Origin of the sequence: Methylotuvimicrobium buryatense 5G (genome assembly GCF_000341735.1) — a bacterium.
Taxonomy (GTDB): Bacteria; Pseudomonadota; Gammaproteobacteria; order Methylococcales; family Methylomonadaceae; genus Methylotuvimicrobium; species Methylotuvimicrobium buryatense.
The window spans coordinates 4,583,535-4,629,780 of record NZ_KB455575.1; the positions used below are offsets into that span (position 1 = coordinate 4,583,535).

Below are 46,246 nucleotides of genomic sequence, written 5' to 3' on the forward strand. Positions count from 1 at the left end.
CAGCGCGATGCGATTTTGAAAGGTTTCGAAGCGCAAGTGACCTTTCCGTTGCTGGAAACGCGTTACGGACATTTGGACAGTCAGTTTTTCGGCGATTACGTGCGAGGACAATTTACCGACGGTAGCGATATTCCCCGAATGCCGCCTTTACGTTACGGCATGCAGCTTTCGTGGGAGCATACGGCTTGGGCCGCGAATGTGCGCATTACGCGCGCCGAAAGACAGGAAAACCCGGGTTACAACGAAACGGAGACGCCCAGTTATTGGTTGTTGAACAGTACAGCCAATTACCGAGTGGCTGCCGGAGACGAAACCGATGTTTTGCTATTCGTCAAAGCCAGTAACCTTCTGAATCAGGATATCCGTAATTCGGTGTCTTATTTGCGCAATATCGCACCTGAAGCCGGACGTGCCGTGGAGTTGGGTATTCGCGTCGCATTTTAGACGGTAAAGCCGTATTTGCTTCGAATTATGGTTCTAAACAAACTGCGCACTTTTTCTGCTTTCCCATCGTTCCAGCGTGGGAATGCATACCGATTCTTTTTCGGCAGCCAAAGCATGGATTCCCAAGGAGGACCACTCATCGTTATGCACAAATATCGGTAAACTTGCTAAACAGAGGTCATCGTATAACTGGAAACGGTGCTGTTTGATAAATCTGCGGATATTGAACATCAGTGACTTCGAAATCGCGACGAAGGCGTTGCTCCCACAAGGGGCCGGATGCTCTGTGGGAGCGATCCCCAGATCGCGATTTCGAAGTCGGGAACGTTGGGCGACAAAAAATGGTATCGAGGCCTTATTGCAGCAATTCCCAGTTTGAGCAGTTTCGCCGATTTTAGGGTGTGGGGTATGCCTGCCGAGGAACGCCGTAAACCCATCCATGGGGGCTTGGCGGCAGCTCCCTGCTGCCGACATCCTCGCCAAGCATACCCCACACCCTTTTTGATCTCCAAATTGGGAATTTCTGGCCTTATTGGCTAAGATTGCAAAACGGTAATTTTTGACTTATGTACAACGATGAGCGGAGGACCGTGGGAACCAGAAATAACCTTATCTAATTGACATTAAGCATTCTTGCGGTAAAAAATCCAGGATAGGTCGAAACAGTTGACCGAGTTCTATTCGTTTACGCTAGCCGGGTGGAAAAATGAGCCGGATTCGAAGTGTCGGATTATTTTGGTTTTCAATCGGGCTTTTTTGCTCGTCCCAGGCTTGTGCCATAGAGCCCGACATGCAACTTTCGCTCAGCGTCGTCAAAGTGATCGCCCGAGATGCAGCCGGAAAAACTTATATGGGATCCGGCGTCATTATAGCGCCGGGCAAGGTTGCGACCAATTGTCATGTCACGCGAAATGCGGAGCAAATCGTCTTATTTAAATCGGGCCATGCTTATCCGGTGTTGAAACAGGCCGCCCTGACGGAATTGGATGCTTGTATTCTCGAAACCGATTCCATTCCTTTACCTGCTGCGAAGCTGGCTTTATCCGCAGACTTCGCGGTTGGAACGCCGGTTTACATGTATGGCTATCCTTTCGCCTTAGGGATGCGCTCCAGGCCGGCCTCGATCGTTGCCTTTCATCCCTATCGTGCCGGTCATGTGCTCGAAATCGATGCCGGTTTCATGCAAGGAGCCAGCGGCGGCGGTATTTTTAACGAAGCGGGCGAATTGGTCGGTTTGATGACCTTTATCGGAAAGGACGGCAACGATTTCCATTATTATGTGATTCCCGCCGACTGGTTGCTCAAAGCGGCGCAAGCGCCTTTTGTCGCGGTCCATGCTTTCAAAGGACTCAGCTTTTGGGAGAGCGGCTCTTTCAAGCCTGAAACCAAATATTGAGATAAGGTATCGATTTGGTTTCCGACTTGTTATAGCGACACTGAAATTGCGATATCTTAAAGATATGTTATATTGTAACAATTAATTCAATACAAAGACCTTCCCAATGTTTATCGAAGACGCACCATCCAAGTTGCCAGTAACGGTTTTGTCCGGGTTTTTAGGGGCCGGTAAAACCACTCTGCTCAATCACATTTTGACCAATCGGGACAATCTCAAGATCGCCGTGATCGTCAACGACATGAGCGAAGTCAATATCGATGCCGCGACGGTCAAGAACGAGATCGAACTCAACCGTTCCGAGGAAAAACTGGTTGAAATGAGCAACGGCTGTATCTGCTGTACGCTGCGCGAGGATTTGCTCATTGAAGTCGGACAAATGGCTCGCGAAGGCCGTTTCGATTATTTGTTGATCGAATCGACCGGTATTGCCGAACCGATGCCGATTGCCGAAACCTTCACGTTTCGTGACGAAGAAGGTCGCAGTCTATCCGATGTCGCGCGGCTCGACACCTTGGTGACCGTCGTCGATGCGGTCAATTTCATGCGTGATTACATGGAAGCCCAATCCTTGAAGGAAGTCGAAGCCGAATTGGGCGAGGACGACGAACGTAATATCGCCGATCTCTTGGTCGATCAAATCGAGTTCAGCAATGTCATTCTGATTTCCAAGGTCGATCTGATCAGCCGCGACGAACTGGCCAATTTGACCGGAATACTGACGCATTTGAATCCCGATGCGGAAATTATCCCGATGATCATGGGACAAGCTCCGCTCGCCAAAATTTTGAATACCGGGAGATTTGATTTTGACAAAGCGTCGCAGGCACCCGGTTGGCTCCAAGAGATGCGCGGGGCGCATACGCCCGAAACCGAAGAATACGGCATCGCCAGTTTTGTTTATCATGCCCGCCGTCCGTTTCATCCGGGGCGTTTCTATGACTATCTGCACTACGGCGATTGGAATAACGGGACATTATTGCGCTCGAAAGGCTTTTTTTGGCTCGCGTCGCGGCCCGAATGGGTCGGTACCTGGTCGCAAGCCGGCGGCATCATGCAGCACGGTTGCGCAGGCCGCTGGTGGGCTTCAGTGCCGAAAAGCGAATGGCCCGAAGCCTATAAAGCCGATATCGAAGCGCAGTGGCAGCCGCCGTTCGGCGATTGTCGCCAGGAATTGGTGTTCATCGGACAGAATGTCGATGCCGAACAAACTCGGCGCGAGCTCGATGCCTGTTTATTGACCGATGAAGAGCTCGCGGCGGGAGCCGAAGCTTGGCAACACTATCAAGACGATTTTCCGCCTTGGCTGGAAACGGCTGCAACGGAAGTCGAAGAAGTCATGTATTGAACGAGGTAAATCATGTCCGCCTTAGCCCAACCTCTATTTCGCGCGCCTTATTCGGAAGCGGTTCAGTCCGACGATTTGGCCGATTTAAGCAGAATCTATCAGGATGAAGTCAACCTATGCGTGATCGAGCGAAGCATCGATCCGCGTATCGAGTCGTTCATCGATTCATTGCTCGCAAGCCCTCAAGAAATCAGCGAGATTCATAATCTTTCGATCGCCGATTTCGATTTTAGCGGCTTGATTCCTCATGCATCGACTATCGACGGCTATCTTGAATTTTATCGCGACGCGGCGATGCTGACGACGCTGTTTTGCGATTTATTCGAGCTCGAGCGCGTCGGCTTGCGTTTGCGAACCCTCGACCGGCCGATGTGCCCGAAATTCCATGTCGATCATGTGCCGTGCCGCATGGTCTCGACTTACGGTGGCATCGGTACCGAATGGCTCGAAGACCGAGCGGTCGACCGCGCCAAATTGGGTATCAATACGCATGGCTTAAACGATAGGCAAGCCGGCGTAATTTTGGACGAATCCTCGATTCATCGAATGCCCGCATTTTCGGTCGGTCTGCTGAAAGGCAGCAATTGGGCCGGGAACGAACAGCACGGCGCGGTGCACCGTTCGCCGAATCCGAGCGAAGATTGCCCGCGACGGCTGTTATTGACATTGGATTTTGCCTAATGAACTTTACTGAGGAATATGCACACAATGACTTATACAAGTAATAGGCTTTGCGGCGGTTCATTGACTCGCTTGAAAGGACGCCGTGAATACCTCCATGTAGGCTTGACGGCGGCTATCCCTGCCGCCGACACCTTTCAATCGAGCCACCGCCCCCCCTTCCACCAGTTGTCGAAGTTATATCATGCTCGTTCTTAACGGTATACCGTCTACCTACCAAGAATGGCGCCATTGCATCACCGTCGATTGCAATATTGCACTGACTGAGCCGTTTGTCGGCGAGCGGATTGCCATATTGAGCAATGCCGGATGCGAAGAAACCCGGCGCTTCGAGCAACTTTACGGCATAGAGCACCGAAAAGCCGTATTGGGTTGGTTCAGGCAGGCGCAACAAGAATCGACAAAGAAAATGCTGCATTCATGATCGAGCAAAACGAAAATCGTGATGTAGGTGAGGCGCTTCCGTGGGCCGACGTGTTAACCGGTCTGCCGTTCAATGAACAAGGCCTGGTGCCGGCGATCGCGCAACAATACGATACCGGTGAAGTCTTGATGATGGCCTGGATGAATCGGGATGCGATACTCGAAACCTTGCAGCACGGGCACGTCTGTTATTGGTCCCGGTCGCGTGCGAAATTGTGGCGCAAAGGCGAAAGCTCGGGGCAAATCCAAATGCTGAAAGAATTTTATTTGGATTGCGACGGAGACACTTTGCTGCTGAAAGTCGACCAACAAGGGCCTGCCTGTCACACTGGGCGGCGCAGTTGTTTTTACAATAGGGTGAGCGGTGATCGTGTTGAAGTCGTCAGCGCGCCGCTTATAGCGCCCGATCAATTATACAAACAGTCCCATGGAGCCGAATCATGAACGAAGCGAACGCATTCAATCCCGTACCTGTGACCATTTTAACCGGTTTTCTCGGAGCCGGGAAAACGACATTGCTGAACCGCATCTTATCGGAGGATCACGGTCACCGGATTGCCGTGATCGAGAACGAGTTCGGAGAGGAGGGGGTCGATAACGACTTGCTGATTCAAGGCGAAGAGCAGATCGTCGAAATGAACAACGGCTGTATTTGTTGTACCGTGCGCGGGGATTTGGTGCGCATACTCGGCGAATTGGCCGACAAACGCACGGCCGGTGGGGCCGAATTCGATCGCGTGATCATCGAAACGACCGGATTGGCCGATCCGGCACCGGTCGCGCAAACCTTTTTCGCCGACCGGAATATTGCCGACTTTTACACGCTTGATGCGATCGTGACCGTGGTTGACGCAAAGCACGCCTCAAACCAGCTTGACGATCATCACGAGGCGCAAGAGCAAGTGGGTTTCGCCGATCGTTTGTTATTATCCAAAACTGATTTAGTAAGCGCTGAAGAGGTCGAAAATCTCGAAAACCGTTTGCGGGCGATGAATTCGCGGGCGCCTATTCGGCATGTCCATTTCGGTTCTTGCGACATAGGCGAAGTACTCGACATCCGGGGGTTTAATTTGCAGGCGATTCTGGAGATCGAGCCGGATTTTCTCGAAGACGTCACTCACAAACACGACGATGACATTTCGTCTTTCGTTTATCGTAGCGACCGCGCTTTCGATGCGGCCCGGATCATGGCTTTTTTTGATGTCATGGTGCGAGTCTACGGCGAAGATTTGTTGCGCTACAAAGGCATCCTGCAGATCGAAGGCCAGGAAAACCGGATCATCTATCAAGGCGTGCACATGATGATGAATACCGATTTCGGTAAACCTTGGTCGGCGGATGAAAAAAGTGAAAGCGTGATGGTATTCATCGGGCGCGATTTGCCGAAGCAGGCCTTTATCGACGCGATGGACGAATGCCGGGTTCCTGCCGTAGCGTAACTCCGTATGCCGATATCTGCCGAAGTCATTTTCTATACGCTGAGTGCATCGTTACTGGTCAGTCTCGTATCGCTGAGCGGTGCTTTCGTTTTTTACCTGGACAGGCAATTGCTCAAGCGGCTGCTGCCCTATCTGATCGCGTTGGCGGTCGGCGTTTTATTGGGCGACGCCTTCATTCATTTGATACCCGATGCGGCGGAACGCCAAGGGTCGATAGCCACGGTTTGTTTGACGACCTTGGCCGGCGTGTTTTTGTTTTTCGTGCTCGAGAAAATCGTACGTTGGCGTCACGACCATACCGTATTTGCCGACGACTCGATCAAGCCGATGGCGAAGATGAATTTGATGGGCGATGCGGTTCATAATTTTGTCGACGGTATTTTAATCGGCGGCAGTTTTTTGGTGGATCCCGTTATCGGGCTGACTACGACGCTTGCCATCGTCGTTCATGAAATACCGCAGGAGATAGGCGATGTCGGCGCACTGGTTTACGGCGGATATAGCCCTAAAGATGCCGTGCTGTATAACTTTTATTGCTCTTTGACCGTGGTTATGGGTGCGGTGTTTACTCTGCTGCTTGGGCAGTTTGCCGAGGCTTCGTTGATTTTGCTGCTGCCGATAGCAGCAGGGGGATTTATTTATATTGCCGCGACCGACTTCATTCCGGTATTGCATGAACATTCGAGCCTACGCAATCTTTGCGGACAATCGTTCGTGTTCGCTTTAGGTATCGGTTTCATGCAAGCGATCGTCGTACTCGAGGGGAATTTATTGATGCCGTGAAAAAGGTAGGCCAAGCTTTAAACCTGCTCTACGCGCAGGCCTGCTTGAATGGCGGCGGTAATCTGTCGTTTGTCGGAGGAAATGAAAACATCGGCTTGCAAGACTATGGCGCTGCCGATATGTATGGCATCCATTCCTCGAGGTGTGTTGTTTTCCAAGCTGGAAACTGCATGCATCAATACTTGCGGAGACAAATCGCAAATCGCTGCGTCTTCGATGTCGGCCATTAAAAGCGATTTTAGTTGTCGGTATTGAACATCGGTGATTTTGTTGTCACGGTATAAACGACAAAATGCCGAGATAATTTCCGGCAAGGCAATGCCGGATAAACCGATTTCTGTTGCTTTGTCGCACCATTGCAACACGCTATCGGTTCCGTGCTCGCTGATGTAGCGCTTTACAAAAGCTGAGCTATCGAAAAATACGCGCATGATTAAAGTCGATCTACAGCCCGGCTTCGCGCTCTTCAATAATCATCCGGCTGATCGAAACGCCATCGAGTACTAAGGGTTGGGCTTTTCGACGTCGCCAAGAAGGTAAATCCGCTGTGATCGGGATGATGTCGGCGATGGGTTTGCCGTTACGTAGGACCCGAACCGATTCGCCGGCTTCGACGATATCGAAATACATTTTTGCGTGGTTTCGAATTTCGGTGAAGTTTGCTTGTTTCATGGTTACCCTTATGAATAAAACGTACAAAATAATGCACAGTATAACGATGCTTGACCAAATGACTCAACCCTTGATTTCTTCTTCAGCAATCATTTAAGGAATTCACACCATGCTGATTCGACTCAAAGGCGGGAAAGTTTACGATCCTGCGCAAGCGCTCGATGGCGAGATTCGGGATATTTATTTCCGGGACAGTGTCATCGTCGACAAACCGGAAGCCGGCGCCATGATCGATGCCGATTACGACATCGCCGGCTGCGTGGTCATGGCCGGCGCGATCGATATTCACAGCCATATCGCCGGCGGTAACGTCAACACCGCGCGCTTGTTGCTGCCGGAACAGCACCGCAATTTCGTGGCGCGCAAACTCGGTCATCGATTCAGCACCTCCCGCTGGTCGGCGACCGAAACCGGTTATCGTTATGCCCGCATGGGCTATACCACCGTCGTCGAACCGGCCATACTGCCGATCAATGCCTTGGATGCGCATTTGCAGATGGCCGACATTCCGATCATCGACACGGCGGGGCTCGCGATTCTCGGTAACGACGATTATTTGTTGCGTTTAATGCGGAGCGGCGCGTCTCAATCGCAAATCAACGATTACGTCGCCTGGACCTTACACTCGACGCGTTGCCTCGGTTTGAAAGTCATCAATGCCGGCGGAGCGAATGCGTTTAAGTCCAATGCCCGTAGCTTCGATCTGGACGATGTCGTTCCCGAATACGGCGTCAGCTCGCGTCATATTTTGCAAACTTTACAGCGCGCCGCTTGTGAGGTCGAAATTCCGCATCCGGTGCATGTGCATTGCAACAATCTGGGCGTACCCGGCAATGTCGATACCGCATTGGCGACAATGGAAGCGGCTCAGGGCCTGCCGATGCATTTGGCGCACATTCAATTCTACGGCTACGGCAACGAAGGCGATCGAGGCTTTTCGTCGGCGGCCGCGAAGCTAATCGACGGATTCAAAAAACACCCGAACATTACGATGGACGTCGGCCAGGTTTTGTTCGGACAAACCGTCACGATATCCGGCGATGTGATCGCGCAATACAGCCGCAGGAACGATGCTTCGCCGAATAAATGGATCGCCTGGGATGCCGAATGCGAAGGCAGCGGCGGCGTCGTGCCTTACCGCTACAAAGAAACGAGTTTCGTCAACAGTCTGCAATGGCTAATCGGCCTGGAAATCTTCTTGTTGGCCGAGGATCCGTGGCGCTTGTTCTTCACGACCGACCATCCGAACGGCGCGCCGTTTACGATGTATCCTTACCTGATCCGCCTGTTGATGGATCGCGATTATCGATTGCAATGCCTCGAACAATTGAATCAGGAAGCGGTCGCGATGAGTCTATTGAAGGATCTCGACAAAGAATTTTCGCTCTATGACATCGCCGTGATGACCCGAACCGCCGCCGCCCGTTTGCTGGGCTTGCCGGACCGGGGGCATTTGCGGCCCGGTGCGGTAGCCGATATTGCCGTTTACCGCGAACAAGCCGATAAGGCCGCGATGTTCGCCGATGCCGAACTGCTGTTCAAAAACGGCCGCCTGGCCGTGCAAAACGGTGCGGTCGTCGAACGGTGCAACGGGACGGCACAAGTCGTTCAGCCGCTTTTCGATCACCGTATCGAACGCGATTTGCAAAACTATTACGACCGCTTCTACAACCTCGGCCTGGCCAATTTTACGGTCGGCGACGTCGATGCGGGGCAGGCCGATAGCGAACGTTTCCGCGCGCATGCCTGCGGCCGTCCTTATTTGGCGGAGAATGCCCGGTGAATCGGGCTTCTTCGAAAACGATTCAACGGATACCGGTGATCGTGCTGAGCGGTTTTCTCGGCAGCGGCAAAACGACGCTATTAAATCATCTGCTCCGCGCCGCACCGCATTCGGCTGTGATCATTAACGAATTCGGCTCGACGCCGATTGATCAAGAATTGCTCGCGGAGCATAAGATCCCGTTAACAACGCTGTCCGGCGGTTGTTTATGCTGCCAAGTGCGCGGCTCGTTGGCGCCGATGTTAAAAAATCTGCGCATGGCCTACGATGCAAAGCCGGTCAAACCGTTTAGCCGTATTTTTATCGAAACCAGCGGCGTGGCGAGTCCCGAGCCGATTCTCGATAAGCTGTTGAACGAACGCTGGCTGGCGCCGCGCTATCGTTATCAAGGCATGATTACGACCGTCTCGGCGTTGGCCGCCGAAACCTATCTGACGCGCTTTCCCGAAGCCCAAGCGCAGATCGCCTGGGCCGATAAGCTCGTACTGACCCAAGCCGATTTGGCCGAGGCGGCGCAAGTCGAACGCGTGCAAAACCGACTGCAAGAATTAGCGCCTTCGATTGCGCATCTCGAATCGGCACAAACCTCCGGTTTGGCGGAGGCTCTGCTCGATTTTGGCGGCCTATTTCGCCCGATCGCTCAACCTCGGTCGGACGATTTACCCGAGCACGGTTTCAATAGCGTGTCGTTGCAACTGGAACAACCGGTTGCTTGGGCGCGCTTGCAAGCGGTGCTTGAAATACTGCTCAGCGACCCGCAAAGTCATATCGTCAGAGTGAAGGGCGTGATTTTTACCGAAGAACACGATGGGCCGATGGCGGTCCACGGCATTGCCGGCCATTTGTTTCCGCCGGCGCCGATGCCGCTGCGGGAGAATGTCGATAACCGAGGGCGCCTGGTCTTTATCGCCGGCGGCGACATCAAGACCTTGGCCGAAACCGTCATGAACGCATTGCGGCAATGAGATATCGACTCCGGCGTTCAATATTTATTTAAAGGAATTCATCAATGAACAATCAATCAAGCATCCCCTCTTTAGAAAACTCTATTGTCGACGTGCAAGGCATTGCCGACTCGCGGCGTATTGCGATCGACAAGGTCGGCATCAAGGCGATTCGCCATCCGATACGGGTTAAAGATCGGTCGGTCGGCGAACAGCATACGATCGGTTTATTCGATATGTATGTCAATTTGCCGCACGACTTCAAAGGCACGCATATGTCGCGCTTCGTTGAGATTCTGAATCAACACGACCGCGAAATCAGCGTCGAATCGTTCGGCTTGATGCTCGAAGAAATGGTGCAGCGCTTGGATGCACAGTCGGGCTACATCGAAATGCAGTTTCCGTTTTTTATCGACAAAGCCGCGCCGGTCAGCGGCGTGCGCAGCCTGCTCGATTATCAAGTGAGCTTGATCGGCGAAATTGCCGGCAGTGAAGTGCAAACGCGTATCAAAGTCGTCGTCCCGGTCACCAGTCTTTGCCCATGTTCCAAGACCATTTCGGACAGGGGCGCGCACAATCAACGGTCTCATGTGACGCTGACGGTACTGATCAATGATTTCATCTGGATTGAAGAGTTGATCGATCTGGCCGAACAAGAAGCGTCCTGCCAAATTTACGGATTGCTGAAACGCCCCGACGAAAAATATGTCACCGAATACGCTTACGACAATCCCAAATTCGTCGAGGACATGGTGCGCGATGTCGCAGCCCGGTTGGAAGCCGAACCTAGAATCAGCGCCTATATCGTCGAATCGGAAAACTTCGAATCGATTCATAATCACTCGGCTTATGCATTGATCGAGCGGGATAAGCGTTAACATTTTCTCCAAGGCGCACTTCGCCTAAATCCGGATCGTCAGCAGCTCGTGGATATTCGTCGTATACGAAGGCGATTTAAATTGCTGCCGCATCCGCCAGCGTTGACTGAGGATTTCGCCGGCATAGCGAATGCTACTTCTGCCGTAGCGGCGGTTGATAGCGTCGAGCGTCTGCATCAATTCGTCCGAGCGGTTCGACTGTTCGCCACCGTTAAATAGCGACAATTGCGCCACGCCCTCCGGCAACAGTTCCGGTAACAACACGCCGGCGCGCTGATAGGAAAGACACGGTCGGAAGATTCGCGCCAGCCCCCGTTGCGCGGCTCGTTGCAGTTGCGCCGAATCGTGCGTGGGCAATTGAAATTCGAATGTGGCGCTGTTCGCATAAAAGGGCTGCCGTGTATCGAACGGACTGGTTTCAACGAAGACCGTCAAGGCATGCGCCGCGAGCTTGTGTTGCCGGCATTTTTCCGCCGAACGGGTAGCGAAATAGGTCACGGCAGCGCGCAGATCGTCGTAGCCGGTCAATTTTTCGCCGAAACTGCGCGAGGTCAGAATTTGTTTTCTCGGCGCAGGGACGTCTTCGAGATCAAGGCAAGAAAGCCCGCGCAATTCATAGACGATACGTTCCATGACCACGCCGAAATGCCCTCGCAACCGTTTCGGATCGGATTGTTTCAGCGCCAATGCATCGGCAATACCTAACAAGTTTAAGCGCGATTGCGATCGTGCGGCGATGCCCCACAAATCGGTCAACGCGGTTTCCGCCAATACGGTATCGGAATCGTCCACAGTGCGCCAATCGAGCACGGGGCATTGCCGGAACCGGCCGCCTTTCGCCAAACGATTGGCCAGCTTGGCCAGGGTCTTGGACGGTGCAATGCCGATCGAAATAGGAATACCGGTCCATTGTTTGACGACAGCGCAAATTTCCAGGCAATAGCCGGTCAGGTCGGTATGCAGTCCGGTCAAATCAAGAAAGCATTCGTCGATGGAATACACTTCGATGCGCGGCGCGAACCCGGCCAAAACTTGCATGACGCGCCGGGACATATCGCCGTACAAGGCATAGTTCGAAGAGAGCACAGCGACGCCGTGTTGCCTTGCGAAACGTTCGATTTGAAAGAAAGGCGCACCCATCTTGATGCCGATGGCTTTTGCTTCGTTGCTTCGCGCGATGACGCAGCCGTCGTTGTTGGACAGCACGACAACCGGTTTGCCGTTCAACTCGGGCCGAAAAACCCGCTCGCACGAGGCATAAAAATTATTGCAGTCGGCGATCGCGAAGACTTTGTCCGAAGGATCAGGTCGGTAACGAACGGACGACATGCGCGACCTCGCCCCAAATGTGTAGATCCATGCCTTCTTTGATCGGCAAGTCCGGATAGTCCGGATTCTTGGCGCGCAAACAAACGGCACCGCACGACAAATCCAGGCACTTGACCGTCACTTCGCCGTCGATGACGGCGACCACGATCGAATTGTGTTTCGCCGTTAGCGAACGGTCCACGACCAGCATATCGCCGTCGTTGATCCCGGCCCCCGTCATCGAATGCCCCTCGACGCGCACAAAAAACGTCGCGGGTGGATTTTGAATGCAGAGTCGGTTTAAATCGATCGACGCTTCCAAATGATCGTCGGCGGGCGACGGAAAGCCTGCCGGTACTTTCGACGTGAAGAGCGGCAACTTCAGTGTCGAAGGCTGTGTAGCCGGGCCAAAAAACGGCAACGCCAAATTATCGGACAGCACGAACGCAGTAGGGCAAGCTTGAGCGTTACGATGTTGATAACGCGACAAAGGAATGACAATCATCGTGAACAAACTCCAAGCGCAGCAGATAGGAAGCGCATAGTACATCAAAACGGGTTTTGTTCTCAATTGGTTCTTGTTTTGAGACGGGAAGAGAAGGTCTTAGACGGTTTTCGATCAAAAGGGAGGTATATAGGAGTTGGGCTGTGTTAGACGATTTTTACTGGAGAAAACTATAGTTTGAGGTGTGAAAAATATGTCGGGTATAAATCGGACATAAGCGTGTCCTTTCAGCAATTCCCAATTTGGAGATCAAAAAGGGTGTGGGGTATGCTTGGCGAGGATGTCGGCAGCAGGGCAGATTTTTGCTCCATGCAAAATCTGCATTCACGCCATCCTTGGCGTTCGAGCTGCCGCCAAGCCCCCATGGATGGGTTTACGGCGTTCCTCGACAGGCATGCCCCACACCCTAAAATCGGCGAAACTGCTCAAACTGGGAATTGCTGGTGTCCTTTTTCGCTCTTGGCGTTTTCGTTTGGCTTCTTCTAGTCCTTGGCTTTGAAAGATCGCAGGGATGAATGGGATTTTTTTAGAAATGAGACAAAAATGCGAAAAGATTGATTTATCGATTCTTTTTTTCTCGTAAATCTTTGATTTTATGGCGCCCCGAACACGATTCGAACGTGTGACCTTCCCCTTAGGAGGGGGATGCTCTATCCAGCTGAGCTACCGGGGCTTGAATCGGATGACAAATTTTATCATAACTTTCTATATTAAGTTTCTTTGATTTCTAATGATTTCCCGTTCGAGTTTGGCTATGAAGCAGTCGAGTTAGTTTTGGTTTTACGGAGGTAAGTTATACCCTTTGCTTGTCAAATTTCGGCGTCGGGGTGCCCGTCAAAGGACGCCGTGAATACGTCCATGGCTCTATGACAGCATCCATGCTGCCAAAGCCTTTGCCGAACACCCCGACGCCTCCATACGCTAATGCCGAAATTTGAAGTGCGATAGGTATAAATGCGCTGAGGCCGCGATTGCATTGATTAACTTTATGATTTGATCCCGATCGGTTAGAAAATTGGGATTATCGTCGTTGTTTGATATTCCGATTTCTTGGGGGCGCTTGGTTTCGTGTTGAACAAATAAATGACGTAACGTATCCAGCATGGCTTGGTTCGGTTGAATCAAAACACCGGATTATACCGAAAATAATGTGCCGGAAAATAAGTCCAATTTGGTGTTGCCGTCAGGTCCGTAGGTATTAATCGTTTGCGGCTTTCCTTTGAGGATGTTCAACGATTGTCGAGTATGGCGTAGTAAAATTTCAGTTGATGCCCCGTTTTGTTCGTTGAGCAATTGGCATTTTTCGGTCGTTTTAATGAGCATTGTCCAGTTTTCGTCCGTTTTGGACGTATCGAATCCTGCCTGTATGGCGCGCTCTAAATAATCGCTTAGGCCTGCTCGGGTGTTGGGTAGTTTTTCCGTTTCGAGTATTTGCGCAAGTTGCTTGGCAAATAGATTAAGCTCTTGAGCGAGTAGTTGTTTTTGTCGGGTTATTTCATCGAACGTTTCGGCAAGCGGAGACTGCTTTAGCGTAATCGCCTCCTGTTGCAGTGCTTGATAAAGTTGTTCCGTTAATAATAAGCCATTGGTAATGAGTTTTTCAGCGATGGGAAATGTTTGGCTAATAAGAGTCATGGACTGTCCTCGGTACTCATTAATTCGAATTGACTGATTTTTTGCGCGATACGTTCCGGATCGATAGTATAGGTTCCTTCGGCTAGTGCTTGTTTTATTGAAGCAACGCGTTCGTTGTCGACTACCGGAAGACTTGCTGCTGAGTCCAATGCTCTTTTTATTTGACTGGAATTGGCAGTAATTTCGATACTGTCGTTATTAGGTTCTGATTTAATCATTGCGGCGCCAGCATCAATGCCGGGCTTTACCGGGCTTTTAGTTGCTGCTGTGCTGGGTATGCGGCTTGCAATGGGTTCGATAGCCATGACAAATTCCTCAAATAATTGGGTTCGGTATTGTTATCGGCAATGTTACGAATATATTTAGAGACATGACCTTAAATTATTGAATAATGGAAACCAAGCCAGGCTTGATGACTGTAGCGGTAATCGTGCGGCCGGACGAGACGTTTTTTACACGAATCGATTGACCTTTTACCCCGTCCATCATTGCTTTACCTTGCATGCGTACATTATAACCGGGCGACGAGGCGCTAATGGTTATTTTTTCTCCGCGTTTGATCAATACTGCATCCGTAACATTGTTAACGGTAACCACGGAACCCGCCGGTAAATTACGTAACGACTGTTTGTTTTCGACGGACTCGATTTGACTGAAATAGCTGCTTCTCAGGGTGGCTTGATCGCGTTTTTCGATGGTGAGCATTTGGCGAGTCAAAATCTGACCGCGGCTGACCGGTCTAGCCAGGACTAGCACGTCTTGCATTATTTTTAATGAGCCGGTCGTGAAAATCGACCAGGGTTTCGGTCCTTCGCCGCAGCGTACACCGACCGAAAAGCGTCCGGCGCGAAGCGGTTCATTATGCGCGGTGAAGGCGGTTAATTCGTCGGCGCATTTCGGTAATTTTAAACGGCTATCCAGCGGCGAAATGTGGATGTCGTAGTCGGCGGATGACCCTAGTTGACCGGTGATAAAGCGAGTCACTGTTTGATAGATCGATGCATGCGTTTGATAATGCGGCGCGGCGAAACCGCTTTGGTATGGCGCGAGCAAGACGAGTAGAGCAACGAATAGTTTGATGATCATGGTGTTCTGTCGGTTTTATGACGTTGTTATAAAACAAGCAGGAATAATGCCAGTCATTTATCTATAAGAAGTTTGATCGAAATTGATTATAATCCGTTCTGGTAGGCAGGAAACGGTGAATACCGACCGAGGCTATATACCTCGCGGATGTCTCGCCTTAGCTTCGGCATTCGTTGTGAGAATATTAACCAATAAGCTTGTTTCTCACTGCGCCTGGCATTGTCAAAGGTTTTGAGAGCACTTTAATCAAATCAAGCTTCCGCCCCATAAATGGTGCTGAAAAAAGGTATAATTGCGGGCGCAATTTGGTATTGACCTATATTTCAATGCAAACTGTTTTCGATTAGAAATCAATAATTATCGGAGTGATGTCAATGGCTGGAATTTTAGATGGGGTCGATCAGCGTACTCAGCTGGCAGGACATAATCGCTTTGAGTTATTGCTGTTTAAGCTTGGCGGACGACAGCGATTCGGCATCAATGTGTTTAAAGTTCAAGAAGTGATTCAATGTCCGGCTTTGACGCAAATTCCGAAATCGCATTCGGTGATTTGCGGTGTCGCGCATTTGCGAGGAAAGACGATTCCGGTTTTGGACTTGTCAATGGCGATCGGTATGAGGCCGATAGACCGTGACGAGAAATCTTATGTCATTGTCACTGAATACAACAGAACCATACAAGGCTTTTTAGTGGGTTCGGTGGATAGAATCATTAATATCGGTTGGGGCTCGGTAAAAGCACCGCCTTCGGGCTTGGGTCGGGAAGGTTATTTAACGGCGGTAACCGAGGTCGACGGCGATTTGATCGAGGTGATTGATGTCGAAAAAGTTATGAAGGAAGTCATCGGTTTACGCGAACGAGCCAGCGATGAGGTGATCGATAAAAATGTGTCGGGTGCCGGCGATCGAGTATTGATCGTTGACGATTCGATGGTTGCCAGAAATCAAATCAAAAAAGTTTGCGATCAACTCAATCTTCAATACGATGTGTTGAAAGACGGTTTGGAAGCGTGGGAGCATTTGTCCGGTTTGGTTCAGGACGGTATTGACTTGGAAAGCTATTACGCGATGATAATTTCCGACGTGGAAATGCCGCGCATGGACGGCTATACGCTGGCCACCAAGATCAAAAAAGACCCAAAGTTGAAGAATATCTATTTGGTATTGCACACATCGCTAAGCGGAGTATTTAATTCGTCGATGGTGCAGAAAGTTGGTGCCGACGAATTTTTGGCGAAATTCGAGCCGGACGAACTGGTCAAAACCATTCAAAAACGTTTGCAGATTTTTCATTCCTTATAAAGACCAGTAAGTCGGTGGTCGATCGCTGAAAATCTTGGAAACGGAGCGTTAGCGAAGTGAAGATTTTTAGTCCCCGATAGCCGTAGCACCGGGTGTTTTGCCGGAGTCTGCGCGAATAGCGCAGGCGGAGGCAAAATACAAGGCATCGCGACACGGCGTAAAGCCATTTGTGGGAGTGCTACGGAGCCGCATCGAGTATACGATGATGTGGCGTAGTGGCACGGACGCAGGGCGAATCGGGGCCGCCGAAGGCAATAATCGCCAAGTCATTTTTCGCTGCTGAAATCGGACGGACCCCATTTCAGCTGTCGCGAAAAATCTTGGCGCGCTTGAAGAAAATCTTCTTTTCTTGTTCGGTGTCGATCCGCTATTACCACGGCAAGTACGAAAGAGCCTTCAAACCTCGCCTGGAATGTCTTCCGGCGACCATAAAAAAGGTTTATTAGATAGGTCTTGTTTTTTTAAATCCTTTTTCTAAAAGGGAATGAATGCTTAATTGGATAAATAACTAATGGAAATGACGCAGCAGGAATTTAAATATTTTCAGCAGTTTCTTGTTCGAGCATGTGGCATTGTTTTGTCTGATAGTAAGCAATATTTAGTGAAAAATCGCTTATCCGGACTGTTGCCGCAATTCGGCTTGAGCTCGTTTGTCGAGCTGCTTAAAGTACTGCAAAGCGAGTCTCATGCATCGTCAAAAATCAAGGTAGCAGTTATTGAAGCGATGACGACCAACGAGACGTTTTGGTTTCGCGATGAAAGTCATTTTGCCGAATTGACTGGAGCCGTTTTGCCGTCGCTTGCGGTCAAACGGAGCACGATTAAAGTCTGGTCGGCGGCTTGTTCTTCGGGGCAGGAGCCTTATTCAATTAGTATGTGTGTCGACGATATGATCAAAAACCAAGGTAAATCATTCTCGGTGAGTATTGTCGGAACCGATATTTCGGAAACCGTGCTTAGACAAGCTAGACAGGCTGTTTATTCGGAGGCTGCGTTATCTAGGGGTATCGATGCTACGCAGCAAAAGCGTTTTTTTATACCGGTTGAGGAGGGGTTTCGTGTTAAACCGGAAATTAGCGCCCGGGTAAAATTTCAGCAATTTAACCTACTTAAGCCTTTTTCGGTATTAGGACGCTTCGATGTGATTTTTTGCAGGAATGTATTAATCTATTTTTCCGATGCCTTGAAGAAAGATATCTTAACGCGTATGTCGCAAGCTATCGAACCGGGCGGATTTCTTTTTTTGAGTAGCAGCGAAGTACTGCCGGCCTCGGTGTCCGGGTTTGAAACAGTGCGAGGCGAACGCGGTCGGTATTATCGAAAAATCGGCTGATGCGCTGCCGAAAAATCGACATTCGAAAATATTGCTAGCATTCAGTTCTCTACTTTGTCAGTTTTAAGGTTAACGGTAAGACTCGGCTAACTAAAAAATAGCTTGACAATATGTTCAAGGCGTTGGCAGGCTTTCCTCTTTCCTCTTTCCTCTTTCCTCTTTCCTCTTTCCTCTTTCCTCTTTCACCGCTTCCGCAGCATAGCCTCTCCTAATAAGCCTGCGGTTAGATATTGCCGGTCGGGTTTGCCAACGGCGTGAAAAAATTGACGTCATTATTTGTAAACCCATGATAAGTGAGTAGAAATAGTCTATGGCATATGATGTGCTTATTTAATAAGTAACAAGTGTGAGAGGCTGCTACCATGACAATTAATTTCGATAAAGCATTAGGCATTCATTCCCAGGCATTGGCATTGCGCGAAAAACGCGGGGAGGTTCTTGCCTCCAATCTGGCTAATGCCGATACTCCAGGCTATAAGGCACGAGACCTTAATTTTCAATCGGTTCTAAAAACCGCGATACCGGATGCGTTGCCGATGGAGCGCACACGGAACGGACATATCTCAGCAAGCAACACGCTATTGGGCGCTTCTATGATGTATCGCAATCCGAATCAAGCTTCGTTAGACGGTAATACCGTAGAAGGTCATGTCGAGCAGGCCAAGTACGCCGAGAATGCCGTGCAATACCAAGCCAGCCTGCGTTTTCTAAACGGCAAGTTTTCGGGTTTAACGTCGGCCATTAAAGGAGAGTAATCATGAGCTCATTCCGTATTTTCGATATTTCCGGTAGCGGCATGAATGCCCAGTCGCTGAGGTTGAACCTGGTTGCCAGTAATATTTCCAACGCCAACAGCGTTAGCAGCAGTATTGATCAAACCTATAAATCGCGGCAACCGGTATTTGCGGCAGAATTGAAAAACATCATGGATAAGCAAAATGCCGCGAGTAAAGTCAATGTATTGGGAGTGGTCGAAAGTCAGGCGCCAACGGTCATGGAGTATGCGCCGAATCATCCGATGGCCGATCAATCCGGCTATATCTATAAGCCCAATGTCAACATCGTCGAAGAAATGGCCAATATGATGTCGGCTTCACGCTCTTATCAGAATAATGTCGAAGTGCTCAATACCGCTAAAGAATTGGTTTTGCAGACTTTGAGAATAGGTCAGTAAGCAAATAATTGGGAGGAAAAGCCAATGTCCATCAATTTTGACGCATTAAGAAACCTGGGTGTTAGAACAGTCGAAGATGCCCCTGTAAAAAAGCAATCGTTAGGTCAGGAACAGTTCTTGAAATTGATGACCACCCAATTGACTCATCAGGATCCCACCAAGCCTATGGAAAACGGCGATTTTTTGGGGCAAATGGCGCAGTTCAGCACCGTCAGCGGTATTCAAGACTTACAGAAATCGTTCGCTGAATTCGCCGGATCGATCAGTTCGAACCAAGCGTTACAGGCAGCCAGTTTAGTTGGCCGGTCGGTGCTAGTACCCGGTTCGGAAGGCGTGCTTTCGCTCAATGACAATATGAAAGGGGAAGTCGCACTGACCGGACCTACCGATAATCTCATCGTCGAATTTCAAAATCGTAATGGCGTCACGGTTAAGCAGCTGAATTTGGGGCGGCAATCGGCCGGTAATGTCGAGTTCGAATGGGATGGTCAATTAGATGACGGGACTTTTGCCAACCCCGGTGCCTATCGAATCAAAGCTAGTGCGAGTATCGACAATAAAAACACTGCTCTACAAACCTTTGTCAATGCAGGCGTCAACAGCGTCACATTGGGTAATGGCAGCAACGGCATTCAATTAAGTTTAAACGGTCTTGACTCGGTGAGATTCAACGATGTCAGGCGGATTTTTTAGCGTTATTTCATCAGGAGAGCGATCATGAGTTTTGCAACAGGATTAAGCGGCTTGAGAGCCGCATCGAGTGATTTACAAACCACCGGTAATAACATTGCGAATGCCAATACGACAGGTTTTAAAAAATCGCGAGCCGAGTTTGCGGATGTGTATGCAACGAGCTTGGGTGGCGTGGCGAAGACTCAGCCTGGGGCTGGCGTCAAAGTGACCGAGGTTGCCCAGCAGTTTACTCAAGGTAATATTGATTTTACCGAAAACAGTTTGGATATTGCGATTAGCGGCAATGGCTTTTTTACATTGGCAAATAATGTAAACGATCCGCAGCCGACTAACTTTACTAGAAATGGAGCCTTTCAGCTAAATAAAGAGGGTTTTGTTGTCGATGATCGAGGGCGTTATTTGATGGCATTCAAGCCCAATGGCGAAACCATTGAAGAAGGCTTTAGCCAAGGCGTGTTTCAAGCTCTGCAGGTTGATACCAGTCAAGGCTTGCCGAGGGCTACGGAATCCGTCGATATGAAAATTAATCTTAATGCCGGAGATTTAGCGCCTACTTCGGTGTTCGATCCAAGCAATCCGGATTCATTCAATAATGTTACTTCGGCGACAATTTACGATTCGCAAGGTAACTCTCATACACTAAGCACCTATTATCGAAAAACTGGTGCTAATCAGTGGGATAGCTATGTTTATCTAAATGATAGAGGGGTGACTCTTGGTGCCAATCCAGTCTATGACGCTAACGATGCCATTGTGACGCCTGCAGGCAATGCGACCTTTGAGCCTGCAGGAACGACTCCGGCTCCAGTGCCCGTTACTTTTAGCGCATCCGGATTGTTATTGAATGTGAATGGCCAGGCCCCTTTATCCACCGGCTCCTTTCCGAGTAATATTTTCTTGAATGGTATTAATTTAGCGCCGGAATTTGTTGTCGAGGATTTGAATTTTGAGCTTGATTTTGCTGGAGGTACTCAATTCAATTCGGCATTCAGCGTTAATGATTTAAGACAAGACGGTTTGCCCTCCGGAAACTTGACTGGCATTGAAATTAGTAGCGAAGGAGTCATGTTCGCTCGGTTTAGTAACGGCGCTTCGAAGCCAATCGGTCAGATTGCTTTGGCTAGATTTCCGAATGATCAAGGATTGGCGAAATTGGGCGACACGAGTTGGGGCGAGAGTGCGGATTCGGGGCAACCGATATTCGGCTCGGCGGGATCCAATAACTTTGGAGTCATGCAGTCCGCAGCTTTGGAAAGTTCTAATGTGGATTTGTCCGAACAATTGGTGCGGCTGATTATCGCGCAGCAGGCTTATCAAGCCAATGCCCAGACTATAAGTACTCAAAACACGATAACGCAAACTATTTTGAATATTCGTTAATCAATTAGCAGGAGCTCGTCATGGATCGTAGCCTCTACATCGCAATGAGCGGCGCCAAGCAAACCTTGCTGGCGCAGTCGGCTAACGCCAATAATTTGGCGAATTCGCAGACCACCGGATTTAAATCCGATTTGGAGCAGTTCCGCAGCATGCCGGTATTCGGTCCTGGTTTTCCTACGCGTGTTTATGCGATGTCTGAGAGGCCGGGCATCGACTTGACTGCCGGGCCGATGCAAATTACCGGTCGGGATCTGGATGTCGCGATCAACGGCGAAGGATGGTTGGCGGTTCAAGGTCAGGACGGCAAGGAAGCCTATACGCGGGCCGGCGATTTGCGCTTGACACCGGAAGGCTTGCTACAAACCGGCACCGGTTTGCCGGTGTTCGGTAATGACGGCCCGATTGCAGTGCCTCCCGCTTCCAAGGTGTCGATCATGCCGGACGGCACGATTAACATCATTCCGCTAGGTGAAACGAACGCGGCGAATCAGGTTATCGTTGAACGCATCAAGATGGTTAATCCACCGCTCGACGATCTTGAAAAACAAAACGACGGTTTGCTTTACCTAAAGAATGGCGGCGTCGCGCAAGCCAGTGCCGATGTGAGGTTAGCGCAAGGTGCCTTGGAAGGTAGTAATGTTAGTACGATCGGTGCGATGGTCGCGATGATCGAATTGGCTAGGAATTTTGAATTGCAAACCAAGGTGATGAAGCAAGTCGATGACAATTCGGGCGTTAGCGCCAAGTTGATGCAAATGGCATAAGCCGTGCATCTATTAGTTAAAAGAGCCGGTAAAGACGGTAATTCGTCATCATAGGAGGTTATCATGACAGAAAGAGCATTATGGGTGGCTAAATCGGGTCTCGATGCCCAGCAAACACGGATGGCGGTAATTGCCAATAACTTGGCCAACGTTAATACGACCGGTTTCAAGAAGTCCAGAGCGATTTTCGAAGACTTGATCTATCAAAATATTCGTCAAGCCGGGTCGCAAACCAATCAAGGCAACGAGCTTCCCACCGGTTTGCAACTAGGTGCCGGAGTTAGAACAGTTGCCACCGAGAAATTGCATACTCAGGGGAATATGGTACAAACCGAAAATTCCTTGGATGTTGCAATCAGCGGGCGGGGTTTCTTTCAGGTTTTGATGCCCAACGGCGACATTACTTATACTCGAGACGGTTCGTTCAAATTGGATTCTTTGGGTCAAATCGTCACGGCCGGCGGTTTGTTGCTGGAGCCGGCGATTACCGTGCCGAACGATGCGATCAGTTTGTCGATTACACGGGACGGTACTGTTTCTGTTGTGCAGCCGGGAAGCCCGGCGGCGGTTCAATTGGGTCAGATTCAAACGGCCGATTTTATCAATTATGCAGGCCTTGAGCCGGTCGGCGAGAATCTGTTTCGCGAAACTGTTGCGAGCGGCCCTCCGGTGCTAGGTATCCCCGGCGAAAACGAATTCGGCGCCGTGTTCCAAGGATCTTTGGAAACCTCGAATGTCAATGTCGTCGAAGAACTCGTCAACATGATCGAGACGCAACGCGCTTACGAAATGAATTCCAAGGCGATTTCGACGACCGATCAAATGTTGTCCTATGTGACGCAACAACTTTAGGTGACCGTCATGGCGCATTTTAAATGGATAATATTCATATCCTTGTTTGCGGTAGCTTGTACGCCTTTACCGACTCGCGACCCGGCGTTCGCGCCGGTCGAACCTGCCGATTTGCGGGCGCCGGCCCAAAATAGCGGTTCGATTTATCAAGCCAATTACGATATGCGTTTATTCGAGGATCATACCGCCAAACGGGTTGGCGATATATTGACAATTCGGTTGGTGGAAAGAACGCAGGCAAAGAAATTATCAGATATGGAAGCTAGAAAAAATACTTCTTTGTCGGTAAAGGCGCCGATGATCTTCGGCATGGAAGCAGCTCAATTGCTAGGGCATGATGTCGAAACCGAAGTGGCGACAAATCATCAATTTACCGGCGAAGGCGAAGCCAATCAAAGTAACAGTCTCACCGGCGATTTATCGGTAACCGTCGTCGAGGTATTACCGAACGGTAATTTGAGAGTACGCGGCGAAAAACGTGTCGCGCTCAATCAGGGCAGCGAATATGTCCGCTTGTCAGGCATTGTCCGGCCGGTCGATATCGATGTCGCGAATAGCGTGCTTTCTAGTCGAGTGGCGGATGCGACAATCATGTATACCGGAGATGGTGCCGTTGCCGACGCCAGCAAAATGGGTTGGTTGGCGCGTTTTTTAATGAGTCCGTGGTTTCCGTTTTAATTCAGTAGTTTACCGGTTGTGAGGACTGGCAATGAAACAAATAAAGACTGTAATAGTCACTGCGTTGCTCTGGTTTGGCTTAATGACGACGGTCCATGCCGAGCGGATTAAAGATTTGGCCTCGGTAGCCGGCGTTAGAGCCAACCAGTTGGTTGGCTACGGCTTGGTTGTCGGTCTCGATAAGTCCGGAGACAGAACCTTATTCACCGGTCAGGCACTGCGTAGTATGTTGGCACGATTGGGTATGACATTGCCGCCGAATATCGATCCCAGGGCGCGTAATGTCGCCGCGGTTTCGATTCACGCCGAATTACCGCCTTTTTCGAAACCGGGGCAAACCATTGATGTGACAGTATCATCGATCGGCGATGCGAAAAGTTTGCGTGGCGGTTCGTTACTGATGAGCCCGCTGAAAGGCGCGGACGGTCAGGTTTATGCTGTCGCTCAGGGCAATCTAGTCGTGGGCGGTTTGAGCGCCGGCGGTCTAGACGGATCTAAAATTACCATCAACAACCCGGCTGTCGGTCGGATTCCCAATGGGGCAACGGTCGAGAGGGAGGTGGCAACGCCATTTGCCGACGGTCAGTTTCTGGTATTCAATTTGCATAACGCCGATTTTACCAATGCCAACCGCATGGCCGCAGAAATTAATCGAACTTTCGGGCAGAATACCGCGACAGCGATTGATGCGACTTCCGTCAAAGTCAGCGCACCGTCCGAGACGTCTCAGCGGGTCATGTTTACCTCCATGGTCGAAAATTTGACGCTAGCGGCAGACGATGCGCCGGCGCGAGTGATTATCAACTCCAGAACCGGCACTGTTGTGATCAACGGAAAAGTGACGGTGCAACCAGCCGCCGTGACGCACGGTAGCTTGACCGTAACGGTTAGTGAAAGCCCGCAAGTTGTTCAACCGGCGCCTTTCGGGGCAGGCGAAACGGCGGTGGTTCCGCAAACCGATATTATCGTCGAAGAAGAAAACAATCGAATGTTTATGTTTAATCCCGGTGTTTCGCTCGATGAAATCGTTGCCGCAGTCAATAATATCGGTGCGGCGCCGAGCGATTTGGTCGCCATATTAGAAGCGCTCAAGTCTGCAGGTTCCTTACGTGCGGAATTGATTGTCATTTAGCGGAGGTGGGTCGTGTTGAATCCAGGCAATGCCGATGTCTATACCGATTTTTCAGGTTTGTCCCGGTTACGAAATCAGGCTAAACAAGAAAAGCCGGGGGCGATCAACGAGGTCGCCAAACAATTCGAATCGTTATTTTTAAACATGGTATTGAAAAGTATGCGTGAGGCTAAATTAGCCGACAGCATGCTCGATAACGATCAGAGCGAATTTTATCGGGAAATGTACGATCAACAATTGGCCGTACATTTATCAGGCAAACCGGGCGTCGGTCTAGCCGATTTAATCGTTAAGCAATTAGGCGGCGAAAAAACCGGCGAAACCGAACGAATGACGCTTGACGATTATTTGAACAATCCGTTACAGCGATTTCCACCCGCAAATAAGGCTAAGAAGGATGCGTCGGATTTGATGCCGATTTCGTCCGGAGTCAAATCAAGGCTAATAAAAAACAGCAATCGGCCGATACAATCATTAGAGTCAAAATCCATCGGCAGCGAAGAGATAAAATCACAGGAGCCAATTCGAACAACAAGGCAATTTGTAAAACGTTTGCATGGTCATGCCGAGAAAGCCGCCGCCGAATTAGGTGTCGAACCTAAGGTGCTGCTGGCGCAAGCTGCCTTGGAAACCGGATGGGGCAGGTCGGTGATCAAACACAAGGACGGCAGCAGCAGTTTTAATTTGTTTAATATCAAGGCGGGATCTTCTTGGACGGGCAAGCGGACGAATGTTGCCACATTGGAATACGAAAAAGGTATTCCTCAAAAACAAATGGCCGGGTTTAGATCTTATGATTCTTATCAGGAAAGTTTCGACGACTATGTCCGGTTAGTGAAAAACAGCCCTCGTTACAGTCAAGCATTAAAGCATGCAGACAATCCGGGGCGCTACATGCAGGAGTTGCAAAAAGCCGGTTATGCGACCGACCCGCATTATGCGGATAAGGTGATGAGAATTTATCACAGCGACGATGTGGCGAGTTATCAACCGAATGTCGTTGTGGCGATGCAATAGTAGAGAATAATTTAGCAGGGCAATAAGATGAGTGGAATATTAGGCACGGCAATTTCAGGGCTTATGGCTTTTCAACGCTCGCTGGACACGACCAGTCACAATATTGCCAATGTCAATACCGAAGGCTACAGCCGGCAGCGTGTCGAATTGGCAGCAAAGCCCGCGCAATTTATCGGCTCCGGCTATATGGGCGCAGGCGTACAGGTTACCGATATTACCCGAAGTTACGATCAGTTCATCAGCGGGCAATTACGTTCCAGTGCCTCGGCTTTCGGTGAAGCGGATAAGTTGCAATCGATGGCTAGGCAAGTCGATTTTATTGTTGCGAACGATGAAACAGGTCTTGCGTTTTCATTAAGCGGGTTTTTTAAATCCGTGAATGATGTTGCAGGCGATCCGACATCGATTCCGGCCCGGCAAGTCATGCTTGGGGAAGCGGATTCTCTAGCGAACCACTTCAATATGATGGCGGGGCAATTGGATTCGTTGCGTAATCAAGTCAATGTCGATATGCAATCGATGGTCAATGAGATTAACTTGTTGGCCTCGGGTATTGCCGATTTAAACAAACGCATCGCTTCCGATATAGGGCAGTCTTCCGGCAGTAAAATGCCGAACGATTTGCTCGATGGCCGAGATCTAATGTTACAAAAATTGTCAACATTAACCAATGTTTCGGTGCTCGATCAGCAAGACGGTTCGGTTAGCGTATTCATCGGGCAGGGGCAATCGCTTGTATTGGGAATGAATGCATCGACCGTAAGTTTGAAGCCCTCCAATAGCGAGCCTGAACGCCAACAAGTACTTATCGGAGATCAAAATGTCTCGAAGTTCATTACCGGCGGACAATTGGCCGGAGTGATGCGTTTTCGCGATGAAATACTCAATCCCGCTCAACAGCAATTAGGCTTAGTTGCGGCTGGATTGAGCGTACGATTCAATGATCTGCATAAAGAAGGCTCCGATTTGAATGGCGATGACGGGCTGGACCTATTTTCGATGGGCAACCCGGAAATTGCTGTGATAGGAGATGATACTTTTCCCGGAGGCGGTGCCGTCAGCGCGGTTTTCGATCCCGCAACGATTAATCAATTGAAAGCCAGCGATTATCGTCTCGACTATATCGGCGGGAGCTATAGTTTGACGCGCTTGAGCGATAACGTGAATATTCCGATTTCGGGTACTTTTCCCGAGACGGTCGGCGGTATCGACATTGATGTGACGACAGCCCCAACCGGCGATGCCAGCTTTTTGATCCGGCCGACGTATAATGCGGCTAAAAATATCAAAACTGAAATAAAAGATCCCGCTTTGATCGCGGCGGCCGAGCAAGTGCCTCCAGGTGGAACGGCGTTGCCGGGCGACAATCGCAATGCATTGAAATTGGCGGATTTGGAATCGGGGGCGTTCATGACCGGCGGCCGGTCGTTGACTCAGACTTACGGTCAACTGGTATCGCAAATCGGTGTTGCGGCTCATTCGGCTAACGTGAGCCGGTCGGCTCAGGAAATATTATTCAACAGAGCCAGTCAAGCGAGAGAAAACCTTGCCGGTGTCAATCTCGATGAAGAAGCGGCTAATCTCATCAAGTATCAAAATTCTTATCAAGCTGCGGCGCAAGCCGTTAATGTTGCGCGCACGGTATTCGACACCATGCTGAACGCGTTCAGGTAACAGAGGATTAGTCATGCGAGTTTCAACAGCGTTTTCCCATCAGTTAAGTCTTAACTCAATGCTTAAACAGAGTGCGCAGCTCAATCAAACCCAGTTGAAGTTATCGTCGGGCAAGAAGATTCTGACGCCATCGGAAGACCCCGTTGCGGCGGTCAGAATTTTGGATTTTAAACAACGTATCGAACAAACCGAGCAATATCAACGTAATATCGATACGGCGCGGCAAAGACTTTCGCTGGAAGAAGTGACGCTGCAAACCGTTACCGATGTGGTTTTTTCGATTCGAGACCTCGTCTTGCAAGGCTTGAACGATATCAATAGCCCCTCTGAACGGCTGGCGATTGCCGATGCGTTGGATGGGTTGAACGAACAGCTAATGGGTTTGGCGAATACCAAAAATTCCAATGGCGAATATTTATTTGCAGGATTGGCCTCGCTTGAGGCACCGTTTAAGGATATCGATGCCGCGACTGATCCGCCTTTTTATGAATATGTCGGGGACAATACCCGGCGTTTTGTGAAGATCGGCGATGCAAGGCAGATTAGCGACGGCGATGACGGTGCGAGCGTGTTCGGCCCCTCTACACCCGGCGGAGTCGACAATATGCTCGATGTTGTTCGGAAGTTGTCGGATGAGTTTAAAAATAATAATCCGCAATCGGCGACTCTGGGTGAGCTGGATGTTGCCATGGATAGAGTTGCATCGATTCACTCCTCGGTCGGTACTCGGTTAAACGCGCTAGATCGTCAAGAAATATACAATGAAGATATTTTATTGAACATGAAAACAGTATTGTCGGAAACGGAAGACCTCGATTGGGCCGAAGCCATCAGCCGGTTCAATTTACAGACAATATCGTTACAAGCGGCTCAACAAACGTTTACCACAGTACAGCGACTCTCTTTATTCAATTACTTATAGCTTACAGACGAAGTCCAAACTCAGTTATTCTAAAAAGAGCAGTTGAGAGCCTCAAACTACCGTTCGCCCTGAGCCCTTCGGCTGCGCTCAGGAGAGCCCCGTCGAAGGGTGAATGGTAGTTTGAGGCTCCACCAAGACGGTGAAAGTGTTGTAGACCCTTCATGCTTCGACTTAGCTCAGCACGAACGGTCTACAACACATGTCAACTGCTCTTTGTTAGGGTTATACATATCGCTTTAATGCGTTTGCCCTGTATCTTGAGCCTCCAAAAGAGACAGTGATCTGCGCGTATGGGATAATCCGCTTGTTTATTTAGCATAGTAAGGATTTCATGCGGCGATTTATTCAACGTATGCCAGGACGAAATACCTGGCTGATTCTGCACCTTTACTTGGCGCTGGGCTTAGGTTTTTTATTTGTACTGATCGGCCTGACCGGCAGTCTTAGCGTTTATCGCGAGGAATTGGATGGTTTGTTGAATCCAAGTCTCAAGGTAGACAACCAATCCGGCAATTATTTGCCGCTCGATCGCATCATGGCTTCGGTCAAGGCGGTCCATCCGGCAAGGCATGGTCCATGGACATTGGAAATGCCGCAAACGCCGAGCGGCATGGTAACCGCTTGGTATGAAAAACCGCATGAGACGACCGGCGAACTCTACGCGCCGTTGATGGTTTCGGTCAATCCTTATACCGGGGAGGTCGTTGCCAGTCGGTTTTGGGGTAGTACGCTAACGACTTGGCTGCTTGATCTACACACGCAACTTCGGCTGGATCGAAGCGGTTGGCGAATGGTCGGTTATCTCGGCTTGTTGTTCGGCGTTTCGATTCTAACCGGAATCTATTTATGGTGGCCGGGCAAAGGGCGATTTTTGCAAGCCTTCAAGATTCGTTATCATTCCGGTATCGTTCGTTTGGCATTTGATCTGCACCGGATGATTGGCTTGGTCGGTGCGTTATTGTTGCCAACATTGATCGTCACCGGACTCCATTTGAGTTTTCCTTCCGTGTTGGAAAGTTTGACCGGTGCGGATAATTTGGGACACGGCGATCAAGGTCCGCCGATACGAAGTACCGCCGTTCCGAATGACAGGCCGGTTACGATGGAAGAGGCTGTGTTATTGGCCCGCGGTCCGTTTCCGAAAGCTAAACTCAGACGCATCACGACCCCGGCAGGTGCGTCCGGCATCTATCGTGTCGATTTGCGCCAAAACGAAGAAATCAATCGAAAGCATCCGTTTACGACCGTTTGGGTGGACCGCTGGAGCGGCCATATCAAGGCGGCGCGCGATCCTTATAGTTTTACGTCCGGTCAAGCTTTGACTATTGCTATCTGGCCGATTCATACCGGCGAAGCGTTGGGTCCTTGGGGCAGGTTTTTATGGTTTATAGTCGGGTGGCTTCCGCTGATACTTTATGTCAGCGGGTTGATGATTTGGTTGCGAAGGAAGGGCTGGCTTAAGGACAGGCCGGTGAACGTGCCGAATTTACGCCCTTTGCTGTCTTATGCGCTAACAATAGGGCAACGCATCGGCTTGGAGGGGATGCGTTGGGCCGGTTTATTGGTACGTTATATCGAGCGAAACGAACCTCATCTTAGAGTAAAGGCACAAAAGTTATGGCGGCGCTGCCTTGAGTTTGCATCCGGGTTATCGAAATAAATAATCTTAGCCCGGAATAAAAGAATCATTCTATACCCTTTGCTGGTCAAATTTCGGCGCCGGGGTGTCCGTCAAAGGACGCCGTGAATACGTCCATGTAGGCTCTGTGACAGCATCCCTGCTGTCAAAGCTTTTGCCGAAAACCCCGGCACCTCCATGCGTCAATGCCGAAATTTAAAGTGCGATGGGTATAATGTTCATGAAGGCCCGGCAAATGAAATTGTGCGGCGTGGGGAGGGTGCGGTCACTCGCTCGACAGGACGCCGTGAATACGTCCATGTAGGCTCGACGGCGGCTGTCCCTGCCGCCGACGCCTGTCGATCGAGCAACCGCACCCTCTCCGGAACCGGCATTGCCAGAACGGAGTTTTGCATATCGAAAAATTAGATAATGAATCCAAATTTACGATCTTTCACAGTAAAATCGGTAGTTTAGCCATGTAGCCCGTATGCAGCGTAGCGAAATACGGGAGTGGCGTGGCTCCGAGCTTCCCGGATTGCGCTACGCTCCATCCGGGCTACGCGGCTTCATATTCTTCATGGTGAAATGCTTTTTCTAAGATCAATGGAAAAACCCTCGTTTAATAATCACTTTTTAGCAGAACATGCCGCCTTATTGGGCGACAGTTATAATCGCTTGCTCGGTAAACCGCTGATTAACGGCATTTGCGGGAGTCAGGAATTTGCCGAAGCTTTGTTTCATGCGCCATTCGCCGTGGTTTCGCACGACACCGCCGACGACCCCGTGTTTAATTATGCGAATGCTCAGGCATTGACCTTATTCGAAATGAATTGGGATGAATTTACTCGGACGCCGTCCAGGCTATCCGCGGAACCGGTCAATCGGCAAGAACGAAGTCGTTTGTTGAAGAAGGTTACTGAACAGGGCTATATCGATCATTATCAAGGCGTGCGTATTTCGAGTACCGGAACCCGTTTCATGATCGAAAATGCCGTGGTTTGGAATCTGATCGATCGACACGGAAACTATAAAGGCCAGGCCGCCTGCTTCAGCGATTGGTGCTTTTTATAAAGTATACTTTTCACCGAATCTCAAAGCCGGCCGGAATATCGATGCCTGTCAGTTCTTCGGTTTCGATGTGATCGACCCGGGCCGTGATCGGTCCTTTATGACACCATCGTATCAACTTTTCCACCGCTTCCTTGGGGCCGGCCGCGACCACTTCGACCCGGCCGTCCTGCAGGTTTTTCGCGAATCCGGACAGTTGATGTTTCCGTGCTTCCTTTTGCGTGAAGGCGCGGAAGTAAACGCCTTGCACTCGGCCCGATACGAGTATTCTGACTTGTTTGGTCATTCGCTAATCCTCCAGCAATAATGAATCTTGGGATTTCGGGCAAAATCTTCCGGAATCGTCGCCGCCGTGATGTCTTCGATCACTAACTCCGATAGGGCCTCGGTGTCGAGTTTAAAGCGCCTGAAATTGGTCGAGAAATACAGCACGCCGCCGGGCGCCAGCAAGGCCGCCGCGTTTTCGATCAATTCGACATGGTCGTTTTGAATATCGAATACGTCGTCCATGCGCTTGGAGTTGGAAAACGTCGGCGGGTCCAAAAAGATCAGGTCGTATTGACGGGCATAAGGCTGTTTGGCTTCATCGGCCAGCCATTCCAAACAATCGGCGCGGATGAATTCGTGATCGCCGCCGGCTACATTCAAGGCCAGATTCTGCTCTGCCCAGTCCAGATAAGTTTTCGACATATCGACCGTGGTGGTCGATTTTGCGCCGCCGACAGCAGCATGCACCGTCGCGCTGCCGGTATAGGCGAACAGATTCAGAAAACGCTTGCCCTGGGCTTCCTGTTGAATACGCAGCCGCATCGGGCGATGATCGAGAAACACGCCGGTATCGAGATAATCGGCAAAATTGACGCGCAATTTGCAGCCGCCTTCTTCGATGACATGGAATTCGTTGTTGTGGCCTTGTTTTTCGTATTGATCGCTGCTTTTTTGCTTGCGCCGTATTTTCAGAAAGGCCTGTTCTTTCGGAATGCCGAATAAGTCCGGAATTTCCGCCAAGACCCCGGCCAAGCGTTGGTCGGCTTTGTCCGGGTCTATCGATTTCGGCGGTTCGTATTCCTGCACGATGATCCAGGTTTTATCGCCCCGGTACAGATCGACCGCGACCGCATATTCTGGCAGGTCGGCATCGTAAACCCGGTAACAATCGATTTGGTTTTGCTTGGCCCACTTGCTCAGTTTTTTCAGATTCTTCCTGACGCGGTTGGCGAACATTTCAGCACCGGTATCGCCGCTGCCGGTCACGCTTTCCGCAATTTGCGCGAGGCGTTCGTCGCGGTTTTTAGGCTTCGGAATAAAAAAGGCCGCATCGGCTATCGTCATGCGCAGCAATTTGCATTCGAGAGCGCCATTATAAAGCGTGATCGGTTTTTGCGAACGAATCCCGAGGCGGAATCCGAGTTCGGGATCGCTGACGATCAGCGCGGCTTGCCAGCCGGAAAATTCGGCTTTCAGCGTGTCACCGAACTTTTGATAAAGCTCGGCGGTTTCTTCCGCGTCGCCTAGGCGTTCTCCGTAAGGAGGATTACAGACCAAAAGGCCTTTCGGCCAGCCGGCGGCAGGCCGCGCATCGGCGATATCGCGCCGTTCCAGATGAATCTTGCCGTTGAATCCGGCTCGCTCGATGTGTAGCGCCGCCGCATTCAGGCTATGTCGGCTTTGGTCGAAGCCGACGATCATCGGCAATGTTTTCAGTCCGTCGGATTTACGTCGTTCGGCTTCGTCGATCAGATTTTGCCAAAGTTCGGGGTCATGCTTTTTCCAGCCGCTGAAACCGTAATGTTTGCGCAATAATCCCGGTGCGATATCGGCGGCGATCATCGCGCCTTCGACCAAAAGCGTGCCGGAACCGCACATCGGATCGAGCAGAGAGCCGTTTTGTTTGGCGATCGCGGGCCATCCCGAGCGGATCAGAATCGCCGCAGCCAAATTTTCCTTGATCGGCGCCTTGATGTTGATATCGCGATAACCGCGTTTATGCAAGCTTTCGCCGGACAGGTCGATGCTTAATTGCGCCTTTTCGCCGTGCAGATAAACATTGACGCGTAGCGACGGTTGTTCGGTGTCGATCGAAGGACGTTTGTTGAATTTCGCTCGCATTTGATCGACGATCGCGTCCTTGACCTTGAGCGCGCCGAAATGAGTATTGTTGATCGCTTTCGAGTTTTTCGCGCTGAACGTGACCGCGATCGAATCGTCCGGCTTTAGGTGTTCGAACCAGTTGATTTTCTTGACGCCGCGATACAGGTCGTCCTGGCTGTTGACATCGAAAGTGCTCAGCACCAGTAAGACTCGGTTGGCGACGCGCGACCATAGGCATACCCGGTAGGCGGTTTCAAGCGTGCCTTCGAACGCGACGCCGGCAACGGTTTGTTTGATATGATTTGCGCCCAGCATGGACAGTTCGTCGGCAAGCAGTTGTTCCAAGGCTTTCGGGGATGTCGCGAACAGTGAAAATGAGGTCATTATGAAGTAAGTTCCGTATGGGTTCGCACGCGAAAAGTGAGAACTGGATAATAAAAAACATAGTTTGAGCGAGTGCGCCGAGTATTTCAATTACAAATGATGGGTTAAGACGACTAGAATAGCTTGAATAAACGTAAATGATGCATGAATGTAAGTGGGTTTTTCCTCGTTCCCATCGCTACAGCGGGGGAATGCATAAAGTATGCGGCACTCAAGATCGAAAAATAACAATAAACTGAAGCGGGTTGATAAAACATGAAATCGGATAACCATTATAAACAACTAGGCTGCGCGGAATGTGCGGGCGGGGCCGGATTAGGTTTCGATTTCACGATGGCGTTTCAGCCCATCGTGAATACGACGACGCAGTCGATTTATGCTCATGAAGCCTTGGCGAGAGGTTTAAATAACGAGCCGGCAGGTAAGGTGTTCGAGCTGGTCAACGATGCAAATTGCTATCGATTCGACCAAAGTTGCCGCACAAAGGCGATTAAGTTGGCCTCGGAGTTGAATATGGATACTTTTTTGAGTATTAATTTTATGCCGAATGCGGTTTATCGCCCCGAGTTGTGCATAAGAACAACATTGGAAGCAGCCAAAATCTATGGATTTCCGGTCGATCGCATTATTTTCGAAATTACAGAAGGCGAGCAAGTTAAGGATCATGCGCATTTACTCGAAATCGTTCAGTATTATAAAGCGCAAGGTTTTAAAACCGCGATAGACGATTTCGGAGCCGGGTACTCCGGACTCAATTTATTAGCCGAAATCCAAACCGATATTATTAAACTGGATATGGCTTTGATTCGTCATATCGATCAAGACCGTAATCGGCAAGCCATAGTCAAAGCGATCTTGCAGCTATGCGGCGAGCTATCGATTATACCTCTTGCCGAAGGCATCGAAACTTATGAAGAGCTGAGTGTGCTGCAATCTTTTGGCTTGGAATTATTTCAAGGCTATTATTTCGCTAAGCCGGCATTTCAATCGTTGGCGGCTTTGACGCCGAATGCGTTTGCCGGCCGTTGAACGCCAGGGAGAGCGGATCATAGCGTTTATATCGGAAAAATTTGCCAAATACTCTTCCGCCGAAATGTCGCGAGTAAAGGCTGGACTAAATTCGAGTCGCAAAATTAACTTAACTAAGTGATAATCGCATATTTTTCGCGCCGTGCTTGGATTTTTGTCGTTTAAGAGATTAAGCCCGCCGTGTTGCATTCATTTAGTTAACGTGACGAACCATGACCGCCATTCAATATATCGATACTCCGCAAAAGCTTGACGAATTGTGCCGGCAAATCGCCAAGGAATCTTGGCTGGCGCTCGATACCGAATTTCTTAGGGAAAAAACCTATTATCCCAAATTTTGTTTGCTGCAAATCGCGACGCCCGAATGGGTTGCTTGTGTCGACCCGATCGCTTTGGATGATTTAAGCGCGCTGTTCGAAGCTATCTATAATCCGGCGATAACCAAAGTGTTCCATTCCTGCAGGCAAGATCTGGAAATATTTTATCAATTGACCGGTAAAATTCCGCAGCCGATTTTCGATACGCAAATTGCCGCACCCTTGTTGGGATTTCAGGAAAATCCCGGTTATGCGATGCTGGTATCGAGTTTTTTGAATATTAATCTGAGCAAAGCCCATACCCGCACCGACTGGACCGTTAGGCCGCTCAGTCAGGAGCAATTACAGTATGCAGCCGACGACGTGATTTATTTATGTCAAATTTATCAAACCATGCTCAAGAAATTGGCCGAGCTCAATCGTAGGGATTGGCTGGAAAGCGATTTTGCGATGTTGAACGATCCCGAACTTTACGATATTTCACCGGAAAATGCTTGGCTTAAAATTCGCGGCAAAAATAAACTGACCGGTAAGCAATTATCAATCGTACAAACCTTGGCCGAGTGGCGCGAGCAAACCGCGCAAAAAGAAGATAGGCCTCGAAATTGGCTGCTTCGCGACGATATGATGTTTGAGTTGGCAAAGCAGCAACCCGGTACTGTCGACGAAATGTTGAAAGTCCATAATATCAATGAGCGCATGGTTAACAAGCACGGCAAAGTACTTTGTCAATTGATCAATGAAGCCAAGCAAAAGCCGCCGATACCACTGCACGAAAATGGCCGATCCCCCAAAAAGACCCAGCAGCAAGAAGCTATTTTGGATATTTTGACGGCATTGGTACGCATTAGAGCGGACGAAAATTCACTGAATCCGGCTATCTTGGCTGACCGTAAGGCATTGGAATTATTATTGTTTGAAGATCCCGAGTCTTTATTGTTGAAAGGTTGGCGCTATGCAATGGCCGGCCGCGAGTTGATGGGATTATTGAAAGGCGAGCAAGTGCTCGGTATTGATGGAGAAAAAGTCTATACCATTGATAATCCTTCTAGTTGATATACCCACTGCACTTCAAATTTCGGCGATGCTTAAGGAGGTCTGGAGAATCCAGTTGCTATAGATGGCAGGCTTTTCCGGTTCCCACGACCCTCTTCTGTGGGACCCCATATCTTGGCTATCGAGATAAGGTTGGTGTGTATCCCCATGCAGTAGCGGTGGGAACAAGGATTGCTTGCATTCAGGCCCTAGCGTGCCTCAAAAGCTCGCTATCTATGGAACTGGATTCCGCCAGTCCATGGCGGAATGACGGGTTTACCTAAACTTAATATACCCATCGCACTTCAAATTTCGGCATTGACGCATGGAGGCGCCGGGGTGTTCGGCCAGCAATTCCCAATTTGGAGATCAAAAAGGGTGTGGGGTATGCTTGGCGAGGATGTCGGCAGCAGGGCGCTGCCGCCAAGCCCCCATGGATGGGTTTACGGCGTTCCTCGACAGGCATACCCCACACCCTAAAATCGGCGAAACTGCTCAAACTGGGAAGTGCTGGTGTTCGGCAAAGGCTTTGACAGCAGGGATGCTGTTCACAGAGCCTACATGGACGTATTCACGGCGTCCTTTGACGGACCCCCCGGCGCCGAAATTTGACCAGCAAAGGGTATAGAAGTAAGCTGATACCCCCATTACACTTTAGGTTTTGGCATTAGCGCATGGATGCATCGGGGGAATCCAGTTGTCATGGATTACAGGAATTTTCGGATTATCCGATGTTGGGAGCGGTACTCGATGCATAAAATAGTGACTATTTTGCTACGGATTAGCGTTGTCGCGGTATTGATCGCATTGTTAACTATTCGGTCGACACTGCCAGGAACTGAGCCGATTCGTATTGGCGTGATTTATTCGCTGACCGGCACGATGTCGGTCAGCGAGGCGCCATTGATCGATGCGATTAGCTTGGCGGTCGACGAAATCAATAACGAAGGCGGGCTGTTGGGACGTTCCGTCGCAATGACGGTTGTCGACGGACAGTCCGATTGGCATGTATTTGCAGGTGAGGCAGAGCGACTGATCACACAAGAGAAAGTCGGTGCATTGTTTGCTTGTTGGACATCTGCTTGTCGTAAGGCAGTCAAACCGGTCGTTGAGCGCCTTGATCATCTTCTTTTTTATCCGGTCCAATATGAGGGGCTCGAGCAGTCGCCCAATATCGTCTACACCGGCTCCGCGCCGAATCAAAAAATTGTTCCTGGGACCCATTGGGCGCTCGAGAATTTCGGAAGCCGCGTCTATCTAGTCGGTTCGGATTATGTTTTTCCCCATACGGCAAATATCATTATTCGTGATTTGAGCATCGCGATTGACGGACACGTGTTAGCCGAACATTATGTACCTTTAGGCCAACAAGATGTTTCCTTAGTCGTTCGAGACATCCTGGAGCAAAGGCCCGATGCCGTACTGAGTACCTTGAACGGCGATACCAATAAGGCATTTTTTGCCGGATTACTTGCCGCGGGTTTGGCTGACATACCGTTGATGTCGTTTAGCGTTAGCGAAGGTGAGATGCAGGCCTGGGGAGGCGATAAGTTCAAACGGCATTTTACGGTAAGCAGTTATTTTCAATCGATAGATCGTCCTGAAAACAAACAATTCGTTAACGCATTCGGAGCGCGTTTCGGCAAGGACCGTTTGATTGGCGATGCGATGGAGGCAGCTTATGTGAGTGTAAAACTTTGGGCTCAAGCGGTTCGTGATGCAGGGTCGGCCGAAGCGACGCGCGTAAATCGAACAATATTAAGACAAACTGTGAACGGCCCTTCGGCAATTACGTCGGTCGATTTATCGACCCGGCATACTTGGAAAATGGTGCGTATCGGGCAAGTGATGCCCGGAGGGCAATTTGAACAGGTTTTTGCCACCGAAAAGCCGCTGCGTCCTAAGCCTTGGCCGTACTATCGGACTCGGGAGCAGTGGTTGGATGTGTTGGAAAGCTTGCAACCTGGCGGTAAAGCCGGTGCAAGTCAGGGGTTACAGGCCGATGTCGCATTCGAGGATCAATCCTTGCCACACAAGGACAGCCAATGATTCTAGGCAAAATCATTCCTCGTTCTTTATTGGTTTTTTTGATGGTGTCGCCTTTGCCATTGGCAGGTTTGGCTTATTTGTTCGTCGGAACGTTCGAGCAAGAGTTGACCAGAACGGTCATGACACATTTGGCTTCGATTGCCGATAAAAAACATGATCAAATCGAGGCTTATCTAAACGAACGGTTGGCCGATGCTCAACTATTAGCCAATATGCCGTTAACGCATCAAACTTTGGACACGCTTTCGGCTTTATTCGACGAATCGATTGATTCAGTGCGTTACCAAGATGAACTACGGAAATATCGAAACGATTTTGTCAGATTTCAAGACAGTAGCGGTTATTATGATGTGTTGTTGATCGATAAACTCGGCAATGTCATTTTCTCGATATTGCATGAAGACGACCTCGGTAGCAATTTAAATTCCGGGTTTTTACGCGATACGCCATTGGCTGAAGCCCAGCGTAGCGCTTTGGCATTGCTCGATACTCAATTGACGCCGGCCGCACCGTACGGACCTTCCGCGGATAGGCCGGCTGTTTTTATCGTCACGCCGTTGCTGCGCGACGGCAGGCCGATTGGAACCTTGGCCTTTCAAGTGAATCTCGATCGATTGATTAAAGTTTCCGCAGACAACACCGGCTTGGGCGAGACCGGCGAGACTGTTTTGGCGCAGCGTGAAGGCAATCATGCATTGTATGTCGGTCCTTTAAGTCGAATCGGCGAAGCCGCTTTTCGCTATCGAGTACCATTGACGGAAACCGCCAGTCCGATGCGCTCCGCCTTATCGGGTGAAGTCGGTATGGGCATGAGTCAGGATTATGTGGGCGTCGATATCGTTTCGGTATGGCGCTATTTACCATCTTTGAGTTGGGGGATGGTCGTCAAAATGGATGTCGACGAAGCTCTTGCCGCGGTTCAGCGACTACGGCAACTGACTTGGGGAGCCTTGGCGCTATTGTTTGTTTTGTCGAGTATTACCGCGCTGTGGTTTGGCAGGGCTTTGATTTTGCCGATTCGTAGAGTGACTGAAGTTGCCGGGTTTATTGCCGGCGGCGATATCGATCGAAGAGTGCCGGTCGAAGGCTGGCAGGAACTGAAGGAGTTGGCGGGCAGTTTCAATCGTATGACCGACCGGTTGGCGGAAGATCAATTGCTGTTGGAACTCCGCGTCGAGCAGCGCACTACAGATTTGGAAAGCGCGAACCGGCGTTTACAGGATTTGTTAACGCTTCATGCCGCGATACTCGATAATGCCGCGCATGCGATTATGGCCACGACTCCAGAAGGCATCATTACCGTATTCAACCGTGCCGCCGAAGACATGCTGGGCTATCTGGCGGACGAAGTGATCGGCAAGCAAAGCCCCGACATATTTCATGATCCTGACGAGCTTCAAAAGCGGGCGCAAGAGTTTTCCGAACAGTTGGGTATGTCGGTAGCGCCCGGTTTCGATACGATTATTGCTAAATCGCGTAATAATAAACCCAATGAGCATGAATGGCTCTATCGGCGTAAGGATGGCTCGGCGATTCCGGTTTTGTTGTCCGTTAGCATGATGCGTAATGTCGACCGGATGATTAGCGGCTATCTCGGGATAGCGGTCGATATCGGTAAATTAAAAAAAGTCGAGCAAGCGCTGTTGGATAGCGAAATACGTTTTCGTACGATTTTTGAAAAAGCCAGTATCGGCATGGTCTTTGCCGATGCCGAGGGTAATTTGTTGCAGGTGAACGATAGTTTGGCTCGCTTTTTAGAATATTCGGCGGCCGAATTATCGAGTGTCAATTTCGCAACGCTAACCCACGCCGATGACTTGTCGATGGAAGTGGGTTTGGTTGAAGAAATCGTAGAGGGTCGAAGAGACGATTACCGGCTTGAAAAGCGATACGTCACAAAATCCGGACGAGTCGTTTGGGGGGATTTGACGGTAACAGTATTGCGAGACCTGCAAGGGCAAGCGGTCAATTTTATCGGCATGATTATCGATATCAGTGCGCGTAAGGAGTCCGAAGCCGAGTATCGCACCATTCTCGAAACGACTCAGGACGGTTTTGCGTTGTGCGACAGTCAGGGCCGTTTTATCGATGTCAATGACGCTTATTGCCGTTTAATCGGCTATGAACGGGATGAATTGCAGCAAATGACAATACCGAATATCGAAGCGATCGAAAGCCCCGAACAAACTCAACAGCATCTCGATAATATTTTTAAAAACGGGGCGGATCGATTTGAAACCCGGCATCGGCATAAAGATGGCCGATTATTGGATATCGAAGTTAGCGTCAATTATTTACCGGTCAGCGAAGGCCGATTGGTCGTCTTTTTGCGCGATATCGGTGCTCGAAAGGAAACCGAAGCTGCATTAATTGAAGCCAAGCAAAGCGCGGAGGCGGCCAATCGGGCCAAGTCGGCGTTTCTTGCCAATATGAGTCATGAAATTCGCACGCCGATGAATGCCATATTGGGCTTGACGCAACTGGTTCTGGAAACCGATCTCAATGCCCGGCAGAAGGATTTTCTGCAAAAAGTGCATGCTTCGTCGAAAGCCTTGCTGAGCATTCTTAACGATGTGCTCGATTATTCGAAAATCGAGGCCGGGCGACTGGAAATAGAGCGGGTGTCGTTTCGGGTGGAGTCGGTGCTGACATCGGTCGCCGATTTGTTCGCCGCGCGCATTGAGGAAAAAGGTTTGGAACTTTTTTTCGAAATCGACGCCCCTGCAAATCGTACTTTGATTGGCGATCCGTTACGTTTGACTCAGGTGCTCAATAATCTGGTCGGTAATGCCATTAAGTTTACGAACGAAGGCGAAGTTCATATCAAGGTCGAAGCGATTGAGCAGAGCGACGATTCGTTATTATTGCAATTCTCGGTTCGCGATACCGGCATCGGTTTGTCCCAGGAAAAAGCCGAGTTATTATTTCAGCCGTTTACGCAAGCCGATAGTTCGATTACAAGGCAGTTCGGCGGAACCGGTTTGGGTTTGGCTATTTGCAGCAAGATAGTCGCTTTAATGGAGGGCACGATAGGTGCCGCCGGCGTCGAAGGCGAGGGGGCTGTTTTTACGTTTACGGTTCGTGTCGGTATCGAATCGGAAGCACCGCAAAATCTCGATTTAAGCCGGATCCGAGCTCAGCGGGTACTTGTCGTTGACGATCAATCGACTTCCCGTTTGATACTCAAGTGCTTGTTGACCCAGTGGGGACTGTATTGCGAAACATCGGATTCGGGAGAAAATGCCTTGCGACAGATTTATCAGGCGGAACAAAAGCATTGTCCGTTTTCGACGGTTCTGCTCGATTGGCGCATGCCCGGTATGAGCGGAGCCGAAGTAGCCGAGCGTCTCGAAAACGATTGCCGTAAGGGCTTGTTGAAACATCCGCTGACAGTGATCATGATTACGGCTTATGATAAAGAGCAGCTTTTGGCTCAAACCGATAGGATACATTTTGATAAGATTTTGACCAAACCGGTAACGCCATCGGTATTATACGAAACGCTGGCCGGGCATTCCGTGATTCCCAAGCCTGAAGATAACGTCTTTAGTGCGATTCGTCTCGATGGCGTGAAAATTTTGGTGGTTGAGGATAATGCGCTCAACCAAGAAGTCGTTGTTGAAATTTTGCAAAATCGAGGCGCATCGGTCACGGTTGCCGAAAACGGCCGTGTTGCGTTAAACAAACTTGAGCAAGAAAACTTCGATTTGGTGCTGATGGATCTGCAGATGCCGGAAATGGACGGTTTCGAAGCCACGCGCCGAATCAAGGCGATACCGGATTATCATGCGTTACCGGTCGTCGTAATGAGTGCGGCGGTAATGCCGGAGGAACGTGCTCGATGCCGACTTGCCGGCGCAGACGATTTTGTTGCAAAGCCGGTCGACCCTAGCGACCTTGAACGTTTGTTGGTTAAATGGCTCAATCGCGTGAATGTCAAAGCGGCAACAGGCAGGCTAAATTTGGAACCCGGAGTTACTAATACCGTCGAATTCCCTGATTTGCCCGGCTTCGATATCGACCGGGCATTAAGGAGGGTCGATGGTAATGCCGTGTTATTACGCCGACTGCTGGCCGGATTTGCCGATGAGCACAGCAATTCGCCGGCACAATTCGACCGGCTAATGCAGGAGCAACGATACGACGAAGCGGCAGCCTTGTTGCACACTATTAAAGGTTTGGCCGGGCATTTGGGTGCGGATTCGTTGAGCCGAGCGGCTGCCGCATTGGAAAAGGAGATATATGCCGGATCTAATTCCGACCTATGCCGATTTTTCAGCGAACAACTCCAGCGGGCCGTTGACACGATTACCAATGCTTTGACGGCGTTTGAAACGGATGATGTCCAAACATCGGATGCCGATGAAAAAGCCATCGCGAATGTATTAAATGATTTGTTACCCTATGTCGAGGAGCGGGAGTTGATTCCTGAAACTTCTTTGGAGGCATTATCGGAGCTTCATGACTCAGGCCATGCCGGCGAAATGCTGAATCGCTTGCGAAAGCAACTCGACAGATTCGATTACAGCGGCGCAATGACCACGATTGAACGACTTTTGACCTTGTTAAAACAGGATAGTTAAATGGTGGACGAACCCGGGAAGAAACTGCTTATATTATTGGTTGACGACGTACCCGAAAATATTCATGTTTTGGCGGCGGCGTTGAAAGCCGATTACCGTATCAAAATCGCCGTAAACGGTCCTGCCGCGTTGGATTTGGCGCAACGGAGCGACAGACCCGAGCTGATTCTACTGGATGTGATGATGCCCGGCATGAATGGTATCGAGGTGATGCGGGAATTGCGTTCGCGACCGGCAACAAAAGATATTCCGGTGATATTCGTCAGTGCCGACAGTTCCGAGCAAAGTCAAGTTGCGGGCTTGGATCTTGGCGCCGACGACTATTTAACCAAGCCGGTCGTGGTTCCTGTATTGATGGCCCGGGTACGCAATATACTGCAACGCAAGTGCGCTGAGGCTCAATTGCGCCTGGCAGCCCATGTGTTCGACCACAGCGGCGAAGCCATCATGATTACCGATCGAAACAATCGTATTCTTCAGGTTAATCCCGCATTCATACGCTTAACCGGATACGCAGCGAGTGAGGTCCGCGGAAAAAGCCCCAGCATCCTGGCTTCAGGTAAAACGACTCCAGACGAATATCGCGCGATGTGGCACTCGATCAATGAGACGGGGTTTTGGCAAGGCGAGATTTGGGATCGGCATAAGGACGGCTGCGTCTATCCGAAACTCTTGACGATATCGGTCGTGCGCAGCGTATCAGGTTCGGTCGATTATTATATAGCCAGTTTTGCCGATATCAGTGCGCAAAAAGCCACCGAGGAAAAGATTCGCCATATCGCGCATCACGACCCTTTGACCGATTTACCGAACCGTTTATATCTGCAAATCAGTCTGAAGCAGACGATGCTGCTGGTTCGCCGTAAAGAAGAAGAGGCGGCCGTGATGTTCATCGATTTGGATCGGTTTAAGGTGATTAACGATTCGTTGGGACATCAGGTAGGCGACGGCCTGTTGATCGAAGTGGCGCATCGGCTTAAGGAAAGTGTGCGCGATAGCGATTTGGTCGTGCGTTTGGGCGGTGATGAGTTCGTGATTGTATTGACCGATAAAAATGCCGCGCATGCCTCAGCCCATGTTGCCGATAAAATATTAACCGCGTTGTCGAAACCTTATTTAGTTAATGGGATTAATTTACGGACGACGCCTAGCATTGGTATCAGTCTTTATCCGCACGATGGCGAGACCATCGAGTTGTTGATGAAAAATGCCGATACCGCGATGTATCATGCTAAAGCGGTCGGGCGTAACAATTACCAGTTTTTCCGGGCCGAGATGAAGCATCTCACCAATGATCGATTGTTGTTGGAGCATAGTCTTCATGAAGCCTTGGAAAAAGGGCAGTTTTATTTACACTACCAGCCACAAGTTAAATCCGAAAACGACCATGTGATCGGTTTGGAGGTATTGCTTCGTTGGGGGCACCCCGTTTTAGGCAATGTTCCGCCCGATCAATTCATTCCGGTCGCCGAGGAAATCGGTTTGATAGGCCGGCTAGGCGAGTGGGTGCTCAATACCGCTTGTTCGCAATTACGGGATTGGCGAAGTCAAGGTTTCAAGGATGTGCGTATTGCGGTGAATCTATCGGTACAGCAATTGCGGCAAGCGCATTTGGTCGAGCGGGTTGCGAGCGTTTTACGGGCAAACGAGCTGGCGGGGGGCGATTTGGAATTGGAAATCACCGAATCTGCGGCGATGCTGAATCCTGAAGTTGCGATCGAGATTTTCAATGCTTTGCGAAACATCGGCGTGGAACTCGCCATCGATGATTTTGGAACCGGCTATTCATCGTTGTCTTATTTGAAATTATTGCCGATTCAACGCTTGAAATTGGATCGTACCTTTGTCAAAGACATCGAAACCGATCCGAACGATGCGGCTATTTGTTCGGCAACGATTGCGCTGGCTCATGCGCTCGGTATCGAGGTGGTTGCCGAAGGCGTTGAAACCGAGGCGCAGCGAGATTATCTGCTGCATAGAGAAGCCGATATAATGCAAGGCTTTTTGTTTGCCAAGCCGATGCCGGCGGAAGCCGTTCCGGTTTTTTTGAATAGTCCTCGGGCGGTTTAGACGCAAAGATCGAGCAATTCCTAATTTAACGTTCATGAAAGCCCAGCAATCGCCCGACAGGACGCCGTGAACCCAGCACCTAAATTATCCAAGAGCTAACCATAGCCAATGGATTATGGAATTTAGGTGCTGGGTGAATACGTCCATGTAGGATCGACGGCGGCTATCAGATTGCCATGGATGGCATGAATGCAGATTTTGCAGGAGCAAAAATCTGCCCTGCCGCCGACGCCTGTCGGTCGAGCAAACGCACCCTCTTCGGAATCCAGGGCAAACGCATTAAAATAATCAACATATCAATATGTTATCCTGTTTCTTAGAACGCTTAGTCAATTCGGCTTAACTTATGGCATCCCCTCCCTGGGCCCCGTTAGGCCGCGCCGAGCACTGGCGATTTTGCGGAGAATAGCCCGTTAGGGGAGCGGCAGGGATGCCGCTCGTTTTCGGAGGGCTAGGGATAGCCCTTCCGAAAACCCTCGGCAAAATCGTCAGCGCGCAGGATGCAGCGGCCTCCGGGTGTCTTTTCTTTTGGATACTTTTCTTTGGACAAGCAAAGAAAAGTATCGCGGTTGTCGGTCCGCGAACCGACTACACATAAGCGTCGCGATAGCGACACAAAGCCTTATTTAGGTTTCAAATAAACTAAATCTTATAGTTAACCAAGAAAAAAGGAATATTTTAACTAATTGATTTTCTATAGTGTTTTAATGCGTTTGCCCTGGGCGGTTTGGTGACTCGCTTGACAGGACGCCGTGAATACGTGCATGTAGGCCCTAGCCAGCTCCATGCTGGCAAAGCCTTTGTCGAGCCCCCCGGTGCCTCCTTAGTCACCTGCCGAATTTTGAAGTACGAAAGGTATATTTCATGCTCGTTTCTAAGCACCTCTATTGCCTGCTAAATTAAGGTATAGATTCAAGCGCTATCCTCAGCAGATAGCTTCTTTGCTTGTAAGCGTTTGTTTAACCAAAAGCCTCCAATAATCGGTGCGGCCAATCCCATAGTCAGCGAAACGATCAAGGCAATCCAGGTCGTTTGGCTCCATGCTACCGGGTATACATCCGGTGTAACCGGTTCGCTGATGCCGGGAATGCTCGGCAGGTCGCCGTCCCCGTCGTCCACCTTCAATTGCGCCTTCATGCCTTTTTCCATGTGCTGCGGTATTTCGCAGTGCACCAAATAGGTTTTAGGCCGCGACGGAACGATCAGCGAGGCTTTTAATTCGCCTTGGCCGTACAGTTCTAAATGCACCATGCCGTCAGGGTATAAATAACCGGGTAGGCCGTGAATCATCATTTGATGACGGATTTGGTCGTCGTTGATGAAGGTGATGTTGATTCGGCTGCAAGGTTTAACGTTCCATTCTTGCCGGTCGAACGCAAACATCTTGCCGGGAAATTTTTGCGCATGTTTATGGCCGGCGCGGATCACGATATCGACATCCTCGGAAACTTCCTTACAGTCGCGCGGCAAATTGTCGGCATTGGCATTCATGATCATGCCGGTTTCATCCATCATCATATTGCCGTGTTTCATCATTGCCGCGCTGGGGTTGGCCGCCGCTAACAATAGCAAGCATAACGACGCGCCTGATAGATTCTGGATCCGGCAGGTGAAATTTTGTCGGGTCATTGTGAGAGTTTCCTGTTGAGCGCAACGACAATAAAAATAATAACGCCGAGCAATAAACCTACAGCGAGACCGAAGCCGGCGATGCGTAGATAATCCGGCGCGAGCATGCCGGCTTCGCCGAGTGC

Annotated in this window: 42 protein-coding genes and 1 tRNA gene (1 of these 43 running past the window's edge); 31 read left to right on the forward strand and 12 right to left on the reverse strand. The window is 50.0% G+C overall.

What is annotated here, in order from left to right; genetic code table 11:
- From METBU_RS0120690 to METBU_RS0120735, 8 genes are all read left to right on the forward strand, one after another.
- A protein-coding gene (locus METBU_RS0120690; protein ID WP_017842436.1) for a TonB-dependent receptor crosses the window boundary here: on the forward strand, positions 1 to 444 show its end. The gene continues 1,650 nt to the left of window position 1, outside the view; 444 of the gene's 2,094 nt are visible here — the last part of the coding sequence; the start codon falls outside the window, past its left edge; its stop codon occupies positions 442 to 444.
- Between the two features lie 790 nt (positions 445 to 1,234).
- Positions 1,235 to 1,840 (forward strand): S1 family peptidase, encoded by a 606-nt coding sequence (locus METBU_RS24870; RefSeq protein WP_017842439.1) that lies wholly within the window; start codon positions 1,235 to 1,237, stop codon positions 1,838 to 1,840.
- 106 nt (positions 1,841 to 1,946) lie between these two features.
- Positions 1,947 to 3,188: a zinc metallochaperone GTPase ZigA gene (gene zigA / locus METBU_RS0120710; RefSeq protein WP_017842440.1), complete on the forward strand. Its 1,242-nt coding sequence runs from the start codon at positions 1,947 to 1,949 to the stop codon at positions 3,186 to 3,188.
- A 12-nt stretch (positions 3,189 to 3,200) separates the two neighbouring features.
- The gene (locus METBU_RS0120715; RefSeq protein WP_017842441.1) at positions 3,201 to 3,869 is read left to right on the forward strand and encodes a DUF1826 domain-containing protein; all 669 of its coding nucleotides are present in this window, start codon (positions 3,201 to 3,203) and stop codon (positions 3,867 to 3,869) included.
- A gap of 184 nt (positions 3,870 to 4,053) precedes the next feature.
- Positions 4,054 to 4,293 (forward strand): hypothetical protein, encoded by a 240-nt coding sequence (locus tag METBU_RS0120720; protein WP_014147318.1) that lies wholly within the window; start codon positions 4,054 to 4,056, stop codon positions 4,291 to 4,293.
- Positions 4,290 to 4,736 carry a phosphoribosyl-AMP cyclohydrolase gene (gene hisI, locus METBU_RS0120725; RefSeq protein WP_017842442.1) on the forward strand — a complete coding sequence of 149 codons (447 nt, stop codon included), beginning with the start codon at positions 4,290 to 4,292 and terminating at the stop codon, positions 4,734 to 4,736. Before METBU_RS0120720 ends, hisI begins: the two co-directional genes overlap by 4 nt.
- Positions 4,733 to 5,731, forward strand: a complete 999-nt coding sequence (locus METBU_RS0120730) for a CobW family GTP-binding protein (RefSeq protein ID WP_017842443.1) — start codon at positions 4,733 to 4,735, stop codon at positions 5,729 to 5,731. The genes hisI and METBU_RS0120730 overlap by 4 nt, the downstream gene beginning before the upstream one ends.
- 6 nt (positions 5,732 to 5,737) lie before the next feature.
- Positions 5,738 to 6,514, forward strand: a complete 777-nt coding sequence (locus METBU_RS0120735) for a ZIP family metal transporter (RefSeq protein ID WP_014147321.1) — start codon at positions 5,738 to 5,740, stop codon at positions 6,512 to 6,514.
- A gap of 17 nt (positions 6,515 to 6,531) precedes the next feature.
- Here the strand turns inward: METBU_RS0120735 and METBU_RS0120740 are convergent, their stop codons facing one another.
- The gene (locus tag METBU_RS0120740; protein WP_017842444.1) at positions 6,532 to 6,945 is read right to left on the reverse strand and encodes a type II toxin-antitoxin system VapC family toxin; all 414 of its coding nucleotides are present in this window, start codon (positions 6,943 to 6,945) and stop codon (positions 6,532 to 6,534) included.
- Positions 6,946 to 6,958: 13 nt separating this feature from the next.
- A complete protein-coding gene (locus METBU_RS0120745; protein WP_014147323.1) occupies positions 6,959 to 7,186 on the reverse strand; it encodes a type II toxin-antitoxin system Phd/YefM family antitoxin in 228 nt (75 codons plus the stop codon).
- Between the two features lie 109 nt (positions 7,187 to 7,295).
- On the opposite strand from METBU_RS0120745, the gene METBU_RS0120750 reads away from it, so the two are divergent.
- From METBU_RS0120750 to folE2, 3 genes are read left to right on the forward strand one after another with little or no spacing between them, the layout of a single operon-like run.
- A complete protein-coding gene (locus tag METBU_RS0120750) occupies positions 7,296 to 8,969 on the forward strand; it encodes a formylmethanofuran dehydrogenase subunit A (RefSeq protein WP_017842445.1) in 1,674 nt (557 codons plus the stop codon).
- The gene (locus METBU_RS0120755; protein WP_017842446.1) at positions 8,966 to 9,934 is read left to right on the forward strand and encodes a CobW family GTP-binding protein; all 969 of its coding nucleotides are present in this window, start codon (positions 8,966 to 8,968) and stop codon (positions 9,932 to 9,934) included. The genes METBU_RS0120750 and METBU_RS0120755 overlap by 4 nt, the downstream gene beginning before the upstream one ends.
- 44 nt (positions 9,935 to 9,978) lie before the next feature.
- A complete protein-coding gene (folE2, locus tag METBU_RS0120760) occupies positions 9,979 to 10,791 on the forward strand; it encodes a GTP cyclohydrolase FolE2 (RefSeq protein ID WP_017842447.1) in 813 nt (270 codons plus the stop codon).
- Between the two features lie 24 nt (positions 10,792 to 10,815).
- Here folE2 and METBU_RS0120765 read toward each other — a convergent pair whose 3' ends face one another.
- The 6 genes from METBU_RS0120765 to flgA all read right to left on the reverse strand — a co-directional run bounded on the left by METBU_RS0120765 (position 10,816) and on the right by flgA (position 15,325).
- Positions 10,816 to 12,120 (reverse strand): Y-family DNA polymerase, encoded by a 1,305-nt coding sequence (locus METBU_RS0120765; protein ID WP_017842448.1) that lies wholly within the window; start codon positions 12,118 to 12,120, stop codon positions 10,816 to 10,818.
- Complete coding sequence (locus tag METBU_RS0120770; protein ID WP_017842449.1) at positions 12,095 to 12,604, reverse strand: LexA family protein; 510 nt, start codon at positions 12,602 to 12,604, stop codon at positions 12,095 to 12,097. The genes METBU_RS0120765 and METBU_RS0120770 overlap by 26 nt, the downstream gene beginning before the upstream one ends.
- A gap of 596 nt (positions 12,605 to 13,200) precedes the next feature.
- A tRNA-Arg gene (locus METBU_RS0120775) sits at positions 13,201 to 13,277 on the reverse strand.
- Between the two features lie 461 nt (positions 13,278 to 13,738).
- Positions 13,739 to 14,239, reverse strand: coding sequence for a flagella synthesis protein FlgN (locus METBU_RS0120785; RefSeq protein ID WP_017842451.1), 501 nt, complete (start codon positions 14,237 to 14,239; stop codon positions 13,739 to 13,741).
- Positions 14,236 to 14,544: a flagellar biosynthesis anti-sigma factor FlgM gene (gene flgM, locus METBU_RS0120790; RefSeq protein WP_017842452.1), complete on the reverse strand. Its 309-nt coding sequence runs from the start codon at positions 14,542 to 14,544 to the stop codon at positions 14,236 to 14,238. The genes METBU_RS0120785 and flgM overlap by 4 nt, the downstream gene beginning before the upstream one ends.
- A 76-nt stretch (positions 14,545 to 14,620) precedes the next feature.
- Positions 14,621 to 15,325, reverse strand: coding sequence for a flagellar basal body P-ring formation chaperone FlgA (gene flgA / locus METBU_RS0120795; RefSeq protein WP_017842453.1), 705 nt, complete (start codon positions 15,323 to 15,325; stop codon positions 14,621 to 14,623).
- Positions 15,326 to 15,699: 374 nt separating this feature from the next.
- Here flgA and METBU_RS0120800 point away from each other — a divergent pair, with 374 nt between their 5' ends.
- The 15 genes from METBU_RS0120800 (at position 15,700) to METBU_RS0120875 (ending at position 30,937) form a co-directional block, all read left to right on the forward strand.
- Positions 15,700 to 16,626, forward strand: coding sequence for a chemotaxis protein CheV (locus METBU_RS0120800; RefSeq protein WP_017842454.1), 927 nt, complete (start codon positions 15,700 to 15,702; stop codon positions 16,624 to 16,626).
- A 517-nt stretch (positions 16,627 to 17,143) separates the two neighbouring features.
- Positions 17,144 to 17,959, forward strand: coding sequence for a CheR family methyltransferase (locus tag METBU_RS0120810; RefSeq protein WP_040575925.1), 816 nt, complete (start codon positions 17,144 to 17,146; stop codon positions 17,957 to 17,959).
- Between the two features lie 362 nt (positions 17,960 to 18,321).
- A complete protein-coding gene (gene flgB, locus METBU_RS0120815) occupies positions 18,322 to 18,714 on the forward strand; it encodes a flagellar basal body rod protein FlgB (protein ID WP_017842457.1) in 393 nt (130 codons plus the stop codon).
- Between the two features lie 2 nt (positions 18,715 to 18,716).
- Complete coding sequence (gene flgC / locus METBU_RS0120820; protein WP_017842458.1) at positions 18,717 to 19,133, forward strand: flagellar basal body rod protein FlgC; 417 nt, start codon at positions 18,717 to 18,719, stop codon at positions 19,131 to 19,133.
- Positions 19,134 to 19,157: 24 nt separating this feature from the next.
- Positions 19,158 to 19,826, forward strand: coding sequence for a flagellar hook assembly protein FlgD (locus METBU_RS0120825; protein WP_017842459.1), 669 nt, complete (start codon positions 19,158 to 19,160; stop codon positions 19,824 to 19,826).
- Between the two features lie 24 nt (positions 19,827 to 19,850).
- Entirely contained in the window at positions 19,851 to 21,206 is a 1,356-nt protein-coding gene (gene flgE, locus METBU_RS0120830) for a flagellar hook protein FlgE (protein ID WP_017842460.1), read from the forward strand.
- 20 nt (positions 21,207 to 21,226) lie between these two features.
- A complete protein-coding gene (gene flgF / locus METBU_RS0120835) occupies positions 21,227 to 21,970 on the forward strand; it encodes a flagellar basal-body rod protein FlgF (protein WP_017842461.1) in 744 nt (247 codons plus the stop codon).
- A 63-nt stretch (positions 21,971 to 22,033) separates the two neighbouring features.
- Positions 22,034 to 22,822, forward strand: a complete 789-nt coding sequence (gene flgG, locus METBU_RS0120840; RefSeq protein WP_017842462.1) for a flagellar basal-body rod protein FlgG — start codon at positions 22,034 to 22,036, stop codon at positions 22,820 to 22,822.
- Between the two features lie 9 nt (positions 22,823 to 22,831).
- Positions 22,832 to 23,500 carry a flagellar basal body L-ring protein FlgH gene (flgH, locus tag METBU_RS0120845; protein WP_017842463.1) on the forward strand — a complete coding sequence of 223 codons (669 nt, stop codon included), beginning with the start codon at positions 22,832 to 22,834 and terminating at the stop codon, positions 23,498 to 23,500.
- Between the two features lie 31 nt (positions 23,501 to 23,531).
- On the forward strand, positions 23,532 to 24,632 hold the full coding sequence (locus METBU_RS0120850) for a flagellar basal body P-ring protein FlgI (RefSeq protein WP_017842464.1): 1,101 nt from the start codon (positions 23,532 to 23,534) through the stop codon (positions 24,630 to 24,632).
- Between the two features lie 12 nt (positions 24,633 to 24,644).
- Entirely contained in the window at positions 24,645 to 25,649 is a 1,005-nt protein-coding gene (gene flgJ / locus METBU_RS0120855; protein ID WP_017842465.1) for a flagellar assembly peptidoglycan hydrolase FlgJ, read from the forward strand.
- Between the two features lie 27 nt (positions 25,650 to 25,676).
- A complete protein-coding gene (gene flgK / locus METBU_RS0120860; protein ID WP_040575370.1) occupies positions 25,677 to 27,323 on the forward strand; it encodes a flagellar hook-associated protein FlgK in 1,647 nt (548 codons plus the stop codon).
- A 13-nt stretch (positions 27,324 to 27,336) separates the two neighbouring features.
- A complete protein-coding gene (gene flgL / locus METBU_RS0120865; protein ID WP_026130363.1) occupies positions 27,337 to 28,245 on the forward strand; it encodes a flagellar hook-associated protein FlgL in 909 nt (302 codons plus the stop codon).
- 331 nt (positions 28,246 to 28,576) lie between these two features.
- Positions 28,577 to 29,905: a PepSY-associated TM helix domain-containing protein gene (locus METBU_RS24880; protein WP_017842468.1), complete on the forward strand. Its 1,329-nt coding sequence runs from the start codon at positions 28,577 to 28,579 to the stop codon at positions 29,903 to 29,905.
- A gap of 564 nt (positions 29,906 to 30,469) precedes the next feature.
- The gene (locus tag METBU_RS0120875; protein ID WP_017842469.1) at positions 30,470 to 30,937 is read left to right on the forward strand and encodes an MEKHLA domain-containing protein; all 468 of its coding nucleotides are present in this window, start codon (positions 30,470 to 30,472) and stop codon (positions 30,935 to 30,937) included.
- Between the two features lie 10 nt (positions 30,938 to 30,947).
- Here the strand turns inward: METBU_RS0120875 and METBU_RS0120880 are convergent, their stop codons facing one another.
- Together METBU_RS0120880 and rlmKL are read right to left on the reverse strand one after the other, a co-directional pair.
- A complete protein-coding gene (locus METBU_RS0120880; RefSeq protein ID WP_017842470.1) occupies positions 30,948 to 31,220 on the reverse strand; it encodes an acylphosphatase in 273 nt (90 codons plus the stop codon).
- On the reverse strand, positions 31,217 to 33,409 hold the full coding sequence (gene rlmKL, locus METBU_RS0120885; protein ID WP_017842471.1) for a bifunctional 23S rRNA (guanine(2069)-N(7))-methyltransferase RlmK/23S rRNA (guanine(2445)-N(2))-methyltransferase RlmL: 2,193 nt from the start codon (positions 33,407 to 33,409) through the stop codon (positions 31,217 to 31,219). The genes METBU_RS0120880 and rlmKL overlap by 4 nt, the downstream gene beginning before the upstream one ends.
- Before the next feature lie 255 nt (positions 33,410 to 33,664).
- Between rlmKL and METBU_RS0120890 the strand changes: the two genes are divergently transcribed.
- The 5 genes from METBU_RS0120890 (at position 33,665) to METBU_RS0120910 (ending at position 44,492) form a co-directional block, all read left to right on the forward strand.
- Complete coding sequence (locus METBU_RS0120890; RefSeq protein ID WP_017842472.1) at positions 33,665 to 34,438, forward strand: EAL domain-containing protein; 774 nt, start codon at positions 33,665 to 33,667, stop codon at positions 34,436 to 34,438.
- A 212-nt stretch (positions 34,439 to 34,650) separates the two neighbouring features.
- A complete protein-coding gene (gene rnd, locus METBU_RS0120895) occupies positions 34,651 to 35,811 on the forward strand; it encodes a ribonuclease D (protein ID WP_017842473.1) in 1,161 nt (386 codons plus the stop codon).
- 729 nt (positions 35,812 to 36,540) lie between these two features.
- Complete coding sequence (locus METBU_RS0120900; protein WP_017842474.1) at positions 36,541 to 37,839, forward strand: urea ABC transporter substrate-binding protein; 1,299 nt, start codon at positions 36,541 to 36,543, stop codon at positions 37,837 to 37,839.
- Complete coding sequence (locus tag METBU_RS25525) at positions 37,836 to 42,422, forward strand: PAS domain S-box protein (RefSeq protein WP_017842475.1); 4,587 nt, start codon at positions 37,836 to 37,838, stop codon at positions 42,420 to 42,422. Before METBU_RS0120900 ends, METBU_RS25525 begins: the two co-directional genes overlap by 4 nt.
- Positions 42,423 to 44,492, forward strand: a complete 2,070-nt coding sequence (locus METBU_RS0120910; RefSeq protein ID WP_017842476.1) for a putative bifunctional diguanylate cyclase/phosphodiesterase — start codon at positions 42,423 to 42,425, stop codon at positions 44,490 to 44,492.
- Between the two features lie 166 nt (positions 44,493 to 44,658).
- Here the strand turns inward: METBU_RS0120910 and METBU_RS29105 are convergent, their stop codons facing one another.
- Together METBU_RS29105 and METBU_RS0120925 are read right to left on the reverse strand one after the other, a co-directional pair.
- Complete coding sequence (locus METBU_RS29105; RefSeq protein ID WP_017842477.1) at positions 44,659 to 44,787, reverse strand: hypothetical protein; 129 nt, start codon at positions 44,785 to 44,787, stop codon at positions 44,659 to 44,661.
- 617 nt (positions 44,788 to 45,404) lie between these two features.
- On the reverse strand, positions 45,405 to 46,121 hold the full coding sequence (locus METBU_RS0120925; protein WP_017842479.1) for a cupredoxin domain-containing protein: 717 nt from the start codon (positions 46,119 to 46,121) through the stop codon (positions 45,405 to 45,407).
- Positions 46,122 to 46,246: the final 125 nt, after the last annotated feature.

Excerpts from the sequence above, each read along its gene's own strand:
- flgH (WP_017842463.1), top strand. The coding sequence starts at position 22,832 with ATGGCGCATTTTAAATGGATAATATTCATATCCTTGTTTGCGGTAGCT.
- folE2 (WP_017842447.1), top strand. The coding sequence starts at position 9,979 with ATGAACAATCAATCAAGCATCCCCTCTTTAGAAAACTCTATTGTCGAC.
- flgK (WP_040575370.1), top strand. The coding sequence starts at position 25,677 with ATGAGTGGAATATTAGGCACGGCAATTTCAGGGCTTATGGCTTTTCAA.
- METBU_RS0120890 (WP_017842472.1), top strand. The coding sequence starts at position 33,665 with ATGAAATCGGATAACCATTATAAACAACTAGGCTGCGCGGAATGTGCG.
- flgE (WP_017842460.1), top strand. The coding sequence starts at position 19,851 with ATGAGTTTTGCAACAGGATTAAGCGGCTTGAGAGCCGCATCGAGTGAT.
- METBU_RS0120730 (WP_017842443.1), top strand. The coding sequence starts at position 4,733 with ATGAACGAAGCGAACGCATTCAATCCCGTACCTGTGACCATTTTAACC.
- METBU_RS0120910 (WP_017842476.1), top strand. The coding sequence starts at position 42,423 with ATGGTGGACGAACCCGGGAAGAAACTGCTTATATTATTGGTTGACGAC.
- METBU_RS24880 (WP_017842468.1), top strand. The coding sequence starts at position 28,577 with ATGCGGCGATTTATTCAACGTATGCCAGGACGAAATACCTGGCTGATT.
- METBU_RS0120900 (WP_017842474.1), top strand. The coding sequence starts at position 36,541 with ATGCATAAAATAGTGACTATTTTGCTACGGATTAGCGTTGTCGCGGTA.
- METBU_RS25525 (WP_017842475.1), top strand. The coding sequence starts at position 37,836 with ATGATTCTAGGCAAAATCATTCCTCGTTCTTTATTGGTTTTTTTGATG.
- zigA (WP_017842440.1), top strand. The coding sequence starts at position 1,947 with ATGTTTATCGAAGACGCACCATCCAAGTTGCCAGTAACGGTTTTGTCC.
- METBU_RS0120735 (WP_014147321.1), top strand. The coding sequence starts at position 5,738 with ATGCCGATATCTGCCGAAGTCATTTTCTATACGCTGAGTGCATCGTTA.
- METBU_RS0120875 (WP_017842469.1), top strand. The coding sequence starts at position 30,470 with ATGGAAAAACCCTCGTTTAATAATCACTTTTTAGCAGAACATGCCGCC.
- flgL (WP_026130363.1), top strand. The coding sequence starts at position 27,337 with ATGCGAGTTTCAACAGCGTTTTCCCATCAGTTAAGTCTTAACTCAATG.
- rnd (WP_017842473.1), top strand. The coding sequence starts at position 34,651 with ATGACCGCCATTCAATATATCGATACTCCGCAAAAGCTTGACGAATTG.
- METBU_RS0120785 (WP_017842451.1), bottom strand. The coding sequence starts at position 14,239 with ATGACTCTTATTAGCCAAACATTTCCCATCGCTGAAAAACTCATTACC.
- METBU_RS0120925 (WP_017842479.1), bottom strand. The coding sequence starts at position 46,121 with ATGACCCGACAAAATTTCACCTGCCGGATCCAGAATCTATCAGGCGCG.
- METBU_RS0120745 (WP_014147323.1), bottom strand. The coding sequence starts at position 7,186 with ATGAAACAAGCAAACTTCACCGAAATTCGAAACCACGCAAAAATGTAT.
- flgA (WP_017842453.1), bottom strand. The coding sequence starts at position 15,325 with ATGATCATCAAACTATTCGTTGCTCTACTCGTCTTGCTCGCGCCATAC.
- METBU_RS0120715 (WP_017842441.1), top strand. The coding sequence starts at position 3,201 with ATGTCCGCCTTAGCCCAACCTCTATTTCGCGCGCCTTATTCGGAAGCG.
- METBU_RS24870 (WP_017842439.1), top strand. The coding sequence starts at position 1,235 with ATGCAACTTTCGCTCAGCGTCGTCAAAGTGATCGCCCGAGATGCAGCC.
- flgC (WP_017842458.1), top strand. The coding sequence starts at position 18,717 with ATGAGCTCATTCCGTATTTTCGATATTTCCGGTAGCGGCATGAATGCC.
- METBU_RS0120740 (WP_017842444.1), bottom strand. The coding sequence starts at position 6,945 with ATGCGCGTATTTTTCGATAGCTCAGCTTTTGTAAAGCGCTACATCAGC.
- METBU_RS0120825 (WP_017842459.1), top strand. The coding sequence starts at position 19,158 with ATGTCCATCAATTTTGACGCATTAAGAAACCTGGGTGTTAGAACAGTC.
- METBU_RS0120720 (WP_014147318.1), top strand. The coding sequence starts at position 4,054 with ATGCTCGTTCTTAACGGTATACCGTCTACCTACCAAGAATGGCGCCAT.
- METBU_RS0120765 (WP_017842448.1), bottom strand. The coding sequence starts at position 12,120 with ATGTCGTCCGTTCGTTACCGACCTGATCCTTCGGACAAAGTCTTCGCG.
- METBU_RS0120750 (WP_017842445.1), top strand. The coding sequence starts at position 7,296 with ATGCTGATTCGACTCAAAGGCGGGAAAGTTTACGATCCTGCGCAAGCG.
- flgM (WP_017842452.1), bottom strand. The coding sequence starts at position 14,544 with ATGGCTATCGAACCCATTGCAAGCCGCATACCCAGCACAGCAGCAACT.
- METBU_RS29105 (WP_017842477.1), bottom strand. The coding sequence starts at position 44,787 with ATGTTGATTATTTTAATGCGTTTGCCCTGGATTCCGAAGAGGGTGCGT.
- hisI (WP_017842442.1), top strand. The coding sequence starts at position 4,290 with ATGATCGAGCAAAACGAAAATCGTGATGTAGGTGAGGCGCTTCCGTGG.
- METBU_RS0120800 (WP_017842454.1), top strand. The coding sequence starts at position 15,700 with ATGGCTGGAATTTTAGATGGGGTCGATCAGCGTACTCAGCTGGCAGGA.
- METBU_RS0120770 (WP_017842449.1), bottom strand. The coding sequence starts at position 12,604 with ATGATTGTCATTCCTTTGTCGCGTTATCAACATCGTAACGCTCAAGCT.
- METBU_RS0120850 (WP_017842464.1), top strand. The coding sequence starts at position 23,532 with ATGAAACAAATAAAGACTGTAATAGTCACTGCGTTGCTCTGGTTTGGC.
- rlmKL (WP_017842471.1), bottom strand. The coding sequence starts at position 33,409 with ATGACCTCATTTTCACTGTTCGCGACATCCCCGAAAGCCTTGGAACAA.
- METBU_RS0120880 (WP_017842470.1), bottom strand. The coding sequence starts at position 31,220 with ATGACCAAACAAGTCAGAATACTCGTATCGGGCCGAGTGCAAGGCGTT.
- flgG (WP_017842462.1), top strand. The coding sequence starts at position 22,034 with ATGACAGAAAGAGCATTATGGGTGGCTAAATCGGGTCTCGATGCCCAG.
- flgF (WP_017842461.1), top strand. The coding sequence starts at position 21,227 with ATGGATCGTAGCCTCTACATCGCAATGAGCGGCGCCAAGCAAACCTTG.
- METBU_RS0120810 (WP_040575925.1), top strand. The coding sequence starts at position 17,144 with ATGACGCAGCAGGAATTTAAATATTTTCAGCAGTTTCTTGTTCGAGCA.
- flgB (WP_017842457.1), top strand. The coding sequence starts at position 18,322 with ATGACAATTAATTTCGATAAAGCATTAGGCATTCATTCCCAGGCATTG.